This window comes from Hansschlegelia beijingensis (assembly GCF_014196425.1).
Classification (GTDB): Bacteria; Pseudomonadota; Alphaproteobacteria; order Rhizobiales; family Methylopilaceae; genus Methylopila; species Methylopila beijingensis.
Map to the genome: position 1 here is coordinate 167,150 of NZ_JACIDR010000005.1, position 51,972 is coordinate 219,121.

The 51,972-nt window shown below is 68.6% G+C and carries 46 protein-coding genes (1 of these 46 running past the window's edge); 4 read left to right on the top strand and 42 right to left on the bottom strand.

Translation table 11 applies throughout. The features are described from left to right. On the bottom strand, positions 1-793 hold the start of the coding sequence (locus tag GGR24_RS15010; RefSeq protein WP_183396190.1) for a ComEC/Rec2 family competence protein. The gene continues 1,526 nt to the left of window position 1, outside the view; only the first 793 of its 2,319 coding nucleotides appear in the window; it begins with the start codon at positions 791-793; the stop codon falls past the left edge of the window. Between the two features lie 99 nt (positions 794-892). On the opposite strand from GGR24_RS15010, the gene gltX reads away from it, so the two are divergent. Both gltX and gltA read left to right on the top strand, forming a co-directional pair. After that, the gene (gene gltX / locus GGR24_RS15015; protein WP_183396191.1) at positions 893-2,326 is read left to right on the top strand and encodes a glutamate--tRNA ligase; all 1,434 of its coding nucleotides are present in this window, start codon (positions 893-895) and stop codon (positions 2,324-2,326) included. 158 nt (positions 2,327-2,484) lie between these two features. Further along, positions 2,485-3,813 (top strand): citrate synthase, encoded by a 1,329-nt coding sequence (gltA, locus tag GGR24_RS15020; protein ID WP_183396192.1) that lies wholly within the window; start codon positions 2,485-2,487, stop codon positions 3,811-3,813. Positions 3,814-3,862: 49 nt separating this feature from the next. Here the strand turns inward: gltA and fabZ are convergent, their stop codons facing one another. The 38 genes from fabZ to GGR24_RS17885 all read right to left on the bottom strand — a co-directional run bounded on the left by fabZ (position 3,863) and on the right by GGR24_RS17885 (position 46,599). Beyond that, positions 3,863-4,345: a 3-hydroxyacyl-ACP dehydratase FabZ gene (fabZ, locus tag GGR24_RS15025; protein ID WP_183396193.1), complete on the bottom strand. Its 483-nt coding sequence runs from the start codon at positions 4,343-4,345 to the stop codon at positions 3,863-3,865. A gap of 126 nt (positions 4,346-4,471) precedes the next feature. Beyond that, positions 4,472-5,344 (bottom strand): UDP-3-O-(3-hydroxymyristoyl)glucosamine N-acyltransferase, encoded by an 873-nt coding sequence (locus GGR24_RS15030; protein ID WP_183396194.1) that lies wholly within the window; start codon positions 5,342-5,344, stop codon positions 4,472-4,474. Between the two features lie 94 nt (positions 5,345-5,438). Further along, on the bottom strand, positions 5,439-7,862 hold the full coding sequence (bamA, locus tag GGR24_RS15035) for an outer membrane protein assembly factor BamA (protein WP_183396195.1): 2,424 nt from the start codon (positions 7,860-7,862) through the stop codon (positions 5,439-5,441). A 183-nt stretch (positions 7,863-8,045) separates the two neighbouring features. Then, positions 8,046-9,194, bottom strand: a complete 1,149-nt coding sequence (gene rseP / locus GGR24_RS15040) for an RIP metalloprotease RseP (protein WP_183396196.1) — start codon at positions 9,192-9,194, stop codon at positions 8,046-8,048. A gap of 55 nt (positions 9,195-9,249) precedes the next feature. After that, complete coding sequence (gene dxr, locus GGR24_RS15045) at positions 9,250-10,446, bottom strand: 1-deoxy-D-xylulose-5-phosphate reductoisomerase (RefSeq protein WP_183396197.1); 1,197 nt, start codon at positions 10,444-10,446, stop codon at positions 9,250-9,252. Then, a complete protein-coding gene (locus GGR24_RS15050; protein ID WP_343066266.1) occupies positions 10,440-11,294 on the bottom strand; it encodes a phosphatidate cytidylyltransferase in 855 nt (284 codons plus the stop codon). Before GGR24_RS15050 ends, dxr begins: the two co-directional genes overlap by 7 nt. Beyond that, complete coding sequence (locus tag GGR24_RS15055; RefSeq protein ID WP_183396198.1) at positions 11,291-12,064, bottom strand: isoprenyl transferase; 774 nt, start codon at positions 12,062-12,064, stop codon at positions 11,291-11,293. The genes GGR24_RS15050 and GGR24_RS15055 overlap by 4 nt, the downstream gene beginning before the upstream one ends. 101 nt (positions 12,065-12,165) lie before the next feature. Next, the gene (gene frr, locus GGR24_RS15060; RefSeq protein WP_183396199.1) at positions 12,166-12,729 is read right to left on the bottom strand and encodes a ribosome recycling factor; all 564 of its coding nucleotides are present in this window, start codon (positions 12,727-12,729) and stop codon (positions 12,166-12,168) included. A 47-nt stretch (positions 12,730-12,776) separates the two neighbouring features. After that, complete coding sequence (gene pyrH / locus GGR24_RS15065) at positions 12,777-13,508, bottom strand: UMP kinase (RefSeq protein WP_183396200.1); 732 nt, start codon at positions 13,506-13,508, stop codon at positions 12,777-12,779. A gap of 4 nt (positions 13,509-13,512) precedes the next feature. Next, on the bottom strand, positions 13,513-14,442 hold the full coding sequence (gene tsf, locus GGR24_RS15070) for a translation elongation factor Ts (RefSeq protein ID WP_183396201.1): 930 nt from the start codon (positions 14,440-14,442) through the stop codon (positions 13,513-13,515). An 85-nt stretch (positions 14,443-14,527) separates the two neighbouring features. Continuing rightward, positions 14,528-15,556 carry a 30S ribosomal protein S2 gene (locus tag GGR24_RS15075; protein ID WP_183396202.1) on the bottom strand — a complete coding sequence of 343 codons (1,029 nt, stop codon included), beginning with the start codon at positions 15,554-15,556 and terminating at the stop codon, positions 14,528-14,530. A 180-nt stretch (positions 15,557-15,736) separates the two neighbouring features. Beyond that, complete coding sequence (gene dnaE, locus GGR24_RS15080) at positions 15,737-19,186, bottom strand: DNA polymerase III subunit alpha (RefSeq protein WP_183396203.1); 3,450 nt, start codon at positions 19,184-19,186, stop codon at positions 15,737-15,739. Between the two features lie 277 nt (positions 19,187-19,463). Then, complete coding sequence (locus tag GGR24_RS15085; RefSeq protein WP_246398523.1) at positions 19,464-21,308, bottom strand: chloride channel protein; 1,845 nt, start codon at positions 21,306-21,308, stop codon at positions 19,464-19,466. A 13-nt stretch (positions 21,309-21,321) separates the two neighbouring features. Then, a complete protein-coding gene (locus tag GGR24_RS15090; protein WP_183396204.1) occupies positions 21,322-22,053 on the bottom strand; it encodes an ABC transporter ATP-binding protein in 732 nt (243 codons plus the stop codon). Continuing rightward, positions 22,050-23,333, bottom strand: a complete 1,284-nt coding sequence (locus GGR24_RS15095) for a lipoprotein-releasing ABC transporter permease subunit (RefSeq protein ID WP_183396248.1) — start codon at positions 23,331-23,333, stop codon at positions 22,050-22,052. Before GGR24_RS15095 ends, GGR24_RS15090 begins: the two co-directional genes overlap by 4 nt. A gap of 13 nt (positions 23,334-23,346) precedes the next feature. After that, positions 23,347-24,669 carry a proline--tRNA ligase gene (proS, locus tag GGR24_RS15100; RefSeq protein WP_183396205.1) on the bottom strand — a complete coding sequence of 441 codons (1,323 nt, stop codon included), beginning with the start codon at positions 24,667-24,669 and terminating at the stop codon, positions 23,347-23,349. 395 nt (positions 24,670-25,064) lie between these two features. Further along, positions 25,065-25,346 (bottom strand): DUF1467 family protein, encoded by a 282-nt coding sequence (locus tag GGR24_RS15105; protein ID WP_183396206.1) that lies wholly within the window; start codon positions 25,344-25,346, stop codon positions 25,065-25,067. Further along, entirely contained in the window at positions 25,343-25,747 is a 405-nt protein-coding gene (mce, locus tag GGR24_RS15110) for a methylmalonyl-CoA epimerase (protein WP_183396207.1), read from the bottom strand. The genes GGR24_RS15105 and mce overlap by 4 nt, the downstream gene beginning before the upstream one ends. 68 nt (positions 25,748-25,815) lie before the next feature. Next, positions 25,816-27,480, bottom strand: coding sequence for a ribonuclease J (locus tag GGR24_RS15115; protein WP_183396208.1), 1,665 nt, complete (start codon positions 27,478-27,480; stop codon positions 25,816-25,818). Between the two features lie 2 nt (positions 27,481-27,482). Further along, positions 27,483-28,280, bottom strand: coding sequence for a biotin--[acetyl-CoA-carboxylase] ligase (locus GGR24_RS15120; RefSeq protein ID WP_183396209.1), 798 nt, complete (start codon positions 28,278-28,280; stop codon positions 27,483-27,485). A 48-nt stretch (positions 28,281-28,328) separates the two neighbouring features. After that, positions 28,329-29,768 carry an NADH-quinone oxidoreductase subunit NuoN gene (gene nuoN / locus GGR24_RS15125; protein WP_183396210.1) on the bottom strand — a complete coding sequence of 480 codons (1,440 nt, stop codon included), beginning with the start codon at positions 29,766-29,768 and terminating at the stop codon, positions 28,329-28,331. A 41-nt stretch (positions 29,769-29,809) separates the two neighbouring features. After that, positions 29,810-31,318, bottom strand: coding sequence for an NADH-quinone oxidoreductase subunit M (locus GGR24_RS15130; RefSeq protein ID WP_183396211.1), 1,509 nt, complete (start codon positions 31,316-31,318; stop codon positions 29,810-29,812). Positions 31,319-31,323: 5 nt separating this feature from the next. Beyond that, positions 31,324-33,432, bottom strand: a complete 2,109-nt coding sequence (nuoL, locus tag GGR24_RS15135; protein ID WP_183396212.1) for an NADH-quinone oxidoreductase subunit L — start codon at positions 33,430-33,432, stop codon at positions 31,324-31,326. 7 nt (positions 33,433-33,439) lie between these two features. Continuing rightward, positions 33,440-33,748 (bottom strand): NADH-quinone oxidoreductase subunit NuoK, encoded by a 309-nt coding sequence (nuoK, locus tag GGR24_RS15140; RefSeq protein ID WP_183396213.1) that lies wholly within the window; start codon positions 33,746-33,748, stop codon positions 33,440-33,442. Further along, positions 33,745-34,380: an NADH-quinone oxidoreductase subunit J gene (locus GGR24_RS15145; protein WP_183396214.1), complete on the bottom strand. Its 636-nt coding sequence runs from the start codon at positions 34,378-34,380 to the stop codon at positions 33,745-33,747. The genes nuoK and GGR24_RS15145 overlap by 4 nt, the downstream gene beginning before the upstream one ends. A gap of 97 nt (positions 34,381-34,477) precedes the next feature. After that, a complete protein-coding gene (nuoI, locus tag GGR24_RS15150; protein WP_183396215.1) occupies positions 34,478-34,966 on the bottom strand; it encodes an NADH-quinone oxidoreductase subunit NuoI in 489 nt (162 codons plus the stop codon). Positions 34,967-34,988: 22 nt separating this feature from the next. Next, entirely contained in the window at positions 34,989-35,222 is a 234-nt protein-coding gene (locus GGR24_RS15155; protein WP_183396216.1) for a hypothetical protein, read from the bottom strand. 253 nt (positions 35,223-35,475) lie between these two features. Continuing rightward, the gene (gene nuoH, locus GGR24_RS15160) at positions 35,476-36,483 is read right to left on the bottom strand and encodes an NADH-quinone oxidoreductase subunit NuoH (protein ID WP_183396217.1); all 1,008 of its coding nucleotides are present in this window, start codon (positions 36,481-36,483) and stop codon (positions 35,476-35,478) included. Positions 36,484-36,486: 3 nt separating this feature from the next. Next, on the bottom strand, positions 36,487-38,568 hold the full coding sequence (gene nuoG, locus GGR24_RS15165) for an NADH-quinone oxidoreductase subunit NuoG (RefSeq protein WP_183396218.1): 2,082 nt from the start codon (positions 38,566-38,568) through the stop codon (positions 36,487-36,489). Positions 38,569-38,575: 7 nt separating this feature from the next. Continuing rightward, positions 38,576-39,886, bottom strand: coding sequence for an NADH-quinone oxidoreductase subunit NuoF (gene nuoF, locus GGR24_RS15170; RefSeq protein ID WP_183396219.1), 1,311 nt, complete (start codon positions 39,884-39,886; stop codon positions 38,576-38,578). Positions 39,887-39,888: 2 nt separating this feature from the next. Beyond that, a complete protein-coding gene (nuoE, locus tag GGR24_RS15175) occupies positions 39,889-40,821 on the bottom strand; it encodes an NADH-quinone oxidoreductase subunit NuoE (RefSeq protein ID WP_183396220.1) in 933 nt (310 codons plus the stop codon). Then, positions 40,821-41,072 carry a hypothetical protein gene (locus GGR24_RS15180; protein WP_183396221.1) on the bottom strand — a complete coding sequence of 84 codons (252 nt, stop codon included), beginning with the start codon at positions 41,070-41,072 and terminating at the stop codon, positions 40,821-40,823. The genes nuoE and GGR24_RS15180 overlap by 1 nt, the downstream gene beginning before the upstream one ends. After that, positions 41,069-42,253 carry an NADH-quinone oxidoreductase subunit D gene (locus tag GGR24_RS15185; RefSeq protein ID WP_183396222.1) on the bottom strand — a complete coding sequence of 395 codons (1,185 nt, stop codon included), beginning with the start codon at positions 42,251-42,253 and terminating at the stop codon, positions 41,069-41,071. The genes GGR24_RS15180 and GGR24_RS15185 overlap by 4 nt, the downstream gene beginning before the upstream one ends. Then, entirely contained in the window at positions 42,246-42,683 is a 438-nt protein-coding gene (locus GGR24_RS15190; protein WP_183396223.1) for a GFA family protein, read from the bottom strand. Before GGR24_RS15190 ends, GGR24_RS15185 begins: the two co-directional genes overlap by 8 nt. Before the next feature lie 81 nt (positions 42,684-42,764). Beyond that, a complete protein-coding gene (locus GGR24_RS15195) occupies positions 42,765-43,376 on the bottom strand; it encodes an NADH-quinone oxidoreductase subunit C (RefSeq protein WP_183396224.1) in 612 nt (203 codons plus the stop codon). A 10-nt stretch (positions 43,377-43,386) separates the two neighbouring features. Beyond that, positions 43,387-43,968 (bottom strand): NuoB/complex I 20 kDa subunit family protein, encoded by a 582-nt coding sequence (locus GGR24_RS15200; protein ID WP_183396225.1) that lies wholly within the window; start codon positions 43,966-43,968, stop codon positions 43,387-43,389. Further along, positions 43,959-44,324: an NADH-quinone oxidoreductase subunit A gene (locus GGR24_RS15205; RefSeq protein WP_183396226.1), complete on the bottom strand. Its 366-nt coding sequence runs from the start codon at positions 44,322-44,324 to the stop codon at positions 43,959-43,961. The genes GGR24_RS15200 and GGR24_RS15205 overlap by 10 nt, the downstream gene beginning before the upstream one ends. 256 nt (positions 44,325-44,580) lie before the next feature. Next, positions 44,581-46,599, bottom strand: coding sequence for a CDP-glycerol glycerophosphotransferase family protein (locus tag GGR24_RS17885; RefSeq protein WP_183396227.1), 2,019 nt, complete (start codon positions 46,597-46,599; stop codon positions 44,581-44,583). A 181-nt stretch (positions 46,600-46,780) separates the two neighbouring features. On the opposite strand from GGR24_RS17885, the gene GGR24_RS15215 reads away from it, so the two are divergent. After that, the gene (locus GGR24_RS15215) at positions 46,781-48,139 is read left to right on the top strand and encodes a methyltransferase domain-containing protein (RefSeq protein ID WP_183396228.1); all 1,359 of its coding nucleotides are present in this window, start codon (positions 46,781-46,783) and stop codon (positions 48,137-48,139) included. A 173-nt stretch (positions 48,140-48,312) separates the two neighbouring features. Beyond that, the gene (locus GGR24_RS15220; protein WP_183396229.1) at positions 48,313-48,942 is read left to right on the top strand and encodes a sulfotransferase family protein; all 630 of its coding nucleotides are present in this window, start codon (positions 48,313-48,315) and stop codon (positions 48,940-48,942) included. An 87-nt stretch (positions 48,943-49,029) separates the two neighbouring features. Here GGR24_RS15220 and GGR24_RS15225 read toward each other — a convergent pair whose 3' ends face one another. From GGR24_RS15225 to cysN, 3 genes are all read right to left on the bottom strand, one after another. Further along, entirely contained in the window at positions 49,030-49,233 is a 204-nt protein-coding gene (locus GGR24_RS15225; RefSeq protein ID WP_183396230.1) for a hypothetical protein, read from the bottom strand. Positions 49,234-49,309: 76 nt separating this feature from the next. Beyond that, positions 49,310-50,119 carry a S1/P1 nuclease gene (locus GGR24_RS15230; protein ID WP_183396231.1) on the bottom strand — a complete coding sequence of 270 codons (810 nt, stop codon included), beginning with the start codon at positions 50,117-50,119 and terminating at the stop codon, positions 49,310-49,312. Between the two features lie 11 nt (positions 50,120-50,130). Further along, on the bottom strand, positions 50,131-51,972 hold a 1,842-nt coding region (gene cysN / locus GGR24_RS15235; protein WP_183396232.1), incomplete at its 5' end, for a sulfate adenylyltransferase subunit CysN.

Genomic DNA, 51,972 nt, shown 5'->3' on the forward strand with positions numbered 1-51,972 from the left:
GTCCGCCGACGGCGGACGTGATGCGCGCCGTGAGCCGCGCGCGCAATCGCTCCAGCGCAGCCGCGGCCCTCGCCGCGAGGCCCTCGGGAACGGCGGGCAGAAGGCGGATGTCCTTCGCTCCGAAACCCGTCGCTCCGATCTTCTCGAAGAACGCGACCCGCGCGAAATCATAGCCTCCGGGCCGCACCGGTCCTTCCGGCGGCCGCCACAGCGCGGTCAGCGAAACACGGTCTCCGGCCGCGAGCGGCGGATCGGCGCGCGCCGTCACCCGGACGCGCGCCGGCAGATCGTCCGCCGCCAGCGTCGTGAGGCGCTCCGGCTCGATCGTCAGCCGCCGCATGCCGCGCGCCCGCGGCTCCACCAGCAGGACGCGGCCGACGACCTCGCCGCGCAGCGGTCGATCGAGCGCGGGGGCCTCCGCGCGCACGGTCGCGAGCTTTCCGGCGAGGAATCCCGCGCCGCCGAAGGTCACGGCGAGCGCGAGCCACAGCGTCAGGAACTTGCCGCGGGCGAGCCAGAGCAGTGCGAGACCCACCGCCGCCGGCGCCGCGCTCGCCCAAAGCTCCGGCTCGCGGCTCGCCGAGAAATAGATCACCGCGCCGCAGCCGAACGCGACAGGGAGCCACAAGGCCGGCCGGCCGGCCTCCGCCTCCTCGGCCAGCAGGGCGAGCATCCGGTCGGAGAGCCGCAGCCGCCATGCGCGCGCGGCCGCGGAAGGCTCGCCCGCCCGGAGCTCCGGGATGGCCGCCGCGCGCGCTCTGCCCCGCCCTGGCCGCCCCGGCTGCTCAGCCATGGCGCGTCTTTCCCCCGGTCGCGCCGCCATGCTACACCGGCGCGCCGCGGCGTACAGATGACGTCGCCCCCTCCCCCGAGCGCGAGAGAACGACCTGAATTGAGCGACACCGTCGTCACACGCTTCGCGCCGTCGCCGACCGGCTTCCTGCATATCGGCGGCGCCAGGACTGCGCTGTTCAACTGGCTGTTCGCCAGGAGCCTCGGCGGCAAGATGCTGCTGCGGATCGAGGACACGGACCGCGCGCGCTCGACGGAAGCCGCCATCACGGCGATCCTCGACGGGCTGAAGTGGCTGGAGCTCGATTGGGACGGGGAGCCCGTGTTCCAGTTCGCGCGCGCGGGGCGCCATCGCGAGGCGGTCGAGCGGATGCTGGCCGAGGGGCGCGCCTATCGCTGCTACGCGACCGCCCAGGAGCTCGAGGAGATGCGCGCCACGGCGCAGGCCGAGGGCCGCCCGCCGCGCTATGACGGCCGCTGGCGTGACCGTCCCGAGGCCGACTGGCCGACCGACCGGGCGCCGGCGATCCGACTGAAGGCGCCGACCGAGGGCGAAACCGTGATCGACGACCTGGTGCAGGGTCGCGTCGTGATCCCGAACAAGGATCTCGACGACCTCGTGCTGCTGAGGTCGGACGGCACGCCGACCTATATGCTCGCCGTGGTGGTCGACGACCACGACATGGGCGTCACCCACGTCATCCGCGGCGTCGACCATCTCACCAACGCGGCCCGGCAGGCGCAGATCTACGACGCGATGGGCTGGAGCGCGCCCCGGATGGCGCACATCCCGCTGATCCACGGGCCGGACGGCGCGAAGCTCTCCAAGCGCCACGGCGCGCTCGGCGTGGAGGCCTACCGCGAGATGGGCTTCCTGCCGGCGGCGCTGCGCAACTACCTCGCCCGTCTCGGCTGGAGCCACGGCGACGACGAGATCTTCTCGACCGAGCAGGCGATCGAGTGGTTCGACATAGCCGACGTGGGCCGCTCGGCCGCGCGGTTCGATCAGGTGAAGTTGCAGAACCTGAACGGGCATTACATGCGCGCGACGCCCGACGACGAGCTGATGGCGACGTTCCGGGCCGCCCTTCCCTATCTTCCGGGCGGCCTCGCCGCGATCGCGCGCCTCGACGAGACCGGCCGCTGGCCCGCCCTGGAGGGCGCGCTGCCGGGGCTCAAGGAGCGGGCGAAGACCCTCGTCGAACTGCTGGACGGCGCCCGTTTCCTGCTCGATCAGCGGCCGCTGTCGCTGGAGCCGGCTGCGGAGCAGTTGCTGACGCCGGAGGCGCGGCGGCTGCTGGCGCTGCTCGGCGAGCGGCTCGCGGCCATCGAGCCCTGGGCGGCCCCGGAAGCGGAGGCCGCCGTGCGCTCCGTCGCCGAGGAGGCCGGCGTCAAGCTCGGGGCGGCGGCGCAGCCGCTCCGCGCCGCGCTGACCGGGCGCAAGACGTCGCCCGGCATCTTCGACGTGCTCGTCGCGCTCGGGCGTGAGGAAAGCCTCGCGCGGATCGCGGATCAGGCCGCGCAGAGGCCGTGAACCGGGCCAAAACTGGCGCTGCGGTTTGACAGCGCTAGAACGCACTGCAACAAAAGTAGCGTCGCGCTGACCCTGCGCCCTCTCCCTCCAGTGAGCCGGAGAGCCACGTGCCGTCACCGGCGCGACGAGGCCATAATTCCAGCGAAGGGGCATGGCGCATGAATGCGACGACCAGCACGCTCAAGGTTCAAGAAGGCTCGCCAGAAGCCGCGCATCTGAGCGTCGAAGGGGCCGAGCTTGCTCTTCCGATCAAGCACGGCTCCATCGGCCCGTCCGTTCTCGACGTCCAGACGCTCTACAAAGACACCGGACTGTTCACCTACGATCCGGGCTTCACCTCGACCGCGAGCTGCGAGTCGAAGATCACCTATATCGACGGCGACGCCGGCCTGCTGCTCTACCGCGGCTATCCGATCGACGAACTGGCCGAGCACGGCGACTTCCTGGAGACCTGCTACCTGCTGCTGTTCGGCGAACTGCCGACCTCGGCGCAGAAGGCGGAGTTCGACCGGCAGGTCACGCGCCACACCATGGTCCACGAGCAGATGTCGCGCTTCTACAGCGGCTTCCGCCGGGACGCCCACCCGATGGCGGTGATGTGCGGCGTCGTGGGCGCCCTGTCGGCCTTCTACCACGACTCGACCGACATCACCGATCCCGAGCAGCGGTTGATCGCCTCCATCCGCATGATCGCCAAGACGCCGACGCTCGCCGCGATGGCGTACAAATATTCGATCGGCCAGCCCTTCGTATATCCGCAGAACGCGCTCGATTTCTCCGCGAACTTCCTGAACATGTGCTTCGCGGTGCCGTGCGAGGAGTACAAGGTCAATCCGGTGCTCGCGCGCGCGATGGACAGGATCTTCATCCTGCACGCCGATCACGAGCAGAACGCCTCGACCTCGACGGTTCGGCTCGCAGGCTCTTCGGGCGCAAACCCCTTCGCCTGCATCGCGGCGGGCATCGCCTGCCTCTGGGGCCCCGCCCATGGCGGAGCGAACGAGGCCGCCCTCAAGATGCTCGGCGAGATCGGCACGCCCGACAAGGTCGATCTCTACGTCAAGAAGGCCAAGGACAAGAACGACCCGTTCCGCCTGATGGGCTTCGGCCATCGCGTCTACAAGAACTACGACCCCCGCGCCAAGATCATGCAGAAGACCTGCCACGAGGTCCTCGCTGAGCTCGGCATCCAGGACGACCCGCTGCTCGAAGTGGCGATGGAGCTCGAGAAGATCGCCCTCAAGGACGAGTACTTCATCGAGAAGAAGCTCTATCCGAACATCGATTTCTATTCGGGCATCACGCTCAAGGCGATGGGCTTCCCGACCGCTATGTTCACGGTGCTGTTCGCCGTGGCGCGCACCGTCGGCTGGATCGCCCAGTGGAAGGAGATGGTCGAGGATCCGTCGCAGCGCATCGGCCGGCCGCGCCAGCTCTACACCGGCGCGCCGGAGCGGGATTACGTGCCGATCAGCGAGCGCCGCTGAGGCCGCGCCCTGAGCAGGAAAAAAGCCCCGCCTTCCGGCGGGGCTTTTTTCATTTGTCGACCAGCATCGCCGAGATTTCGGCCTCGCAGACCAGCGTCCCGGCGACCTTGGCCTCGCCGCGGAACCACCACATGTTCGCGCGCTTCTTGATCTGCGTCATGTGGTACTCGACCACATCCCCGGGCGTCACCGGCTTGCGGAACTTCGCCTTGTCGATCGTCATGAAGTAGACGATCCGCGGCGAGCTCGGGGCCGTGCGCGACGCCACGCAGATGGCGCCCGCCGTCTGCGCCATGCCTTCGATCAGCAGCACGCCCGGCATCACCGGGGACTGGGGAAAGTGTCCCTGGAAGTGCGGCTCGTTGAACGTCACGTTCTTGATCCCGACGCCCGACCTGTCGCCGTCGATATCGATGATCCGGTCCACGAGCAGGAACGGGTAGCGATGCGGCAGATAGGACATGATCGTCGCGATGTCGGCGGCGGCGAGCGCGGTCGGCTGCGAGGATGGCGTCGCGGTGGCGTCGTTCATTTTGCTTTTCCCTGAGCGCCGACGCGGCTCTACGGCCGTAGCGTCAACGCGTGACATCCAAGAGGTCCGCCGGAGCCCGGCGGCTGTTCGGGGGAGCCTCCGCCCGCTGGGGCGCTCCCCTCTGCTCTACGTGGCGGCCTCGAGATTCCCCACCACCTCGAAGTCGTCGAGCGTCGCGCCAGGCGGGACCTGACTGCGGGCAAGAACGACGCAATGCCGGCCGACAGTGACGTTGTGGCCGATCCGGACAAGGTTGTCGATCTTCGCGCCCTCCCCGATGACCGTGTCACGATCGGCCCCCCGGTCGACGGTGGCGTTCGCGCCGATCTGCACGTCGTCCTGGACGATGGCGCGACCGGTTTGCGGGACCTGCGCGTGGCCGCCGCTCCCGGAGGCGAGCGCGACGCCGTCCTGACCGATGCGGGCGCCCTGGCGGATGATCACCCGGTCGCCGATCAGCGCATGGACGATCGTGGCGCCGGGCCCCACCACGCTGCCGCGGCCCAGCCGGACGTCGGCGCCGATGACGGCGTTGGCGCAGATCACCGCGCCGCACCCGATCTCCGCGCGCGGACCCACCACCGCTCCAGGATCGACCGTGACGTCGTTCTCGAGCTTCGCCTCCGGATGAATGACCGCTCCCGGGGCGACGCCCTCGCCGAACACCGGCTGGGGCCGCAGCGCGCTCGGGAACAGCGCGGCGGCCACCTGCGCCAGCGCCTTCGCCGGCTCCGGCGTGATCAGCGCCACGGCGCCCTCGGGGGCCAGCTCTTCGAATTCGGCCGACGCGAAGACCACGCCCGCCAGACTGCAGCCGACCGCTTCGGCGTCCTCGGAACCTGACAGCGAGGCGGCGTCGGAGGGGCCGGCCCAGCCGATCGGGGCGACGCCTGTGATCGAGGCGTCCTCCGGCCCACGGGCGCGGCGGGCGCCGGTCAGCGCGACCAGCGCCTGCAGGTCGAGCGGCTGCGGCGGGGGGAAGAAGCGGGGTTCGGTCATCGGGCTCCGGCGGCCGCCGGCGCAAACGAAACGGGCGGCGGATGTTTCTCCGCCGCCCGTTTATGAGATTTCCGTGAAGGCTGGAAGCCCGTTCTTAGAACCGGGTGCCGCCGGAGAACCGGAACACCTGGGTCTCGTCATACTTCTCCTTCGACAGCACCTTGGCGAAGTCGAAGCGGATCGGGCCGAGCGGCGAGTTCCAGAGGATCGAGGCGCCGACAGACGAGCGGATCTTCTTGCTGTCCTTGGCGTTCACGAACACCGTGCTGGTCCCGCCGCCGCCGCCCGCGCCGTTCGGAACGCCGCTGATGCTCTTGATGCCGTCATAGCCGAACACGGTGCCGGCGTCGGCGAAGACCGCGCCCTTGAGACCGACCTCACGAGGCAGCCCGAAGATCGGGAACTGCGCTTCGGCGGAGGCGCCGAAGTAGGTCGTGCCGCCGAGCGGATCGTCGTTCGGGCTGCCGACGAGCGGGTTGGCCGTTCCGAGGTCGCGAGGACCAAAGCCCTGCGGCTCGAAGCCACGCACGAGGTCGGGGCCGCCCGGGAAGTGATCGAGCACGCGCAGATCCTGGCCGCCGAACGCTTTCACGTGACCGCCCTGAAGGCGCAGGATGCCGACCACGTCGTCGACGAACAGCGGGTGATAGTACCGGCCGTCGAAGGTCCCGCGGACATACTTGGCGTCGCCGCCGAGGCCCGCCACGTCGCCCTTGAGCTCGGCGTAGATGCCCTGGGTCGGGTTCACCGGGTTGTCGAGCGTGTTGTAGATCAGCGACAGACCGGCGAGCGACGTGAGCGTCTTGCCTTCGGCTTCGAAGATCGCCGCCGACGCGCGGTCGCGGTTCACCGCGCCGTTCTTGTCGAAGATGTCGCGATAGCGGCCCGGGATCTTCAGATCCTGTTGGTAGAGCTGATACCGCGTTCCGACGGTGAACTCGTCCGTGATCGGGAAGCCGAAGCGGAGGCCGCCGCCATAAGTGTCGACCTTGTAGGACGAGTAGTCGGTGTCGTCGCGACGCTTCACGTAAGCGTCGACGCCGGCGGACACGCGATAGCCGAGGAAATACGGCTCAGTGAACGAGAAGTCGAAGCCGGACGTGTTCTGGCCGAACTGAGCCGCGATGCGGGCGTACTGGCCGCGACCGAGGAAGTTGCGCTCGCCGAGCGCGATCTCGCCGATGATGCCGTCCTGCGAGGAGTAGCCGCCGGCGACCGAGAACTCGCCGGTGGGCTGATCCTCGACGTCCACGTTGACGATGACGCGATCCGGCGCCGAACCCGGCTCCGTCGTGATGCGCACGTTCTTGAAGAAGCCGAGCGCCTTGATGCGCCGCTCCGCGCGGTCGATGAAGATCTGGTTGTAGGCGTCGCCTTCGCCGATATCGAACTCGCGGCGGACGACGTAGTCACGCGTGCGGGTGTTGCCGCGCACGTTGATGCGCTCGACGTAGACCCGCGCGCCTTCCTCGACGACGTAGGTGATCGAGATCGTGCGGTTGTTGATGTCGCGATCGCCGCGAGGACGGACCTGCGCGAAGGCGTAGCCGCGCGAGGCCAGCTCGAGCGACATGTTCTCGACCGACTTGTCGACGTCCTTGGCGCTGTAGACCGAGCCCGTCGAGGACTGGATCCGGCTCTTCAGGGTCGCGGCGTCCACCTCGGCGACATGCGACTCCACGTCGACAGGACCGAAGCGGTACTGCTGTCCTTCGTCGACCACGATCTTGAGCGTGAACGCGTTGGTCTCGCGGTTCAGATCGGCGGTCGCCGAAACGACCCGGAAATCAGCGTAGCCGTGGTTGAGGTAGTACTTGCGAAGCTGCTCGAGGTCGGCGTTGACGCGGTCAGGATCGTAGACGTCGGACGTCTTGATCCAGCTCAGCCAGTTCGACTCCGTGGTCGACATCTGGTCGCGCAGCGTGCCGTCGGAGTAGGCCTCGTTGCCTTCGAATTCGATGGCCTGGATCTTGGTCTTGTCGCCCTCGTTGATCTCGAAGACGAGATCCACGCGACCGTTCGGCTGGCTGATCGTCTTCGGCTCGACGGTCACCTGATAGCGGCCGGAGCGCCGATAGATCTCGGTGATGCGCTGGGCGTCGGCCTGCACGACGGCGGGGTTGAACGGCCCGCGCGCCTTCGACTGGACCTCCGAGGTCAGGACCGTGTCCTTAACCTTGGAATTGCCCTCGAACGCCACCCGGTTGATGACCTGGTTCTCGCTGACGTTCACGACGATGCCGCCGCCGGCGCGCGTCACCCGCACGTCGGAGAACAGACCGCTCGCGTAGAGACCGCGGATGCCCTCATCCACGACCGCCTGGGTCAGCGGGCCACGGCCCGTGAAATAGGAACGGATCGTCTCCGCATCGACGCGCTGGTTGCCACGGACGGTGATGCCGTTCGCGCTCTGCGCACTGGCCGCCGTAGCGCCGAGAAGGCCGGCCCCCACGCCCGCTATCATCGGCGCGACCGCGACCGACGAGGCAAGGGCAAGGCGCCCGACTACTCGAACCATACGCTTCATGGGCTGACGGACCCCCGTGCCGTGTGCCGCGCTTCCGCAACCGCTTGCAACGGCTGAAATCCCCGGAGCGACACCGTCCGCTTCTATAGAACTTTGACGCACGTGCAAACTCGCTACTCAACGCCTGTCGACGTTTGCCCCCTGCCGTTGCGGCGAGGCCACGCCACCCCGATTTCAGCCTAGCGACGAAAGATGAACGATGTCGTTCCACGTCGCGAACAGCATCAAGGCTAGCACCAGGGCGAAGCCCAGGCGCATCCCCATTTCCTGCATGCGCGGCCCCAATGGGCGGCCGCGCAGCGCTTCAATCGCATAGAAGAGAAGATGCCCGCCGTCGAGCATCGGGATCGGAACGAGGTTCAACAACCCGATCGAAACCGATAGAATCGCAGCAAGATTGAGCAGTGCTAGGAACCCTAGGCTGGCGAAGTCGCCCGAGGTCTTGGCGATCCGGATCGGGCCGCCGATCTGCTCGGTCGATTCTCTGCCGATCACCATCCGGCCGAGATAGGAGGCGGTGCGAGAAACCTGGAACCAGGTCTCCTGCGCGCCCGCCGCGACGGCCTCCAGGGGGCCATAGCGTTCGAGCCGCAGATTCTGCTGGTTGGTCGAGCGCTTGATTCCGAGCAGGCCGATCTTGAGCTTGTTGCCGAAGGGATCAGAGATCTCCTTCAGCCTCGGCGTCGCCTCGAGAGCGACCTGCTTGCCGGCGCGCTCCACGATCACCCGCAGCGGCTGATCGGCGCTGACCTCGACGATTCTCTGCATGTCGCTGAACGAGCGGATCGGAGAATCGTTGATCCGCAGCACGAGGTCGCCGGGGACGAAGCCAGCCTCGGCCGCCGCGCTTCCCGGCTCGATCTCGTCCACCATCGCTTCCGTGACCGGCCGGCCGGCGACCATGAACACGCCGGCGAAGATCGCGATCGCGAGCAGGAAGTTCGCGATGGGACCAGCGGCCACGATGGCCGCGCGGCTCGGCAGCGGCGCGAAGAAGAAGCTGCCGCGCCGCTCCTCCGGAGTCATCTTCTCCAGAAGCTCGACGTCGGGCCCGCTCGCGGCGTTCTCGTCTCCGGCGAAGCGCACATAGCCGCCCAGCGGAATCGCCGCGATGCGCCAGCGCGTGCCCCTCCGGTCGTTGAAGCCGAACAGCTCCGGCCCGAAGCCGATCGAGAAGGTCAGCACCCGCACGCCCGTCCAGCGCGCGACCAGGAAATGCCCGAGCTCGTGGAAGAAGATCACGAGCGTGAGCACGAACAGGAACGGGAGCAGATAGCCGAGAGTGGCTGAACCTGCGCCCAGCATCTCGTGGAGAAACGTCATCGAATCCTCGAGTCAGGCGGCGCCAGACCGCGCCGCCACAGTGCGATCGCCCAGTCTACTGCGACCGGGGCCGGCTCTCCAGCAGACAAGCGGACGCGATTGCGCGAGCCTCGCCGTCGAGCGCGATGGCCTCGTCGATGGTGGCCGGCGCGGAGCTGAGCCCCCGTCGGCTCGCCTGATCGAGCGCGTCGGCCACGATTCTGGGGATGTCCATGAAGCCGATGCGGCCATCGAGGAACAGCGCGACGGCCACCTCGTTCGCCGCGTTCAGGATGGTCGCCGCGGCGCCGCCCGCCTCCATCGCCTCGCGCGCGAGGCGAAGCGCCGGGAATCGATCGGGATCGGGCGCCTCGAAGGTCAACGAGCCGAGCTGAACGAGGTCGAGCCGGGGAGTCGGGGCGTCGATGCGATGCGGGTGGCCGAGCGCATAGGCGATCGGAACCCGCATGTCAGGCGCCGCGAGCCCGGCCGTCACGGCGCCGTCCCTGAACGTGACGAGCCCGTGCACGACCGACTGGGGATGCACCACCACGTCGAGCCGGCCGGCCTCCACGCCGAACAGATGAAGCGCCTCGATCAGCTCCAGCCCCTTGTTCATCAAGGTGGCGGAATCGATCGTGATCTTCGCGCCCATCGACCAGGTGGGATGCTTGAGCGCGTCCTCCGGACGAGCGGCGGCGATCCGGTCCGCGGGCCACTGCCGGAACGGCCCGCCGGAAGCGGTGATCGTCATCTTCTCGACGTCCGCGACCGGCTGGCCGCCGAGCGCCTGCAGCAATGCGTTGTGCTCGGAATCGACCGGCAACAGCGTCGCGCCGGCGCGCCCGACCTCCGCCATGAAAGCCGCCCCGGCGCAGACGAGGCACTCCTTGGTGGCGAAAGCGACCGCGCCGCCGGTCCTCACCGCGGCGATCGTGGGGGCGAGGCCGGCCGCGCCGCTGATCGCCGCCATCGTCCAGTCGACGGGCAGCGAGGCCGCGTCCAGCATGGCCGAAAGACCTGCGCTCGCCGCAACGCCGGAACCCTCGAGGATGGAGGAAAGCCGCGGCCCCTGCGCCGGATCGGCGATCACGGCGCGCCGCGCCCCGGTTCTGGCCGCCAGCTCGGCGAGGCTTGCGGCGTCGTTCCCGGCGACGAGCGCTTCGACTTCAAACAGGTCCGGGTGCCGCTCGATCAGGTCGAGCGTCGCGCGGCCCACCGAGCCGGTCGCGCCCAGAACCGTGACGCGCCGCCTGCCGCCTGGGCTCACCATCGCAGAAGGCCCTGCCCCGCGCCGTCGAGCCCGCCGCGCGCGAGCCCGACCGCCGCCACGAAGGTGGCGGCGACGAGGAAGCCGTCGAGCCGGTCCATGAGGCCGCCATGGCCGGGGATCAGCTGGCTCGAGTCCTTTGCGCCGAAGGCGCGCTTCACGCCTGACTCGAACAGGTCCCCGAGCTCCGCCAGAACCGCCGTGACCAGCGCGACCAGGGCGACCGGCCAAAGATTGCCGACCCCGCCGAGCGCGGCGACGCCGACGCCCGCGCAGGCCGCCGCGGCCGCGCCGCCCACGGCGCCGGACCATGTCTTCTTCGGCGAGATGCGGGGCGCGAGCTTCGGACCGCCGATCGCCCGGCCGGTGAAATAGGCTGCGATGTCCGTGGCCCACACCACGGCGAACAGCCAGAGCGTCGCGAGCAGCCCGTCATGCGGGTCGCGCCGCAGGAGGATCACCCCGATGAAGACGGCGGCCCCGTAGGGCACGGCGGCGGCTGTGACATAGACCGGACGCGCCAGCAGCGCGGCGGCGGCGGCCCCGATGGCGAGCGCCGCAGCGATCACCCAGAACGGGATGGCGAAGTAGCTCGCGAGCCCGACCAGCGCGCCGGCGACGCCGAGCGTGAGCCCGACCGTCTGCGCCGCGCGCCGCCGCGCCCTCGGATCAGGCGAGGAGAGCCAGGCCCACTCGACTCCGACCGCGACGCCGGCGAGCGTCCAGAAGACGGCGAACAGGAGGCCCCCGATCCAGGCCGATAGCAGCGCCGCGGCGATCATGACGACGCCTGAGACGACGCGTTTCGCCAGCTCCGAGGAGCTGCGGGCCGCCTGCGGAGCTTCCGTCACGCGCCGGTCCGCGCCGCGCGACCGCCATAGCGACGCTGCCGCGACCGGAAGCTCGCGATGGCCTCCTCGAAGTCGGAGCGGCCGAAATCCGGCCAGAACTGCGGCAGGAACACGAACTCCGCATAGGCGCTCTGCCACAGCAGGAAGTTCGACAGCCGCAGCTCCCCGCTCGTGCGGATCACCAGATCCGGATCGGGGATGTTCGCGGTGTCGAGATGCGCCGAAATGCACGCGACGTCGATGTCCGCAGGGTCGAGGCGGCCATCGCGCACCTCCGCGGCGATCCGCCGGACCGCGCGCACGATCTCCTGCCGGCCGCCATAGTTGAAGGCGACGACGAGGTTCAGGCCGGTGTTCGCCCGCGTCAGACTCTCGGCCTCCTCGAGCAGGTTCGCGATGTCCTGCGGGAGCCCCTCCCGCTCGCCGATCACCCGCACGCGCACGTTCTCGCGGTGCAGCTCGGAGAGATCCCGCCGGATGAAGAGCCGCAACAGATTGAGCAGGTCGGAGACCTCCTCGGCGGGCCGCGACCAGTTCTCCGAGGAGAAGCTGTAGAGCGTGAGGTACCGGACGCCGAGCTCATAGGCCGCCTGGACGGCGCGCCTCAGCGCCTCCACGCCGCGGCGGTGGCCTTCGAGCCGCGGCAGCCCGCGCGCCGCAGCCCAACGCCCATTGCCGTCCATGATGATCGCGACGTGCCGCGGCGGCGCGCCTTCGGCCGCCTGCTCGGCCGGAGTTCCACTCAATCTGCTCAGACTGCTCGGCGACATGGCAGGGCCCGGACCAGCATGCTCGAAGCCCCGGTCCGGCATGGCCAGGACCTTCGTCACATTCGGCCTGGCGGCCGAGGCGGCTATCCGTCCGGAGGGTATCACACCTGCAGGATATCTTTTTCCTTCGCCGCGACCGCCTGGTCGATCTCTGCGACCGAGGCGTCCGTGGCCTTCTGGACCTGATCCGCCAGGCGGTCGTGGTCGTCCTGGCTGATGTCGCCGTCCTTCTCGTTCTTCTTCAGGGTGTCGAGGCCGTCGCGGCGGACGTGCCGCACGGCGATCCGCGCCTGCTCGGCGTATTTGTGGGCGACCTTGACGAGCTCCTTGCGCCGCTCGGCGTTGAGCTCCGGCAGAGGGATCCGCATGAGCTGACCCTCGGTGATCGGGTTGAGGCCCAGATTGGCCTCCCGGATCGCCTTCTCCACGGCGCCGACCATGGAGCGGTCCCAGACCTGAACGCTCAGCATGCGCGATTCGGGCACGCTGACCGTCGCGACCTGGTTGAGCGGCATCTCGGCGCCGTAGGCGTTCACCGTCACCGGGTCGAGCAGGTTCGCCGAAGCGCGGCCTGTGCGAAGCCCCTGAAGGTCGGTCTTCAGCGAGGCGATCGCCCCCTGCATGCGGCGCTTGATGTCATCGATGTCGAACGAACCGGCGGACATGATGGAGATGCTTCCTGCTTGCGGGCCTGAAGGGCGCTTGAGGCGCGTCAGCTCGTGACGATCGTCGCGCGTCCTCCGCCGCAGATGACCGCCGGGATCGAGCCGGGCTCATGGATGGAAAACACGATTAGCGGAAGTGCGTTCTCGCGGGCAAGCGCGAAGGCCGCCGCGTCCATGACCTTGAGGTCGCGCTGAAGCACCTCGTCATGGGTGACGCGGTCGAAGCGCGTGGCTGTCGGATCGGTCTTGGGATCGCCGGTGTAGACGCCGTCGACCTGCGTCGCCTTCAGAAGCGCGTCGCAGCCGGTCTCGATCGCTCGCAGGGCCGCCGCGGTGTCGGTGGTGAAGAACGGATTGCCCGTTCCGGCCGCGAAGATCACGACCCTCCCGCGGTCGAGATGCGCCAGCGCGCGGGGCCGGGTGTAGGTCTCGCAGACGGCCGGCATGTCGAGCGCAGACAGCACCCGCGTCTGCACGCCCTGCCGCATCAACGCGGCCGCGAGCGCGAGCGCGTTCATGACGGTGGCGAGCATGCCCATGTAGTCGCCGGTCGCCCGGTCGACGCCCTGGGCCGAGACCTGCACGCCGCGGAAGATGTTGCCGCCGCCGACGACCACCGCGAGTTCGACCCCGAGCGCATGCGCCGCCGCGAGATCGGCGGCGATGCGGTCCACGGTCGGCTGATGGAGCCCGAAGGCGGAGGGCCCCATCAGGGCCTCGCCCGACACCTTGACGAGGACGCGTCGATAGAGCGGCGTCGTCGCGGAGGCGGGCGTCACGGCGTCAGCTTTTCGTGCCGGCGGCCGCGGCGACCTCGGCCGCGAAGTCGCTTTCCTCGCGCTCGACGCCCTCGCCCAGCGCGAGCCGGACGAAGCCGGTGATCTCGATCGGGGCGCCGACTTCGGCCTCGGCCGCCTTCACGGCCTGGGCGACGGTCTTGGAGCCGTCATGCACGAAGGGCTGATCGACGAGGCAGACCTCCTTGTAGAAGGTCTTGACGCCGCTCTCGACGATCTTCTCGACGACGTTCTCGGGCTTGCCCGAGGCGCGCGCCTTGTCGGCCAGAACGTTGCGCTCGCGCTCGACGATCGCAGGGTCGAGCGAGGCCGCGTCGAGAGCCTGCGGGTTGATCGCCGCGATGTGCATCGCGACCTGACGACCGAGCGCGGCGAGCGGCTCGGCCTTGCCCTCGGACTTGAGCCCGACGAGGACCGCGATCTTGCCGAGGTTCGGCGCGACCGGCGAATGCACGTAGGAGCCCACGACGCCGGCCGGCACGACGATCTGCGCCGCGCGGCGCAGCGTCATGTTCTCGCCGATCTTGGCGACGGTCGCCTGGATCTTCTCCTGGACGCTGCCGCCGCCCGGATAACCGGCCGCCTCGATGGTCGAGACGTCGGCGCCGGCCTCGAGCGCGACGGTCGCGATCGTGGCGACCATCTCCTGGAATTCCGGGTTGCGCGCGACGAAGTCCGTCTCGGCGTTCACCTCGATCGCGACGCCCTTCGGGCCCGCCACCGCAAGCGCCACCAGACCTTCCGCCGCGACGCGGCCGGCCTTCTTGGCGGCCTTGGCGAGGCCCTTCTTGCGCAGCCAGTCGACCGCGGCCTCCATGTCGCCGCCGGCCTCGCCGAGCGCATTCTTGCAGTCCATCATGCCGGCGCCGGTCTTCTCGCGAAGCTCCTTCACCATGGCTGCGGTGATGTTGGCCATTGTATCCTCTAACTCGCGCCGCCACGCGGGACGACGAATGTCGGTTGGGGCCCGCGCCTGACGACGCGGGCGTCCCGATCGATCGTCAGGCCGCGACGCCGGCGAGGTGCTCGCGCGCCTGCGCGACCCAGCCTTCGCGGTCGATGCGGCCGTTGAGCTTCATGTCGGCGTCCGCCTTCGCGACGTCCTCCGGCTTCATCGCCGAGAGCTGCCAGTAGTGGTAGATGCCGTACTCGTTCAGCTTCTGCTCGAGCTGCGGGCCGACGCCCGTGAGCTTCGACAGATCGTCCGGCGCGCCGCGCGGAGCGGCGAGCAGCTCGAACGCCTCCTCGGCCGCCTCGGGCTCGGCGGTCTCGGCGACGGCGATCGCCGGCTCCTCGAGCGCGGGCTCCTCCTGCGCGCCGAGATCGACGCCGAGGTCGCCCTGGCCGCGGCCGATGCCGTCGATCGCGGCGCGGGCGATCAGGTCGCCGTAGAGCGCAAGCGCGCGGCCGGCGTCGTCATTGCCCGGGATCGGATAGGTGATGCCTTCCGGATCCGAATTGGTGTCGAGGATCGCCGCGACCGGGATGCCGAGCCGCTGCGCTTCCTTGACGGCGATCTGCTCCTTGTTCGTGTCGATCACGAAGATCAGGTTCGGCAGGCCGCCCATGTCCTTGATGCCGCCGAGCGTCTTCTCGAGCTTGTCGCGCTCGCGCGACAGCGTCAGACGCTCCTTCTTGGTGAAGCCCTGGGCCTCGCCGGAGAGCATCTCCTCGAGCTTGCGCAGGCGCTGGATCGAGCCGGAGATCGTCTTCCAGTTGGTCAGCATGCCGCCGAGCCAGCGGGAGTTGACGAAGTACTGGGCCGACCGGCGCGCCGAATCCGCGACGATGTCGGCGGCCTGGCGCTTGGTGCCGACGATGAGCACGCGGCCGCCGCCGGCGACGACGTCGCTCACGGCCTGAAGCGCGCGGTGCAGCAGCGGCACCGTCTGGGCGAGGTCGATGATGTGGATGTTGTTGCGGGCGCCGAAGATGTAGGGGCCCATCTTCGGGTTCCAGCGGTGGGCCTGATGGCCGAAATGCACGCCAGCTTCGAGCAGCTGGCGCATCGTGAAGTCGGGAAGCGCCATTTTCGTATTCTCCGGTTGCCTTCGCGGGCGCCGCTGGCTCTCTGGCCAGCGCCGGAACGGCTTGGTTATCGCCGCCTGCCCGCGTGTGGGATGGCGCGGCTTATAGGCGAAAGGCGGACATGAAGGCAAGCCGAGAGCCTGCCCGCCTTTCAGGTTGAAGCGCGCTGGATCCGCGGCATCTCAGGCGGCCTCGACCGCGACGACGCCCGGCACGGTCTTCAGCGCCCCGGCGATCTGCGGCGAGACCCGATAGCGGCCGGGCAGCCTGATCTCGACCTCGGTCTCCTCCTCGTCCAGCAGAAGGACGACCGAGACCTCCCCGTCGCCGGCCTCCAGCCGCCGCGAGACGTGCTCCATCGGTTCGGCCGCCCGCATGAAGATGCGCACGGAGCGCTGCAGCCGCTCCGCCGCCTGGTCGAGCGGTTCGACATGCTCGAGCCGCAGTCGCAGCTCGTCGCCCTCCACGGCGGCCGACACCCCGACGATCACCGGCGTGTTGGGTTCGAGCAGGTCGCGGTATTTGGCGAGTCCTTCCGAGAAGATCACCGCCTCATAGTGCCCCGTCGGGTCCGACAGGGTGACCACGCCCATGCGGTTGCCGGTCTTGGTCTTGCGCTCCTGCCGGGTCAGCACCGTGGCGGCGAGCCGGCCCGCCGTCGCGCCCGCCTTGGCGGCGGCCGCGAAGTCCGCGAAGCGCCTCACCCTCAGCTTCTCCAGCAGCGCCTGGTAGTCGTCGAGCGGATGGCCCGAGAGGAAGAAGCCGACCGCCTCATACTCGCGCTTCAGACGCTCGCCCGCCGACCAGGCCTCGTGCGGCTGCGGGCGGATCGGCTCCTCGGCCGCCTCGAAGAAGCCGAACTGGCCGATCGCCTCGTCGTCCCTGGTGCGGGAGGCGATCGCCATCACGGCGTCGACGCTCGCGAGCGCCCGGGCGCGGTCCGGCTCGAGCGCGTCGAGCGCGCCCGCCTGGACCAGGCTTTCCAGCGCGCGCCGCGGCAGGGCCTTGGCGTCGAGGCGCCTGGCGAAATCCCGCAGATCGCGGAACTTGCCCTCGCGCCGCTGCGCCACGATGCCCTCGACCGCCTGCGGCCCGACGCCCTTCAGCGCCGCGAGCGCGTAGAGGATCGCACCGTCCTCGACGTCGAAGGCGACGTTGGAGCGGTTCACGCAAGGCGGCCGCACGGCGATTCCGAGCCGCATGGCCTCCTGACGGAACTCGGCCAGCTTGTCGGTCGAGCCCATGTCCAGCGTCATCGAGGCCGCCAGGAACTCCACCGGATAGGTCGCCTTGAGATAGGCGGTCTGGTAGGCGACCAGGGCGTAGGCGGCGGCGTGGCTCTTGTTGAAGCCGTAGTCCGCGAACTTCGCGAGCAGCTCGAAGATCGTGGCCGCGTCGGCCTTGCCGATGCCGCGCTCGACCGCGCCGGAGACGAAGCGTTCGCGCTGCGCGTCCATCTCGGAGCGGATCTTCTTGCCCATCGCGCGGCGCAGCAGGTCGGCTTCGCCGAGCGAGTAGCCGGCGAGCGACTGCGCCACCTGCATCACCTGTTCCTGGTAGATGATGACGCCGAACGTCTCGGACAGGATCGGTTCGAGCTTGGGGTGCAGGTACTCCGGCTTCTCGAGCCCGTGCTTGCGCGCGCAGTAGGTCGGGATGTTCGCCATCGGGCCCGGCCGGTAGAGCGCGACCAGCGCGATGATGTCCTCGAAGCGGTCCGGCTTCATGTCGGCGAGCGCACGCCGCATTCCCGCGCTTTCGAGCTGGAACACCCCGACGGTCTCGCCCCGCGACAGCATCGCGTAGGTCGCCGGATCGTCGATCGGGATCGTCTCGAGGTCGAGCTCCACGCCGCGCTGCCGCAGCAGCTTCGCGGTGGTCGACAGCGTGGTCAGCGTCTTGAGGCCAAGGAAGTCGAACTTCACGAGGCCCGCGGGCTCCACCCACTTCATGTTGAACTGGGTGACCGGCATTTCGGAGCGCGGATCGCGGTAGAGCGGCACCAGCTGCTCGAGCGGCCGGTCGCCGATGACGATGCCGGCCGCATGCGTCGAGGCGTGGCGGTAGAGGCCCTCGAGCTTCAGCGCGATGTCGAGCATGCGCCCGACGGTCGGGTCCGTGTTACGGGCCTCGGCGAGCTTCGGCTCGTCGCCGACCGCCTGCTTGAGCGTCACCGGATTGGCCGGGTTCTGCGGAACGAGCTTGCAGAGCTTGTCGACCTGCCCGTAGGGCATTTCGAGCACGCGCCCGACGTCGCGCATCACGCCGCGCGCCTGCAGCGTGCCGAAGGTGATGATCTGCGCCACGCGGTCCTGGCCGTAGCGGTCCTGGACGTAGCGGATCACCTCCTCGCGCCGGTCCTGGCAGAAGTCGATGTCGAAGTCCGGCATCGACACGCGCTCGGGATTGAGGAAGCGCTCGAACAGCAGCCCGAACCTCAGCGGGTCGAGGTCCGTGATGGTGAGCGCGTAAGCGACGAGCGAGCCTGCGCCGGAGCCGCGGCCCGGGCCGACCGGAATGCCCTGCGCCTTCGCCCATTTGATGAAGTCCGAGACGATCAGGAAGTAGCCCGGATATTTCATGCGCTCGATGACGCCGAGCTCGAACTCGAGACGCGCCTCGTAGTCCTGCACCGAGAGCCCGGGCGCGGGTTCGTGGGCGGCGAGCCGGGCCGCAAGGCCCGCCTGCGCCTGACGCCGGAGCTCCGCGGCCTCGGCGTCGGCGCCGTCCGCGGTCGCGTCGCCCACCGTGAAGCGCGGCAGGATCGGCTTGGCGGTGCGGGGCCGGTAGGCGCTCCGCCGTGCGATCTCGACGGTGTTCTCGAGCGCCTCCGGCAGATCGGAGAACAGCGCCGCCATCTCGGCGCGGGTCTTGAGGTAGTGGTCGGGCGACATCTGCCGGCGGTCGGTCTCGGCCAGCACCCGGCCGTCGGCCAGGCAGATGAGCGCGTCGTGCGCCTCGTGGTCGGCGCGCTCCACGAACCGCGCGCCGTTCGTGGCGACGAGCGGCAGCCCCCGCTCATAGGCGAGCCCGACCAAAGCGGGCTCGACGGCGGCCTCGCCCGGCAGGCCGTGTCGCTGCAGCTCGATATAGAGCCGGTCGCCGAAGAAGCCCGAAAGCCTGCTCAGCCTCGCGCCCGCGACGTCGTCCGCGCCTTCCGAGAAGGCGCAGTCGAGCGGTCCCTCGGGGCCGCCCGTGAGAGCGATCAGCCCCCCGCAGAGACCTTCCAGCATCTCGAGCGTGGCGTGCGGGGGCGCGTCCGGGTCGCTCTGGAGAAAGGCGCGACTGCTCAGCGCCATCAGGTTCCGGTAACCCTCGGCCGACTGCGCGAGCAGCACGATCGAAGGGCGCCGAAGGTCGCGCGCCGGCCGGCCGCCGCGCTGTTCGCGATCGTTGAAGTCGACCGGCAGGGTGAGCCCGACGATCGGCTGCACGCCGGCGCCGGCGAGTTTCTCGGAGAATTCAAGCGCGCCGAACAGATTGTCGTCCGTCAGCGCGATCGCCGGCATCCGGTCGGACTTCGCCGCCGCGGCGAGTTTCGCGATGGTGAGCGCGCCTTCGAGCAGCGAGAAGGACGAGCGCACATTGAGATGCACGAAGCCCGGGTCGCTCGTCAGTCCTCCCGCCGCCATGTCCGCTCCTTCGTGATCAGCCCCGACCCTACCCGGCTCCGCGCGGCGGCGCCTGATCTAACGGCGGGTCTCCACAGGAGAGGACCTTCAGGCCGCGCCGAGCGCCACCGCCCAGACCATCACGGCTCCGACGAACAAGGTCACGGAGGCGAGCTCGAGGCAGAAGACAGTCGCTGCGCGGATGCCGTGGAAGGCCATGGTTCTCTCCCCGTTCTTGTCTGTACCTTATTTGTTCTCCTGCGCACGCCGGAGTCAAGCGCCCCGGTCCGGGGTTCCGTCAGCGCTCGCCGAACAGTTCGCGTTGCGCCTTCTCCAGCTCCTCGGCGTAGCGCCGGCGCACGAAGGTTTCCGAGAGCACGCCGAGCACCTCGCTGTCGGGGCCGATGACGGCGAGCTCGTCGACCTGCGCCGAGTCGAACAGGCGCATCACCGCCCCGATGTCCATCTCCGGCCTGAGCGCGACGTCTTTCGCGCTCGCGAGCTGCGCCACCGGCTGGGCGGGATCGACGCCCTCCCCGTAGGCCGCGGCCGTGACCAGAACGCCGGCGTATCTGCCCGTCTCGTCCGCCAGCACCACACGGCTCGTCGATCCGAGCGGGAACCGCCGACGGAACTCGGCGACCGTGGTCGAAGAGGGGGTGGTGTTGGCCTCGCGGCGCATCATGCGGCCAGCGGTGAGCGTCTTCACCCAGCCGACGTCGCGTGCGCTCTTCACCGTCTCGCCCCGCAGATGGAGGCGCCAGGTGGAGAACGAGTAGCCGAACGCCTCGCGCACGATGGTGCTCGCGACGAGCGCGGCGGCCAGCACCGCGCCGGTGAGCGTCAGGTCGCGCGTCGCCTCGAGCACCAGCATCGCCATGGTGATGGGCCCGCCCACCACCGCGACGGCGAGCGCCGCCATCCCGACCAGCGCGGCGTCGGTGACGTTGACGATGCCCGGGCCGAGAATCACGGCCGCGCCCTCGGCGAACAGATGTCCCGCGAGCGTCCCGAGGAACAGCGAGGCGAAGAACAGGCCGCCGCGGAAGCCGAAGCCGAGCGAGACGATCGAGGCCAGGCACTTGGCGACGAACACGACGGCGATGAAGCCGAGCGCCGCGCCGCCGGCGAGGTCGAGATGCAGCGCGCCGTGCCCGGCCGAGAGCACCTGCGGCGAGATCATCGCGAGCGGGATCAGCAGCAGGCCGCCTATCGCGGGCCGCGCATAGGCCGGCAGCTTCGCCTTGCGGGCGCCGATCTCCACCAGCGCGACCGAGCGCATCAGGAGGATGCCGATGATGGCGCAGAGCGCGCCGAGCGGCGCCAGCATCAGGAGATCGGTGGCGCCCAGCGCCCCGCCGGTCGGCGCGCTGACCAGGTACGGCGTCGAGCCGAGCGCCCGCGCGGTCATGACGCCCGCGAGCGCGGCCGCGGCGATCGGGGCGATGGCCGAAGGCGTGTAGGCGCCGATGACGATTTCGAACGCGTAGAACGCGCCCGTCAGCGGCGCGCCGAAGGCGGCGGCGATGCCGGCGCCCGCCCCCGCCCCGACCAGCGTCCGCACGTCCGCCCGCCTGATCCGGAAGGCCCGCCCGGCGAGCGAGCCGCCCGCGCCGCCCATCTGCGCATAGGCGGCCTCGAGGCCGACCGAGGCGCCGAAGCCGTTCGAGATCAGCGTCTGCCCGGAGATGATGAGGCTGTCGATCACGGACATCCGCCCGCCGTGAAGCGCGTTGGCTTCGACCGCGTCCACCAGGGCGCGGCGGCGCGCCCGGACCATCAGGGTGAACGCCGCGAGCGCGACGCCGCCGAGCGGCAGGATGAGGAGCTGGGGCAGGCTGAGCGACGGCAAGGCGCTGAGCCGCGCCTCGGCCGGCAGCCGGAACAGCAGGTGCTGCACCGTCTCGGCGATGGCGCCCTGCGCCACCGTCAACGCCCCGGCCGCGGAGCCGACCACGATCGCAAGGCCGACGAGCCAGGCTTCGCTCGCCCTGAAGCGGCCGCTGATCCAGTCGAGCAGCGCCGCCGCCCGGGGCGCGCGCCGCAGAACCGCTCCCTGCTCGGCCGCCTTCAGCTCCCGGGCCCGCTCCGGCTCCGCCGTCGGAACGGGCGAGCCGGTCGGGGTCGGGCCTTCGGGCGCCAAGCGGTTTCGCCCGTCAGGTTTCGACCAGCACGCCGTCCCGCAGCGTGAGGCGTCTATCCAGCGTTTCGGCCAGCTCGAGATTGTGCGTGGCGACGATGGCGGCGAGCCCCGAGGCGCGCGCCAGCGCCGTCAGCGTCGCGAAGACATGAGCGGAGGTCACCGGGTCGAGATTGCCCGTCGGTTCGTCGGCGAGCAGAAGGCGCGGCGCGTTGGCCACCGCGCGCGCGATCGCCACGCGCTGCTGCTCGCCTCCGGACAGTTCGGCCGGGCGATGATCGAGCCTCTGTCCGAGCCCGAGATAGGAGAGCAGCTCCGCCGCCCGGGTCCGCGCCTCGCCCGCTCCGAGCCCCCGGATCAGCTGGGGCATGACGACGTTCTCGAGCGCGCTGAACTCCGGCAGCAGGTGGTGGAACTGGTAGACGAAGCCGACCTCGTTGCGCCTGAGCGCCGTGCGGGCGTCGTCGGACAGGCCGGCCGTCGGCTGGCCGTCGAAGAACACTTCGCCGCCGTCCGGCCGTTCGAGCAGCCCCGCGATATGCAGCAGGGTCGACTTGCCCGCCCCGGAGGGCGCGACCAGCGCCACGACCTCGCCGGCCGCAAGCTGGGCCGACGCGTCGATCAGCACGTCGACCGCGGCGTCGCCCTGGCGGTAGCGCCGCGCGACATGATCGATCACCAGCAGCGGCCCGGCGGCGGCGGCCGAAGCGCCGTCGAACTCCTCTGAAGCGTCCTGGACCTCGCTCATTCGTAACGCAGAGCCTCGACTGGATCGAGTTTGGCGGCCCGCCAGGACGGATAGAGCGTGGCGGCGACGGAGAGGGTGAGCGCCATCAGCACCACCGTCACAGTCTCCTTCATGTCCGGATCGGCAGGGAGCCGGCTCAGGAAGTAGACCTCGGGCGAGAACAGCTCCGTTCCGGTGAGCGACGCGAGGAATGCGCGGATCGTCTCGATGTTCCAGCAGACCACCATGCCGAGCGCGAAGCCCGCCAGAGTGCCGACGACCCCGATGCTCGCGCCGGTGATCAGGAAGATGCGCATGATCGACCCGCGGGTCGCGCCCATGGTGCGCAGGATCGCGATGTCGCGGCCCTTATCCTTCACGAGCATGATCAGGCCGGAGATGATGTTGAGCGCGGCCACCAGCACGATCAGCGTGAGGATCAGGAACATCACGTTGCGTTCGACCTCCAGCGCCGAGAAGAACGTTTTGTTCCGGTCGCGCCAGTCCAGCATGTAGAGCGGCCGATCCGCCGCCTCCTGCAGGTCAGGCTTCACCTTCCCGACGAGGTCCGGGTGATCGAGATAGACCTCGATGCCGGTGACGTCGTCCTCGCGGTTGAAATAGGCCTGCGCCTCCTGCAGCGGCATGAAGACGAAGGCGCCGTCATATTCCGACATGCCGATCTCGAACACGCCGGCGACCGTGTAGCCTTTGATCCGTGGCGTGACCCCCATCGGGGTCACGGCCCCGCGTGGGCTCACCAGGGTCAGGGTGTCGCCGGCCCGCAGCCCGAGCTGGTCCGCGAGGCGCTTTCCGATCAGCACCCCGCCGCCGTCGTCGAAGTTCTCGAGGCTGCCGTCGCGGATCGTGCGCGAGACGAGCTGCAGCTTCCCGAGGTCCTGGGCGCGCAGGCCGCGCACCAGCACGCCGCCGGAGGCCGAGGGCGAGGAGGCAAGCGCCTGCCCCTCGACGAGCGGGATCACGAACTTGACGCCCGAGACCTTGCTCAGCCGGTCGGCGACCGCTGCGTAGTCGGTCAGCGGCCCGTCGAGCGGCTGGGCCACCACGTGGCCGTTGATGCCGAGGATCTTGTTCAGAAGCTCGGTTCGGAAGCCGTTCATGACGGCCATCACGATGATCAGCGTCGCGACCCCGAGCGTGATGCCGAGGAACGAGAAGCCGGCGATGACCGAGATGAAGCCCTCCTTCCGGCGGGCGCGCAGATAGCGGCCCGCGATCAGCCACTCGAACGGCGCGAAGGGCCGCGTGGAGCCCGCCGGCGAAGCCGAGGATGATCGCAAGCTCGCCACGCCCTCAGCCGATGATCGCGGCGAGCGCGGATTCGGGGCTGAGCTGCTCGGCCGCTCCGCCAGCGCGGCGCTTCAGCTCGACCGTGCCGGCCGCGAGCCCCTTGGGCCCGACCACCAGGCGCCAGGGCAGGCCGATCAGCTCCATGGTGGCGAATTTGGAGCCGGCGCGCTCGTCGGTGTCGTCGTAGAGCACGTCGATCCCCTGCCCCGTCAGCTTCGCGTAGAGATCCTCGCAAGCGGCGTCGACGGCGGCGTCGCCCGGCTTGAGGTTCACCAGCCCCACCCTGAACGGGGCCACCGCATCCGGCCAGATGATTCCGGCGTCGTCATGGCCGGCTTCGATGATCGCCGCCGCGAGCCGGCTCGGCCCGATGCCGTACGAGCCCATGTGCACCGGCGTGTCCCTGCCGTCCGGGCCGGTCACGAAGGCTTTCATGGGGACCGAATACTTGGTGCCGAAATAGAAGATGTGCCCGACCTCGATGCCGCGCGCCGACAGCCGATCGTCAGCGGCCAGGGCCTCGAACGCGCCCGCGTCGTGCATGTCCTCGGTGGCGGCGTAGAGGCTCGTCCAGCGGTCGACGATCGCCTGCAGGGCGGCCGGGTCGTCGAAGTCGACGCTGGCGGGCGGCGTGTCGAAGTCGAGGAAGTTCTTGTGGCAGAACACCTCGCTCTCGCCGGTCTTGGCCAGGATGATGAACTCGTGGCTGAGATCGCCGCCGATCGGGCCCGTGTCAGCCCGCATCGGGATCGCCTTGAGGCCGAGCCGCGCGAAGGTCCTGAGATAGGCGACGAACATCCGGTTGTAGGACGTCCTGGCCCCCTCGGCGTCGAGATCGAACGAGTAGGCGTCCTTCATCAGGAACTCGCGCGACCGCATCACGCCGAACCGCGGGCGGCGCTCGTCCCGGAACTTCCACTGGATGTGGTAGAGGTTCTTCGGCAGGTCCTTGTAGGAACGCACGCCCGCCCGGAAGATCTCGGTGATCATTTCCTCGTTGGTCGGGCCATAGAGCATCTCGCGCTCATGCCGATCCTTGATGCGCAGCATCTCCTCGCCATAGGCGTCGTACCGCCCGCTCTCGCGCCACAGATCGGCGAGCTGCAGCGTCGGCATCAGGAGCTCGACGGCCCCCGCCCGGTTCTGCTCCTCACGGACGATGTCGGCGATCTTGTTCAGCACGCGCAGGCCGAGCGGCAGCCAGGCATAGATGCCGGCGGCCTCCTGCCTGATCATCCCGGCCCGCAACATCAGCCGGTGCGAGACGATCTCGGCCTCTTTGGGCGCCTCGCGGAGGATGGGGAGGAAGTAGCGGCTCAGGCGCATGGAGATCTCAGGCTGAATGCGAATCCGGCCCGCCGCGCGCCGGCGGCCGTGGCCGCGCACGAAAGCGGAAGGGCCCGGGAAACACAAGCGCCGCCTCCCCTGAAGGCCCCTGGTCGTTCACGCTTCTTTTTTCGGCGCCCTCTGCACAAGGAGGTGACAAACCTTCCGGGCTCGGCTAGCTTTACTTCCATAACAAGGGCCACCGGCGAAGTTGCCTCGTCGGATCAAAAGGCCCGCGCTTGGGAGGATGTCCGCAGGCCCGCCGCTAAGGCGTACGCCCATCAGACGCCGAAGTCCCGCACCGCTCGCGGCGTCAGAGCGCGGACCAATGCGAACTGCCACAAAACGCAAGGCCTCGGCCTTGCTTTTTTTTGCCCGTTTTCCGGCGGCCGCGGTCAGCGGGCCTGCTCGAACCGCGGCAGGAACGGGATGTCGTCCAGCCCGAAAAGCTCCTGCGTCAGCAGCAGATAGATCCCCGCGAAGATGATCGTCGCGACGATCGTGGTGATCACGATGATGCGACCGAGGCGGGCGCTGAACGGCGCGCCCGGCTCCGTCCCGGGCGTGATGTCGCCTGCGTCCGACTGGCTGCGGGCGCCGAACGGCAGCACGGCGAACAGCGTCGTCCACCAGACGATGAAATAGACCGCGGCCCAGCTGACAGCCGAGAAGATCAAGCCTGTTCGAGCTCCACGAGAGCGCCCAGCATGTCCTTCGGGTGGAGGAACAGCACGGGCTTGCCGTGCGCGCCGATCTTCGGCTCGCCGTCGCCGAGCACACGCGCGCCCTGCGCCTTCAGCTGGTCGCGCGCCGCCACGATGTCGTCGACCTCGTAGCAGATGTGGTGGATGCCCCCGGCCGGGGAGCGCTCGAGAAAGGCGGCGATCGGCGACTTTTCGCCAAGCGGCTCAAGCAGCTCGATCTTGGTGTTCGGAAGCTCGATGAAGACGACGCTGACCCCGTGCTCGGGCTGCTCGGTCGGGGGCGTCACCTTGGCGCCGAGCGTGTCGCGATAGACCGCGGCGGCGGCCGCGAGGTCCGGCACCGCGATGGCCACGTGGTTGAGGCGCCCGATCATGATGATCTCCGGTCATCCCAGGGGGGTACGAAGCTGTGCGCGGGCCGGCCGAAGCCGGCCCGAACCGCTCATACGCCGAGCACGGAGACGTGGCAAACCGGCTTCTTGCCCCACACGAGGTTGAGCTCGGCGCGCACGGCGCGCTCGATCGCAGAGGCCACGAGCGCCGCGTCGCGCCGGCGCGGACGGGCGAGCCCGTCCAGGCAATCCAGCACCGTGTCGCGGATGACCTCGAGCATCGGGGTGCCCTCGTCGTCGCGCGGCGGCAGCCCGCTGAACCTGACGTCCGGGTCTCCGGCGACGTCGCCCGACTGGTCGATCGCCAGGGCGACCGAAACCACGCCCGCGAAGGCCAGCTTCCGCCGCTCCGAGATCGTCGGCTCGGTGGCGTAGATCATCACGCGGCCGTCCTTGAGCATGCGGCCGGAGACCACCTCGTCGACGACCTCGGCCGGGCCCCCGGCGATGCGGATCATCTGGCCGTCCCGGACGCGCGCGACGCTGCCGGCGCCGGCCGATCTGGCGGCCTCGAGATGCTCCGCCATGTGCAGTTCCTCGCCATGGACCGGGACGACGAGCTGCGGCTTGAGCCAGCCATAGAGCGTGGCGAGCTCCTCGCGATGCGGATGTCCCGAGACGTGGACGAAGTGGGTGCGGTCGGTGATCACCTGGGCGCCGCCGGCGATCAGGCCGTTGATCACGCGGCCGACGGCCTTCTCGTTGCCCGGGATCGCCCGGGACGAGAAGATTACCCGGTCGCCCTTGGCGAGAGCCACCAGCGGATGATCGCCGTTCGCGATGCGGGCGAGCGCGGCGCGCGGCTCGCCCTGGCTGCCGGTCATCAGCGCCACGACCTTGTCGCGCGGCAGGTAGCCATAGGCGTCAGCGTCGAGAAACTCCGGGATGCCTTCGAGATAGCCGAGCATCCGGCCGACCTCGAGCGCCCGATGCATGGCGCGGCCGATCACCACGACCTGCCGGTCGCATGCGAGCGCCGCCTCCGCGACGGCGCGCAGCCGCCCGACATTCGACGCGAAGGTCGTGACCGCGACGCGGCCCGGGGCGCTGCCGATCAGCTCCTTGAGGCTCTCCGCGACCTCCTTCTCCGACCGCGAGAATCCCTCGCGCAGCGCATTGGTGGAGTCGCCGATCACCGCGGCGACGCCCTCCTGGCCGATCGCCCGCAGGCGGGCCTCGTCGGTCGGGGGACCGAGCACGGGCGTCAGATCGATCTTCCAGTCGCCGGTGTGCACGACCGTGCCGGCCGGCGTGCGGATCGCGAGCGCGTTCGACTCCGGGATCGAATGCGCCACGGCGACGAACTCGACCTCGAACGGTCCGGCGGTGAAACGCCCGCCCTGCGGGATGGCCCGCACGTCGATCTTGGGCGCGCCCCGCTCGGAGGCCCGCTTCGCCTCCAGCATCGCCGCCGCGAACGGGGTGGCGTAGACCGGGCAGCCGAGCTCCGGCCACAGGTCGAGCACGGCGCCGTAATGATCCTCGTGCGCGTGCGTCAGCACCAGCGCTTCGATGTCGGCGCGCTGCGCCTTCGCGAAGCGGATGTCCGGCATGATCAGGTCGATGCCGGGGGTCATGGCCGGATCGCCGAACAACACGCCGCAATCGACCATGAGCCAGCGCCGTTTGGGGCCCTCGCCGTAACCGTAGAGACCGGCGTTCATGCCGATTTCGCCGACCCCTCCGAGCGGCGCGAAAACCAGATCCTGAGCCATTCTCACCCTTGCGCGGCGTGCGTCGCCGCCGCGCCGAAATAGACGTCGCCGGCGGCGATCGCGGTCGCGACCCCGGTCGGGGCGCGGATAACCAAACGGCCGCTCTCGTCGATCGACTCGAAGCGGCCTCGAATTCTGCGGTCGCCCATATCGACCTCGACCTGCGCGCCGAGCCCCGCCGCCCGCGCCATCCAGGCCTTTCGCACGGCCGGCAGCCCCCGGCCCTCGTTCCAGACCTCGAGCCAGCCGACAAGCGCGTCAGCGAGCGACGCGAACAGCTCCTCGGCCGTGACCCGGTCCCCGCGCGCGGCTAGGCTCGTCGCCGGGTATGGCAGCCCCTCGGGCGCGGAAGCCACATTGACCCCGAGGCCGACCACGACGGCGAGCCGGCCCTCGGAAACGGCGTCGGCCTCCAGAAGGATCCCGGCGAGCTTGGCGCCGTCGACCACGATGTCGTTCGGCCATTTGAGCTCGGGACGCGACGTGCGGGCCTGGAGCGACGGCGCCGTCAGCCGGAGCGCGGATTCGAGCGCCAGCCCCGCCGCGAACCCCAGGGTCGCCGCCACGGCCGGCGTGGCCTCGATCGCAAGGCCGAAGCTCGCCGCGAGATTGCCGCGCTCGGTCGACCACTCGCGCCCCCGCCGTCCGCGGCCTTCCGTCTGCGCGCGCGCGGCCACCCAGACCGGCCCCCGGCCCTCGCGCACGAGCGCAAGGGCCTCGGTGTTGGTGGAGCCGACCGTGTCGTAAGCGACGAGAGAATGGCCGGCGGCGATCGCCATCGGGCCGAGAGCGAAACTCATGCGGCGTGTCGCGTCAGCGAAATGTCCTTGGGGTTCTGCATTCCGCCCTCAGAACAGGGATTGCGCGGCCGCGGAAGCGGCCACGCCCAGCGGAGCCGGATAGAGGACATAGAGAATCGTGAAGCCGCCCGCGATGGTCAGCACCGTCTTAGCCGCGAACGTCATCGGCGCGAACTCGACCTTCGGCTCGTCGAAGAAAATGATCTTCACGATACGCAGATAATAGAACGCGCCGATGACGCTCAGCACGAGGCCGATGACGGCGAGGGGCGCGAGCCCGGCGTTCACCGCCGCGTAGAACACGTAGAACTTGGCGAAGAAGCCCGCGAGCGGCGGGATGCCGGCCAGCGAGAACATGATCATCGCGAGCACGAAGGCCATCGCCGGATTGGTGCGCGACAGTCCGGCCAGGTCGTCGATCTGCTCGACGTACCGGTCGCCGACGCGCATCGAGAGGATGCAGGCGAAGGCGCCGAGCGTCATCGCGACATAGATCGCCACATAGATCGCGACGCCGGTGACGCCCTCGGGGGTGCCGGCCGCAAGACCGACCAGCACGTAGCCCATGTGGCCGATCGAGGAGTAGGCCATCAGGCGCTTGATGTTGCGCTGCCCGATCGCCGCGAAGGAGCCGAGCGCCATCGAGGCGATCGCGACGAACACCACGATCTGCCGCCACTCGACGGTGACCGTGGGGAAGGCTTCGGCGACGACGCGCACGAACATCGCGACGCCCGCGACCTTGGTGGCCGAAGCGAAGAACGCCGTGATCGGGGTCGGCGCGCCCTCGTAGACGTCCGGCGTCCACATGTGGAACGGCACCGCCGAGACCTTGAAGGCGAAGCCCGAGAGCAGGAACACGATGCCGAAGATAAGCGCGATCGAGGCCTGGCCGCCTCCGATCGCCGCAGCGATGTCGGCGAAGCCGACCGCGCCCGTCACGCCATAGACCAGCGAGGCGCCGTAGAGCAGCATGCCGGAGGAGAGCGCCCCGAGCACGAAGTACTTCAGGCCGGCTTCGGTGGAGCGCCGGTCGTCGCGGTGGATCGCGGCGATCACGTAGAGCGCCAGAGACTGCAGCTCGAGCCCGAGATAGAGCGCGATCAGGTCCGAGGCCGAGATCATGAGCGCCATGCCAAGCGTCGAGAGCACGACCAGGATGGCGTATTCGAAGCGCGCGAAGTTCTCCCGGCGCATGTAGTCGAAGCTCAGCGCCAGCGCCGCGAAGGCGCCGATGAAGGCCAGCACCTTCATGAAGCGCGCGAAGGCGTCGAGCTTGAACGAGCCGCCGAACGTCGCCGGCGCGTCGGCGGGCGCGGCGAGCACCAGCACGGTCGCGAGCGCGATGAGGCCGAGCGCCAGGCCGTTGACCAGGCCCGTGGCCCGATCGCCCATGATCGCGCCGATCAGGACGAGCCCGAGCGCCCCGATGGCGAGCGCGATCTCGGGCAGCGCGGGGGCGAGCAGCGGAAGGGCGGAGGCGTCCATGCGTCAGCGCTCGATTCTGGAGAAGAGTGCGGCGTGCGTCATCACTGCCCCGCCATCGCGGCCTTGCCGGCCGCGGCGATGGCGGCCTGAGCGGACTGCAGCATGCCGTCGACGGTGGCGGCCGACATGTCCAGCACGGGGGCCGGCCAAACGCCGTAGACCACGGTGAGGACCGCCAGCGGGAGCAGCATCGCGATCTCCCGGCGCGACAGGTCCGGGATCGCCTCGAGGCCCGGCTTGATCGTTCCGAACACCACGCGCCGATAGAGCCACAGCGCGTAGCCGGCCGAGAGGATGACGCCGGTCGTGGCGAACAGCGCGACCCACGTGTTGGCCTGGAACGCACCCAGCAGCGTCAGGAACTCGCCGACGAAGCCGGAGGTCCCGGGCAGGCCGACATTCGCCATGGTGAACACCATGAAGGCGGCCGCATACCAGGGCATCTTGTTCACGAGCCCGCCGAAAGCCGCGATCTCGCGGGTGTGCAGCCGGTCGTAGATCACGCCAACGCAGAGGAACAGCGCGCCCGACACGAGCCCGTGGCTCACCATCTGGAACACCGCGCCCTGCACGCCCTGCGGGTTCATCGCGAAGATGCCCATCGTGACGAAGCCCATATGGGCGACCGACGAGTAGGCGATCAGCTTCTTGATGTCCTCCTGCATCAGCGCGACCAGCGAGGTGTAGATGATCGCGACGACGGACAGCGCGAACACGAGCGGCGCGAAGTCGGCGCTCGCGATCGGGAACATCGGCAGCGAGAAGCGCAGGAAGCCGTAGCCGCCCATCTTCAGCAGGATGCCCGCGAGGATCACGGAGCCGGCCGTCGGCGCCTCGACATGCGCGTCCGGCAACCAGGTGTGCACCGGCCACATCGGCATCTTCACCGCGAACGAGGCGAAGAAGCCGAGCCACAGCCACCACTGCATGTCCGCCGGGAACTTGTAGGCGAGCAGCGTCGGGATGTCGGTCGTGCCGGCGACGCCGTACATGGCGAGGACCGCGACCAGCATCAGCAGCGAGCCGAGCAGCGTGTAGAGGAAGAACTTGAAGCTCGCATACACCCGGCGAGGACCGCCCCAGATCCCGATGATCAGGAACATCGGGATCAGGCCGCCTTCGAAGAACAGGTAGAACAGCACGAGATCGAGCGCCGAGAACACGCCGATCATCAGCGTCTCGAGCACCAGGAAGGCGATCATGTACTCTCTCACCCGGTGGGTGATCGAGGTCCACGAGGCCAGGATGCAGAACGGCATCAGGAAGGCGGTCAGGATGATGAACGGCGTCGAGATGCCGTCCACGCCCATCCGGTAGTTGATCGCGCCGCCGAGCCATTCCGCGTTCTCGACGAACTGGAAGCCCGGATTGGCGTGATCGAACTTCGCCCACAGCACGAGCGCGATGACGAAGTCGAGCACTGTGGTCCAGAGCGCCACGTGGCGGATGTTCCTGAGAGCCGCCTCGTCGTTCCCGCGGATGACCAGCAGGAACGCGACGCCGACGAGCGGCAGGAACGTCAGCAGCGAGAGAATGGGCCAGTCGGTCATCGCCGTCACAGCCCCCGGACCATGAACCACGTGAAGAGGGCCGCGACGCCGATCAGCATCGCGAAGGCGTAATGGTAGACGTAGCCGGTCTGCAGCCGCACCACCCGGTCGGTGACGTCGATCACGCGCGCGGAGACGCCGTCCGGCCCGAGGCCGTCGATGATCTTGCCGTCGCCTGTCTTCCAGAGGAAGCGGCCGATCCACTTCGCGGGCCGAACGAAGACGAGGTCGTAGAGCTCGTCGAAGTACCACTTGTTGAGCAGGAACCGGTAGATCAGCACCTGCTGCTTCGCGAGCCGGCCCGGCAGGTCGGGGCGCTTGATGTAGAACAGCCAGGCGAGCGCGAAGCCGATCACCATCACGATGGCGGGCGCGTAGACGACGAGCGCCGGCACGTCATGCATGTGATGCAGGATCTCGTTGTGCTCGCCCGTGAACAGCGCCCCGCGCCAGAACGCGTCGTAACCCGCGCCCACGAAGGCGCTGTGGAACACGATTCCGGCGAACAACGCGCCCACGCTGAGCAGCAGCAGCGGGACGAGCATCACGCGGGGGCTCTCGTGGACGTGGCTCATGGTCTCGAGCGACGCCCGCGGCGCGCCGTGGAAGGTCAGGAAGATCAGGCGCCACGAATAGAACGAGGTCAGCAGGGCCGCCGTGACCGTCATGATGAAGGCGTAGGTCCCGACGCTGGTGTGCGCCGCGTATGTCGCCTCGATGATGGCGTCCTTCGAGTAGTAGCCGGCGGTCAGCGGGAAGCCGGTGAGCGCGAGCGTGCCGATCACCATCATCCAGTAGGTGACCGGGATCAGCCGGCGCAGGCCGCCCATGTTCCGCATGTCCTGCTCGTGGTGCATCGCGTGGATGACCGAGCCGGAGCCTAGGAATAGCAGCGCCTTGAAGAAGGCGTGCGTGAACAGGTGGAACACGCCGACGCCATACGCCCCGACGCCGAGCGCTGCGAACATGTAGCCGAGCTGCGAGCAGGTCGAATAGGCGATGACGCGCTTGATGTCGGTCTGCACGAGACCGATCGTGGCGGCGAAGATCGCGGTCGTCGCTCCGATGAAGGTGACGAAGGCGAGCGCGTCCGGCGCGTGCTCGAAGACCGGCGACATGCGCGCGACCAGGAACACGCCGGCCGTCACCATCGTGGCGGCGTGGATCAGCGCCGAGACCGGCGTCGGTCCCTCCATCGCGTCCGGCAGCCAGGTGTGCAGGCCGAGCTGCGCCGACTTGCCCATCGCGCCGATGAACAGCAGGAAGGAGATGACGGTCAGCGCGTGCCAGTCGTGGCCGAGGAAGTTGATGGTCTTGTCGGCGGCGCCCGGCGCGGCGGCGAAGATCGTCTCGAAGGAGACGCTGCCGAACACCGCGAATGTCGCGAACATGCCGAGCGAGAAGCCGAAATCGCCGACGCGGTTGACCACGAAGGCCTTGATCGCCGCCGCGTTCGCCGATGGCTTCTGGTACCAGAAGCCGATCAGCAGATAGCTCGCGAGGCCGACGCCTTCCCAGCCGAAGAACATCTGGACGAGGTTGTCCGACGTCACCAGCATCAGCATGGCGAAGGTGAACAGCGACAGGTAGGCGAAGAACCGCGGACGGTGCGGATCCTCGTGCATGTAGCCAATCGAGTAGAGGTGGACGAGCGCCGACACCGAGTTGACGACGACCAGCATCACGGCGGTCAGCGTGTCGACCCGGAACGCCCAGTCGAGCTGGAGGCCGCCGGCCGAGATCCAGCGCATCACCTTCACATGCGCGTCGGCGTCGTTGAGCGTGACGTCCACGAAGGCGAACCACGACAGGATCGCCGACACCATCAGCAGCCCGGTGGTGACGATCTCAGCCGCGCGGGAGCCGGCCGCGGCCGGCTCGGCCGGGCCGTGGGCGTGGTCGTCATGGCCGTGGTCGCCGTGCCCGTGGTCGTCATGGGCCGCGAAATCGGCCGCCGTCGGATGAGCTTCGTGGTGGTGGCCGTGACCGTGCCCGTGATGGAAGGCGTCGACCGGGCCGACGGCCCCGGGGTGGCGCTGGCGCGCGCCGGCGAGCGCGATGACGCCGGCGATGATCGCGCCCAGCAGGGGCAGGAAGACGATGAGGTAATACATCGCGTCCTCAGCCCTTCATCATGTTGATGTCGGACACCGCGATGGTGCCGCGGTTGCGGAAGTAGACCACCAGGATCGCGAGGCCGATCGCGGCCTCCGCGGCCGCCACCGTCAGCACGAACAGCGCGAACACCTGTCCCTTCAGGTCGCCGAGATGGGTCGAGAAGGCGACCAGATTGATGTTGACCGCGAGCAGGATGAGCTCGACCGACATCAGGATGATGATGACGTTCTTGCGGTTCATGAAGATGCCGAACACCCCGATCGTGAACAGGATCGCGGCGACGACGAGATAGTGCTCGAGCCCGACGGTCACCGTACGCCTCCCCCTTCGGCGACGCCCTGCCCGACCGGCGCCTTCACCACCTCGATCGCGTCCGCCGGCCGACGGCCGACCTGCTCGCCGATGTCCTGCCGCTTCACCGCCAGGCGGCGCTCGCGCAGGGTCAGCACGATCGCGCCGACCATCGCGGTCAGCAGCACGAGGCCCGACGCCTGGAACAGCAGCACGTAGTCCGTGTAGAGCACGCGGCCGAGCGCCTCGGCGTTGGTCATGTCCGTGGGGATCGGCGTCTGGGCCGGCGTCTTCGGCAAGGCCCCCGAGACGCTCCAGGCGCCGACCACCAGCACCAGCTCCGTCAGCACGACCAGCCCGACCAGCAGGCCGACGGGCAGATACTGCAGGAAGCCCGCCCGCAGCTCGCGGTAGTCGGCGTCGAGCATCATGGTCACGAACAGGAACAGCACCGCGACCGCGCCGACATAGACGACGATCAGGATCATCGCGAGGAACTCGGCGCCCATCAGCACGAACAGGCCGGCCGCGTTCACGAAGGCGAGGATCAGGAACAGCACCGAGTGCACGGGATTGCGCGCGGAGATCACCATCACGGCGGCGGCGACCGTCACGCTGGCGAACACATAGAAGAAGATGTCGGGCAGGGTCATGGGCGGCTTCCCGAGCCTGGTCCGGCTGAACGGCGGCTGAGTACGGCGCGAGGGGCGGAAGGTAAAGACGCGAACGGCGCCCTGACGGAAGTCCGGCTCATCGGTACGGCGCGTCGAGCGCGATGCGGCGGGCGATCTCGCGCTCCCAGCGGTCGCCATTCGCGAGCAGGCGCTCCTTGTCGTAGTAGAGCTCCTCGCGCGTCTCGGTCGCGAACTCGAAGTTCGGGCCCTCGACGATGGCGTCGACCGGGCAGGCCTCCTGGCAGAAGCCGCAATAGATGCACTTCACCATGTCGATGTCGTAGCGCGTCGTGCGCCGCGTGCCGTCGTTGCGGCGCGGCCCGGCCTCGATGGTGATCGCCTGCGCCGGGCAGATCGCCTCGCACAGCTTGCAGGCGATGCAGCGCTCCTCGCCGTTCGGGTAGCGGCGAAGCGCGTGCTCGCCGCGGAAGCGCGGCGAGAGCGCGCCCTTCTCGAACGGGTAGTTGATCGTCGCCTTCGGCCGGAAGAAGTAGCGCATCGACAGGAAGAACGCCGACACGAACTCCTTCAGGAACAGCGAACGGGCCGCTTGGTCGAGCCGCATTCCAGAACCCTCTCCGCGAGCCTCAGCTCGCCAGCATCTCAGCCGCGACATAGCCGACGATCGCGATCTCCACGATCGTCGTCGCGATGACGATCGGACCGGCGAGCCGGCGGATCGTCGTGAACTTCCGGGCGTCCTCGGGAGACGCCCCTGCGATCTGCCGGTCGAGCCCGGCGTTCAAGGCCTTGGCGCCAAGCGCCCCGATCAGCGCTCCGGCGACCGCCCCAAGGAGGGCGCCGAGTGCGCCTGCGTTCATTGCCCGGTGCGCCCGAACCAAGTTGTGTAGGCCGCCACGGCGCCCACTCCGCCAAACACGAGCGGGAACATGTATCGGTATACAAGCCGCGTAAGCCGTTCGAGACGGTCAGGATCCTTGAACGGCGCGGGCAAGCGCCCCGCGGACGCCGCCGCTCTTTGGCTTCTCAACGCAATCGGGAGGCCGATCCGAGCGGCGACAAATCCTACGATGACGCCGATCGCCGCGCCGACGAGACAAACCAGCGCCGCCGTCATGGCGCCCAGCCGGTGAACTGCAGCACGCCCGCGACGAGCACGACCATGAACAGCGAGATCGGCAGGAACACCTTCCAGCCGAGCCGCATCAGCTGGTCGTAGCGGTAGCGGGGCACGAACGCCTTCACCATCGCGAACATGAAGAAGACGAACGAGCCCTTCAGGACGAACCAGACGACGCCGGGCACCCAGGTGAAGGGCGCGAACGGGATCGGCGACAGCCATCCGCCGAGGAACAGGATGGTGGTCAGCGCGCACATGGTCAGGATCGCCACGTACTCGCCGAGCATGAACAGCAAATACGGCGTCGAGCCGTACTCGGTCATGAAGCCGGCGACGATCTCCGACTCCGCCTCCACCAGATCGAACGGCGGCCGGTTCGTCTCGGCCAGCGCCGAGATGAAGAAGATCACGAACATCGGGAACAGCGGCAGCCAGTACCAGCCGAACAGGCCGGCGGCCGTGTCCTGCGCGCGGACGATGTCGGACAGGTTCAGCGAGCCCACGCAGAGCAGCACGGTGATGATCACGAAGCCGATCGAGACCTCGTAGGACACCATCTGGGCCGCCGAGCGCAGCGCGCCGAGGAACGGGTACTTCGAGTTCGAGGCCCAGCCGCCCATGATGACGCCGTAGACGCCGAGCGAGGAGATCGCGAACACGTAGAGCACGCCGACATTGATGTCGGCGATCGCCCAGCCGTCGGCGAGCGGGATCACGGCCCAGGCCGCGAGCGCGAGGAAGCAGGTGACGAGCGGGGCGAGCAGGAAGATGCCCTTGTTCGACCCCGCCGGGATCACCGGCTCCTTCAGCACGAACTTCAGCAGGTCGGCGAAGGACTGCAGCAGCCCGAACGGCCCGACGACGTTCGGGCCGCGTCTGAGCTGCACCGCCGCCCAGACCTTGCGGTCGGCGAGCAGGATGTAGGCGATGAACACCAGCAGCGCGACCAGCAGCACGACGCTCTGGAGCACGATCAGCAGGACGTTGAGAATCGTGTCCATGGCTTACTCCGCGGCCTCCGCGAAGCGGGCCGCGCGCAACGCGCTCATCTCGGCCATGACGGCCGAAGCGCGGGCGATCGGGTTGCTGAGGTAGAAGTCCGGCACCGCGCTGCGGAACGGCTCGCCGCCGAGCGGGCCGCCGGCCGAGGCGAGGCGCTCGACGTCGGAAGCGTCGCCGGCCGAGATCTGGTTCAGCGCGGCCATGTGCGGATGCGTGGCGAACAGGGCCGCCCGCAGCTGCGCCAGCGTGTCGTAGGGCAGCCGCGCGCCGACCTGCTCGGACAGGGCGCGCAGGATCGCCCAGTCCTCGCGGCCTTCGCCGGGCGCGAAGGCGGCCCGGTTCGCGAGCTGCACGCGGCCTTCCGTGTTTACGTAGAGGCCGGACTTCTCGGTATAGGCCGCGCCCGGCAGGATCACGTCGGCGCGGTGCGCGCCGCGGTCGCCATGGGTCCCGACATAGACCACGAAGGCGCCCGGCTCGACGTCGATCTCGTCCGCCCCGAGCAGGAACAGCAGGTCGAGCGCGCCGGCCCCGGCCATCTGGCGGGCGGTCAGACCGCTCTCGCCCGGAACCAGCCCGAGATCGAGCGCCCCGACGCGGCTCGCCGCCGCGTGCAGCACCGCGAAGCCGTTCCAGCCCGCCGCCAGCGCGCCCGCATTCTTCGCGAGCTTCGCCGCGGCCGAGAGGACCGCCGCGCCGCCCTCGCCCGCCGCCGCGCCGGCGCCGACGATGATCAGCGGCCGCTCCGCGTCGGCGAGCGCCTTGGCGAAGGAGTGCTTGCCCTCGACGAGCTCGGTCAGCGTGTCCGGGCCGGCGCCGAGATGCTCCGCCCCGTAGGTGAGGTCGACCCGCTCGCCGAGCAGGCCGACGCGCACGCCGCCGCGCCGCCAGCGCTTGCGGATGCGGGCGTTCAGCACCGGCGCCTCGTGGCGCGGATTGGTCCCGATCAGGAGGATCGCGTCCGCCTGCTCGACGCCCGCGATGGTCGGGTTGAAGATGTAGCTCGCCCTGCCCTGCGCCGGATCGAAGGCCGCCCCGTCCTGGCGGGCGTCCAGGTTCCGGACGCCGAGCCGGTCGAACAGGTCCTTGAGCGCGAACATCTCCTCGACGGCTGCGAGATCGCCGACGATGGCGCCGACGCGCCCCTTGTCCGCGGCCCTGAGGCGAGCGGCCACGACGCCGAGCGCCTCGCCCCAGCTCGCCGGCCGCAGCCGGCCGTTGTCGCGCACATAGGGCCGGTCGAGCCGCTGCGCGCCAAGACCGTCCCAGACGAAGCGGGTCTTGTCGGAGATCCACTCCTCGTTCACGTCGTCGTTCACGCGCGGCAGGATGCGCATGACCTCGCGGCCGCGGGCGTCGACCCGGATCGCCGAGCCGAGCGCGTCCATGACGTCGACCGACTCGGTCTTCGAGAGCTCCCAGGGCCGCGCCTTGAAGGCGTAGGGCTTCGACGTCAGCGCGCCGACCGGGCACAGGTCGATGACGTTGCCCTGGAGCTCGGACGTCATGGCCGTCTCGAGGTAGGTCGTGATCTCCATGTCCTCGCCGCGGCCGATGGCGCCGATCTCCGGCGAACCAGCGACTTCCGCCACGAACCGGACGCAGCGCGTGCAATGGATGCAGCGGTTCATCTGCGTCTTGACCAGCGGGCCGATATATTTGTCCTCGACCGCGCGCTTGTTCTCGAAGAAGCGCGAGCCCGAGACGCCGTAGGCCATCGACTGGTCCTGCAGGTCGCACTCGCCGCCCTGGTCGCAGATCGGGCAATCGAGCGGGTGGTTGATGAGCAGGAACTCCATCACCCCCTCGCGCGCCTTGCGCACCATCGGCGAGCGCGTGGAGACGACCGGCGGCTCGCCGTTCGGCCCGGGCCGGAGGTCGCGCACGCCCATGGCGCAGGAGGCGACCGGCTTGGGCGGGCCGCCCTTCACCTCGACCAGGCACATGCGGCAGTTGCCGGCGATCGAGAGCCGCTCATGGAAGCAGAAGCGCGGGATCTCCGCGCCCGCCGCCTCGCAGGCCTGCAGGATCGTGTACTCGGCCGGGACGTCGACCTCGGCGCCGTCGACGATGATCTTGGTCATGGTCGCCCTACTCCGCCGCCACTGCCGGCATCGCGTAGTCCGCCGGCGTCGAGCGGGCGGTGTACTCATCGATCCGGCGCTCGATCTCGTGCCGGTAGTGCCGGATCAGCCCCTGCACGGGCCACGCCGCGGCGTCGCCGAGCGCGCAGATCGTGTGGCCTTCGATCTGGGTCGTGACCTCGAGCAGCATGTCGATCTCGCGCTTCTCGGCGCGGCCCTCGGCCATGCGGCTCACCACCCGCCACATCCAGCCGGTGCCCTCGCGGCACGGAGTGCACTGGCCGCAGCTCTCATGCTTGTAGAAGTACGAGATGCGGGCGATGGCGCGAATGATGTCGGTCGACTTGTCCATCACGATCACGGCCGCGGTGCCGAGGCCGGACTTCAGATTGCGCAGCGTGTCGAAGTCCATCGACAGGTCCTGGCACTGGTGCTCGGGCAGGACCGGGACGGAGGAGCCGCCCGGGATCACGCCCAGCAGGTTGTCCCAGCCGCCGCGCACGCCGCCGCAGTGCTTTTCGACCAGCTCGCGCAGCGTGATGCCCATCTCCTCCTCGACGTTGCACGGCCGTTCGACGTGGCCGGAGATCGAGAAGAGCTTGGTGCCGGTGTTGTTGGGCTTGCCGAGGCCGGCGAACCAGTCGCCGCCGCGCCTCAGGATCTCGCCCGCGACCGCGATGGACTCGACGTTGTTGACGGTCGTGGGGCAGCCGTAGAGGCCCATATTGGCCGGGAACGGCGGCTTCAGCCGCGGCATGCCCTTCTTGCCCTCGAGGCTCTCGAGAAGCGCCGTCTCCTCGCCGCAGATATACGCGCCTGCGCCGTGATGGACGTAGATGTCGAACGGCCAGCCATGCTTGTTGTTCGGCCCGACGAGGTTCTCCGCATAGGCCTCGTCGACCGCGCGCTGCAGCGCCTCGCGCTCGCGGACATATTCGCCGCGGATGTAGACGTAGCAGGCGTTGGCGTGCATCGCGAAAGACGCGATCAGGCAGCCTTCGATCAGGAGATGCGGGTCGTTCCGCATGATCTCCCGGTCCTTGCAGGTGCCGGGCTCGGACTCGTCGGCGTTGACGACGAGATAATGCGGCCGGCCTTCCTGCGGCTTCGGCATGAACGACCATTTCAGGCCGGTCGGGAAGCCGGCGCCGCCGCGGCCGCGCAGACCCGAGGACTTCATCTCGGTGATGATCCAGTCCCTGCCCTTCTCGAGCAGGAACTTGGTGCCGTCCCACGCGCCGCGGCGCAGCGCGGACTTCACGTCCGCGCCATGCCGGCCGTTGAGATTGGTGAAGATGCGATCGCGGTCGGTCAGCATGCTCAGGCCTTCCCGTCCTTGCCCGTCGCCGAAGCGCCGTCGACAGGCGCGACCCCGGGATCGGCCGGCTTGTCCGGCGAAGTCCCGACCGTGGGCGAGCCGGAAGCGATGTCGGTCTTCGGCGCCGCATCGGCGTCGGCCGGACCGCCCTGCCCCTCGCGCCGGCTGCGGTCGCTCGGACGAGCAGCGTCCGCGTCGCGCTTGTCGGCGCTCGACTTGGCCTCCGGCCGGGTCGTCTCGGCCGGCCGGCCCGCCTTGTAGGCGGTCGGCGCGGTCTCGGCCTCTCCCTGGCTCTCGAAGCGCTTGCGCCAGGCGCCGACGCGCGAGCCGTCATAGAGCGTCTCGTCGGTCAGCGACGTGTCGCCGCCGAACGGGGCCGAACAGGAACGGCCGGTTTGCGAGCCCGGCTGGACCTCGCGGCCGGCGCGCAGATCCTCGAGCAGCGCCTCGAAGCTCGCCGGATCGAGGTCCTCGAAGTAGTCGTAGTTGACCTGCACCATGGGGGCGTTCGCGCAGGCGCCGAGGCACTCGACCTCGAGCCAGCTGAGCTTGCCGTCGGCCGTGACCTGCCGCTCCTCGCCGATCACCCTGCGGCAGACCTCCTTCAGGGCGTTCGCGCCGCGCAGGGCGCACGGCGTCGTGCCGCACAGCTGCACGAAATGCTCGCCGACCGGGGCCAGGTTGAACATCGTGTAGAAGGTCGCGACCTCCATCACCCGGATCGTCGGCATGCCGAGCATCTCGGCGATCCCGCGGATCGCCGGCTCCGGCAGCCAGCCGCCGTTCTGCTCCTGCGCCTTCCACAGCAGCGGGATGACGGCCGACATCTGGCGGCCTTCCGGGTACTTGGCGATCTGCCCCTCCGCCCACTGCAGGTTCTCCTGCGTGAAGGCGAAGCTCTCGGGCTGGATTTCGGCGAGGCGGCGGACGGACATCAGCGGGCCCCTTCCGGCCGTTTGAAGCAGTTCACGAGCGCGCCCGACTTCGAATTGATCATCATGAGGTTCACATCGCCGAACCTGGCTCGGTTCGCGAGCTGGTAGCCCTGCTTCAAGAGCTCGTCGCCGCGCACGGTCTGGTCCTTTTCCGGCAGCGAGCAGTCATAGCTCGCGAGATCGAGCGCCTGCTCGGCCAACGCCGGGAACGACGTCCCGACCAGCAGCACAGTCGCCAGGGCGGTCTTCATCGGTCGACCTCGCCGAACACGATGTCGAGTGAGCCGAGGATCGCGGAGACGTCCGCGAGCATCGTTCCGCGGCACAGATGGTCCATCGCGGAGAGATGCGCGAAGCCCGGCGCGCGGATCTTGCAGCGATACGGCTTGTTGGTGCCGTCCGAGACCAGATAGACGCCGAACTCGCCCTTGGGCGCCTCGACCGCCGCGTAGACCTCGCCTTCCGGCACGCGGTAGCCCTCGGTGTAGAGCTTGAAGTGGTGGATGAGGCCTTCCATCGAGCGCTTCATCTCGGAGCGCTTCGGCGGCGCGACCTTGCCGTCGAGGGTCGCGATCGGGCCCCGCTCCTTGCGCAGCAGCGCGCAGCATTGCTGCATGATGCGCGTCGACTGGCGCATCTCCTCCATGCGGATCAGGTAGCGATCGTAATTGTCGCCGTTCTTGCCGACCGGAACGTCGAAATCCATCTCGGCGTAGCACTCATAGGGCTGCGACTTGCGCAGGTCCCAGGCGGCGCCGGAGCCGCGGACCATCACGCCCGAAAAGCCCCACTCCCAGGCCTCGTGCAGCGGCACCACGCCGATGTCGACGTTGCGCTGCTTGAAGATCCGGTTCTCGGTCAGCAGCGCGTCGATGTCCGCGAGCGCCTGGAAGAAGCCGTCGCACCACACGTCGATGTCGTCGACGAGCTCGGTCGGCATGTCCTGGTGCACGCCGCCGGGACGGAAATAGGCCGCATGCATGCGCGAGCCGGAGACCCGCTCATAGAACACCATGAGCTTCTCGCGCTCCTCGAAGCCCCACAGCGGAGGCGTCAGCGCGCCGACGTCCATCGCCTGCGTGGTGACGTTGAGGAGATGGGAGAGGATGCGGCCGATCTCGCAGTAGAGCACGCGGATGATCTGGGCGCGGCGGGGAATCTCGATCCCAAGAAGCCGCTCGGTCGCGAGACAGAAGGCGTGCTCCTGGTTCATCGGCGCGACGTAGTCGAGCCGGTCGAAATAGGGCATCGCCTGCAGGTAGGTCTTGGCCTCGATCAGCTTCTCGGTGCCACGATGCAGCAGCCCGATATGCGGATCCACGCGCTCGACGACTTCGCCGTCGAGCTCGAGAATGAGGCGCAGAACACCATGGGCGGCAGGATGTTGCGGGCCGAAGTTGATGGTGAAGTTGCGGATGTCGGCTTCAGCCATGCCCGGCCTCCTGACGCTTCTCCATCTCCGCCATGAACTCGGCCGCGGTGAGCCGCCGCGTGTCGTTGGCGAAGTCGTAGAACGCCGGCTTATCGTCGATGAAGATTTCCTTGGCGAAGACGAAGCCCGCCGGATCGTCGAAGGCCGACACGGCGACATGCGCCGAGGACCCGTCCTGCATGCGCCAGATCAGGCTCGAGCCGCAGGTCCGGCAGAACAGCCGCTCGCCATATTCGGACGATCTGTAGACGCCGAACGCGGCCTCGTCGGCGAGCGCGACGTCGTCGCAGGCGGCGGCCATAAACACGCCGCCCGCCCATCGGCGGCACATGCCGCAGTGGCAGACGTCCACCTCGCCCGTCGCCGGGCGCGCAGCGAAGCGCGCGGCGCCGCAGAGGCAGCGGCCGGCCCGGAGCGCAGCCTCAGCCATTGCCGGCCTCCGCCTTGCGCGCCGACCACTCATCGCGCAGGCATTCGCCCTGAACCCGTTCTCCGGCAGCCATGGCGCTGGTCACTGCGGCTGCTTGGCCTTCTCGTCGCCGGGCAGCACGTAGTCCACGCCCTCCCATGGCGACAGGAAGTCGAAGTTGCGGAATTCCTGGTTGAGCCGGACGGGCTCGTAGACGACGCGTTTCGCCTCGTCGTCCCACCGGACCTCGACGAAGCCCGACATCGGGAAGTCCTTGCGCAGCGGGTGCCCGTCGAAGCCGTAGTCGGTCAGCAGGCGACGCAGGTCCGGATGACCGGAGAACAGCACCCCGAAGAGGTCGTAGGCCTCGCGCTCGAACCACAGCGCGCCGGGGAAGACGCCGGTGACGGACGGAACCGGCGTCTCGTCGTCAGCCTCAATCTTCACGCGGATCCGCGTGTTCTTGTAGGGCGAGAGCAGGTGGTAGACGACGTCGAAGCGCTTCTCGCGCGCCGGCCGGTCGACCCCGCAGATATCCACGAAGCAGACGAAGCGGCACTCCGGGTCGTCCCGCAGGAAGGTCAGCACGGAGACGATGTCGGCGGCCTCGGCCTCCAGCGTGAGCTCGCCGAAGGCGACGCGAGCGGAGCGGATGGACGCCCCGAGGCTTTGCGCGACATGGGCGCCGATCGCGGTCAGAAGGTCTTCGGCCATCGCCCTGCCCTCACCGCTCGATCGTGCCGGTGCGGCGGATCTTCTTCTGCAGCAGCAGCACGCCGTAGAGCAGCGCCTCCGCAGTCGGAGGGCAGCCCGGGACATAGATGTCCACCGGCACCACCCGATCGCAGCCACGCACGACCGCATAGGAATAGTGATAGTAGCCGCCGCCATTGGCGCACGAGCCCATCGAGATGACGTAGCGCGGCTCCGGCATCTGGTCGTAGACCTTGCGCAGCGCGGGGGCCATCTTGTTGGTCAGTGTCCCGGCCACGATCATCACGTCGGACTGGCGGGGGCTCGCCCGCGGGGCGAAGCCGAAGCGCTCGACGTCGTAGCGCGGCATCGACGCCTGCATCATCTCGACCGCGCAACAGGCGAGGCCGAAGGTCATCCACATCAGCGAGCCGGTGCGCGCCCAGGTGATCAGGTCCTCGGCGCTGGTGACCAGAAAGCCCTTGTCGGAGAGCTCGGCGTTGACGTCGCCGAAGAAGCGGTCGTCATGGCCGATCGGACGGCCGGTCGCATCCACAAGCCCCTTGGTAGCGGGCGCGACCAGCGTCTCTGAGCGGGGAGAGTTCAGTCCCATTCCAGAGCTCCCTTCCGCCACTCGTAAACGAAGCCGACCGTCAGCACGCCGAGGAAGATCATCATCGACCAGAAGCCGAACGCCCCGACCTCCTTGAACGCGACCGCCCAGGGGAACAGGAACGCGACCTCGAGGTCGAACACGATGAACAGGATCGCGACGAGGTAGAACCGGACGTCGAACTTCATCCGCGCATCGTCGAAGGCGTTGAAGCCGCACTCGTAGGCCGAGAGCTTCTCGGGATCCGGATTGCGGTAGGCGACGAGGAACGGCGACACCAGCAGCGCCACGCCGATAAGCAGCGCGACGCCAAGGAAGACCACCAGCGGGAGATAGTCGGAAAGCAGATCCGTCATCGCCTCTTCGCCTCCGCCGCTCCGCCTAAGCCATTGCGCCAGCGAGCCTTCGCCGCGCGGCAGTGCGACGCAGCAAAGGGGTCCCCGGCGCGGAGGCTTAGACCCCTGCGCCAAAAGGCGCAAGGCATGCCAGACGCGAAACAGAAGAATTCCAGAGAGCGCTCGCTTCGCGTCCGCGCGCAGGCGCGGCCCGTCGCCTCGAAGTCCCTCCGGGGCCTCGAATTTCCTCCCGACGGCGGCCCGCGCGGAGGGCGCGCTACTCCGCCCCGTCTCGCGCGCGCGGAGCTTCCTCTGCGGCGCCGGGCCTGAGATCCATGTCGAGGCAGTCCGCGACGGCCTGCATCAGCCGCTCGCAGTTCCGGTCGTCGGTGTGCCGGAAGTACTGGCGCCGCGACCGCTCCAGCGCGCTGTCGGCCGCGCCGCGCCGACTCCATATCTGCCGCACTTCGCGCTCGACCTCGTCGGGCGTCGCGGCCCGCGGCCCCGGCAGATCGTGGTCGACGTCGATGAAGGCGTTCTCGGCGAAGCGGTAGGCCTCCGCGTCGAAGGTGAAGAACACCGTCGGCCGGCCGATATAGAGCGCGTCGAACGCGATCGAGGAGTAGTCGGTGACCACGCAGGCGGCCCCGGCCAGGATCTCCTGGATCTCGCTGACGTCCGAGACGTCGTGCGCGCGGGCGCCGAACTGCTCGACATGGCGCGCGATGATCGGGTGCCCGACGAGCCGCAGGGTCGCGCCGATCTCGTCCGCCGCCTCGCGCAGCCTGTCGATCGCGCCCGACCACTGGCGGCAGAACTCGGAGCGCCCGAACTCGTCGAGGGTCATTCGCTCGAGGCCCGCCCGCCAGGTCGGGAACACCACGATGTCGCGCGCCTCGCCGTCGCGCGCCTGGGCGAGCCGCACGAGATTGTCGAACCTGGGGAAGCCTGCGGCGCGGATGCGGCTCGGCTCGTACTTGCAGGCCTTCATCACGAAGCCCGCCTCCTGCGTCGAGCACACCGCGAACACGTCGAAGGCCCGCCGCGAACTCGCATAGGCGTCCATGCTCTTCTTCAGCGCGGTCACGCCGTGCTGCAGGAAGATCGTTCGCGGATATCGCGCGAGCAGCGTCTCGGCGAAATAGGGGTAGACGTAGGAGGGGTGGTGCGTGAACGCGACCACGCCGCACTCCACGCAGGCCTTGAGGTGCTCGTAGCTGCCGAAGGACAGCACGTGCTCGCCGCCGATCTCCGAGCGGAACTCCTCCTCGATGACATAATAGGACCGGACCTGCCCGCGCTCGAGAGCGTAGCGGAACAGGTGGGCGGCGTTGTCGCGCGCCGCGTTGGTGTACTCGCCGAACAGGCAGACCTCGCGCGGCGGCGCGCTGGCGGCGTAGCGGGCGAGTTCGCCCCACTGCTCCTCCGAGATCGCCAGGCGCTCGAGGCGCAAGGTCCCCGAGGCGCGATCGATGAACGGATTGACGACGACGCCGCCGACCGCGAGCGGCGTCTGGCGGGCCGAGAAGTGGGCGTTGAAGGCGTGCATGCCGGTGGCGCGGTCGTCGAGGTGCAGCGTGACGCTGTAGATCGACGCCGGCAGCAGGGACCAGTCGAGCGACAGCTTGACCTCGAAGCGATAGGCCTGCTCGCCGCGATAGATCTCATAGGCGCTCGCGGGCTGCCGAAAAACCCGTCCCGCGCGCTTGAGCTTGACCGGCTCGGTCCAGCACCGGCCCTCGTCGCGGAACTTGCGGATGCCGAGCGTCGCGGCGCCGATCTTCCGGTTCGCGATCAGCACGCCTTTCAGCACGACGGCGTTTTCTTCCGTCTCGACATACTGGATGAACGCCCGCTGCATCGGCAGATCGGATTTGGGCGCGCCATATTCGAGATAAAGGTGATGCGCCGAAAATCCCCAGCCGGGCGGCAGTTCGATGCCGGTGTGGAACGGCCGGATGATGCGGTGCCAGGCGTCGTCCTGCCGCACGAAGAAGCGCGCCTGCTCCACGACGTGCCGCGGCTTCAGAGTCAGCGTGTAGAGCACGATCGTCTCGTCCTGGAAGACGAGCTCCGGCTTCAGCGTGGAGCGCGGCAGGCCGCGCGGCCGCAGATAGATGGCGCTCGGACAACCGGCGCCGGCCCGCGTGAGCAGGAACATCCGGACGCCCGCGGCCGTCTCCTCGATCGAGACCAGGTAATGCATGTCGCGATCGAGCTTCTGCACACGGTCGGCCTCGCGCTCCCACAGCGACATGACCTGGCGCAGCACGTCGAACGTCGAAATCTCCGGCACCCCAGCCTCCGGTCCAACAACGGCGCCCGCCGCCCGCCGCGCTTACAAAATAATCAGATGATGAAATTGCGAAATGATCGCACGATCATCATCAAATGATCATTTCGCACGGCTTGCGATGCTGCGCCGCGCAAAGTAGATAACATATTCATGACGGGGTCGACTACCGGGGGAAAGCGCCGTGCATAAATCAGCTCATGGCCACATGGGAGACGCCGTCAGGGATTTCATGGACCCGTCGATGCACTATCGGGTCGTCGACGTGGGGGCGAAGACCAGCCACGATGCGCATCTTACGCATCGCAGCCTCTTCGAAGGCTACAGCCATGACTATGTCGGCATTGACGTTCAGCCGGGAAACAACGTCGATCTTGTGATGCCGGGGCTCTATACGATCCCGGTAGAGTCAGAGTCCGCCGATATCGTCGTCTCGGGGCAGGTGTTCGAACACGTGCCGTTCTTCTGGACGACCTTCCTGGAGATGGCGCGGATTCTGAAGGTCGGCGGCCACATCTTTCTGTCCGCGCCCTCGCGCGGCCACACCCACGCCCACCCGTATGACTGCTGGCGCTTCTATCCCGACGGCTTCCGCTCGCTCGCGGCCTTCGCGAAGCTGCGATTGGTGCGGGTGCATACCGATTTCCCGCCGCGCGGCGAGAACAAGCGCTTCGATTACGCGGCTGTCACTCCTTATCGTTATTGGGGCGACACGGTCGGCGTCTTCCGCAAGACGGAAGAGTACGACCAGAAGGCGCTCGATCGGTTCCGCCAGCCGCTGATAGACTGGTGCAACTCGGTGGGGGACGTCGACGCCACCCTGGCGGAGCTCGGCCCTCCTCCGCTCGGACGCGGCCAGTCGCCCCGCATCACCCACTCGGCCTTCGGCATCGACTTCCCCTTCAATCCCGCCCTGATCAACGAAAAGGTGGCGGAGAAGATCAAGAAGGGGCGCTACGAGATCCGGGAGGCTGTCGCCATCCAGTCCTATTTGAAGGGCGGCGAGCGCGTGCTTGAGCTCGGCGGCGGGCTTGGCTTCATCTCCACGCTTGTCTCGCGCTTCAAGCGGCCCGCGTCCTACACGGTGGTGGAGGCGGATCCGCGCCTGATCCCGGTGATCAAGGAGACGCACAAGCTAAACGGGGTCGCAGGCGTTCAGGTCGAGCACTGCGTCGCGACCTCTGATCCGGCCGCCCTCGCGGCGGGCTTCTGCACGATGAGGATCGCAAAGACCTTCTGGGGCTCCAGCATCAAGTCGCAGGCCAACGGCGGCGATAGCGTTCTTGTCGAGGCCGTGCCTCTGAAGAAGTTCCTCGACAATGATGAGCCCGAAGTGCTGATCGCCGACATCGAGGGCGGCGAGGTCGACCTGTTCACCGGGATCGAGATGCCGTCCGTTAATCTCGCGATCATCGAACTGCATCCGACGGTGACCGGCGAGGACGGCATCGCGCGGATGGAGGCGGAACTCGCCCGTATCGGGCTCCACTCCACCAACCACGATCCGAGCACGCGCGTCGGCGTTTACCAGCGCCGCGCCTGACGCCTCGCAAATAAGGCAGGCGCTTTCGGTTCCGAAAGCCCTGCCGACTGATCACTTCAGCGCCTGGCCAGGACACGCGAAGCCACAGAGGGCACCGGCTCCGGATCCTGACGCCCACATGCATCTCAGAGACACGCAGCGGCGGTTCGCCCTCGCTTCATGAGGAAACAGTGATGGCCTTGATACTGAAAGACGGCTCCGTCTTCCTGCACATCCCGAAGACGGGTGGCTCTTTCGTTTCGACCGCCCTCACCCAGCTCGGCTTGGTGAAGCGCGAGTTCACAAAAAAGCATGCCGACGTCGATCGGTTCATAAACAAGAGCGTCGCGAAGAAGCTTCCGCCGCGCCCATTCATGTTCTGTTTCGTGCGGAACCCGCTCAAGTGGTACGAGAGCTGGTGGAAGTACAACAACACCTTCGGCGACTGGCCGACCTGGGGCTCCGCGTCGTCCGGCGACGCCGGCTGGCATCCGCAGAACATCCTGAACGGCTGCGGCGACACCGACTTCAGCCAGTTCGTTCGCAACGTGCTGAAGCGGCGGCCCGGCTATGTCTCGGAAATGTACGGCTGGTATGTGCGGCCTGACGTCGGCTTCGTCGGCAAGAACGAGAACCTGATCGAAGATCTCGTCACTGTGCTCCGCATGCGGGAGCTGGACTTCGACGAAGACAAGCTTCGCTCGATGGCGAAAGTCGGCGTAGCCCCCGGAGAGGAGCGGATCAACTGGAGCGACGATCTTCGTCGCGAAGTGATCCGCCTCGAGTATCCGGCATTCGTGCGCTACGGCTACCCGACCGAATAGACACTTCGCGGCATCCCGGCGCCGGAATGCCGAGAACGGTCCGCCGCGCGCGCCCCAGGATGGCGGTTCGCCCGGCGGACGACTTTCTCAGGACGCCATAAAACCGTTTCGGAACAGTATGGCGCACTTGCGGGGCGATCTGATGTTGCCCGCCGCCACGCCCAGCACGATGGAGCGCAGCAGGCGCTTGCGCATCCTTTTCGCCTTCTGGGGATCGTCGCTCGCCTTGATCCGCTCAATGCGGCGGACGACCTTGCGAGGCGTGAGCTTCGAAAGGGGCTTTACCTGCATTGTCCTCTCCATCAGTGGGAAGTCACATGCTATGACGAGCTTATGAGGGCGTAAAGCGCCAGCGAACAAATATAGCCTAACGAAGAGTCTTGTTCAGCGTGGTCGCGAGCCGCAGACCTGCAAGGCGAAGCCGCTCCTCCACGATCGGCATCGCCTTTTCGTAATAGTCGTCCGGCAGAGGCTGGGCTTCGCCGCGGCGACGACCCTCTCGCCTGTCGATGCCATAGGGTCCGGAGAAGATGAAGTCGCGAGCGACGTCGCGGCTTTCCTCCGCCCAGGCGGCCGGGTCGATCGCGTTGGAGCGGGCCCTTGCGGCCTCGACTGCGGGCGCGTTCGCCATGAGCCGCTCCGCCAGCCGCTTCGGATTGCGCTCCTGGGTCACCAGGAGAGACGTGTCCCACACCTTGTGCATGATGACCGGTTTGCCTCGGTAGATCACCCACTGCCTGCCCTTGTCGGCGGACGCGTGCAGCGGCTGGTGGATCTCGGCGACGAAGTGGACGACGTACTTGAGGGCGGTCAGACGGTCCTGATCCGGCTTGGAACGATCGCCCAGAACCGCCAGGTCCGCCTGGATCGCTTTGACCAGGCATTCGTGCCGGGTGCAGTTGATCGAGTTCGGATCATAAGGCGAATGGTCCAGCGGCAGCCGGACAGTATGCATCGGCCCTTCGGCGCCGCCCTGCCCCTTCACCTCGTCCGCCCAGGTCGAGACCTCTGCGAGGTTCCTGGCGCCTTCCAGCGAAAGCAGCCTCTCGACCTCGGCCTGCGCGGCGGGCGTCAGCAGCCCCTGCGCCTCGAAGGCGACCGCTCGGTGGCCTTTCACCCCCCAGCACCAGCCGGGCGACGAGACCAGAACGCTCAGGACGACGATGAGGGTTCTCATACGCGATGCCATCAGCCGAACGCGGCCTGTATGAGGCCTTTTTGGGTGATGAGGTCGATGACCTGCTGGGCGAGTTGTTCGGGGGCGTGCTGGGTGGTGTCGAGCAGGAGGTCGGGGGTCTGGGGGCGTTCGTAGGGGGAGGAGACGCCGGTGAAGTTCGGGATCTGGCCGGCGCGGGCGCGGGCGTAGAGGCCCTTCGGGTCGCGCGCTTCGCAGACCGCCAGCGGGGTGTCGACGAAGATCTCCAGGAACTCGCCCTCGCCGACCAGGCTGCGGACCAGCTCCCGCTCCGCCTCGAACGGCGAGATGAAGCAGCAGATCGTGAGCGTGCCGGCCTCCACGAACAGCTTCGCCACCTCGCCCACCCGGCGGATGTTCTCCACCCGGTCGGCGTCCGTGAAGCCGAGGTCCTTGTTCAGCCCGTGCCGGACATTGTCGCCGTCGAGCAGCATGGTGTGCTGGCCCGCGAGCGCGAGCCGCTTCTCGACCAGGTTCGCGATCGTCGACTTGCCCGAGCCCGAAAGCCCCGTGAACCACAGGATCGCCGGACGCTGGCGCTTCAGCGCCGCGCGCGTCTCGCGGTCGACCGCGCTCGCATGGCGGTGGATGTTGGTCGCCCGCCGCAGCCCGTGCAGGATCATGCCGGCCGCAGCGGTCGCGTTCGACTCGCGGTCGATCAGGATGAAGCCGCCGGTGTCGCGGTTGTCCGCATAAGCGTCGAACGCCAGCGCCGCCCCGGTCTCGACATTGACCTCGGCGATCTCGTTCAGCCCCAGCGTCTTCGCCGCGAGCTGGTCGAAGCTGTTGACGTCGATCTTGTATTTGAGCGCCGTCACGGTCGCCGGAACCGTGCGGGCGGCGAGCTTCAGCAGATAGGAGCGGCCCGGATAGAGCGGCTCCTCATCCATCCAGATCAGTTTCGCGGCGAACTGGTTCGACACCTCGGGCCGCGTCTCCGGATGGGCCAGCACGTCGCCGCGCGCGACGTCGACCTCGTCCTCGAGCGTCAGCGTCACGCTGTCGCCCGCGACCGCCGCCTCGCGGTCGCCCTCCATGGTGACGATCCGGGCGACCCGGCTGGTCCGTCCCGAGCCCGCCACCACGATCGCGTCGCCCGGCCGCACCGAGCCCGAGGCGAGCGTGCCCGCAAAGCCGCGGAAGTCGAGGTTCGGCCGGTTCACCCACTGCACCGGAAAGCGCATCGGCGCGTCCCTGAGCCCGCTCGCCGCCTCGACCTCCTCGAGATGTTCGAGCAGCGTCGGGCCGCGATACCAGGGCGTCTCGGGCGAGGCCGCGGTGACGTTGGCGCCGGTCAGCGCCGACAGCGGGATCGCGGCGATCTCGGTGAAGCCGAGCTTCTCGGCGAACGCCCGATAGCCGGCCTCGATCTCCGCGAACGCCACATGGCTGTAGTCCACGAGGTCGATCTTGTTGACCGCCACCGCCACCCGCCGGATGCCGAGCGCCGAACAGATGAAGCTGTGCCGCCGGGTCTGGGTCAAGATTCCCTTGCGGGCGTCGACCAGGATCACCGCGAGGTCGGCCGTCGAGGCCCCGGTCGCCATGTTGCGGGTGTACTGCTCGTGGCCCGGCGTGTCGGCCACGATGAAGCTGCGCTTCTCGGTCGCAAAATACCGGTAGGCGACGTCGATCGTGATGCCCTGCTCGCGCTCCGCCTCGAGCCCGTCGACCAGCAGCGCGAGGTCGATCGCAGGCCCGGTGGTGCCGTATTTGCGGCTGTCCCGCTCGAGCGCCGAGAGCTGGTCGTCGAAGATCAGCCGGGTGTCGTAGAGCAGCCGCCCGATCAGCGTCGACTTGCCGTCGTCGACCGAGCCGCAGGTGATGAAGCGCAG

Excerpts from the sequence above, each read along its gene's own strand:
- gltA (WP_183396192.1), top strand. The coding sequence starts at position 2,485 with ATGAATGCGACGACCAGCACGCTCAAGGTTCAAGAAGGCTCGCCAGAA.
- fabZ (WP_183396193.1), bottom strand. The coding sequence starts at position 4,345 with ATGAACGACGCCACCGCGACGCCATCCTCGCAGCCGACCGCGCTCGCC.
- GGR24_RS15030 (WP_183396194.1), bottom strand. The coding sequence starts at position 5,344 with ATGACCGAACCCCGCTTCTTCCCCCCGCCGCAGCCGCTCGACCTGCAG.
- bamA (WP_183396195.1), bottom strand. The coding sequence starts at position 7,862 with ATGGTTCGAGTAGTCGGGCGCCTTGCCCTTGCCTCGTCGGTCGCGGTC.
- rseP (WP_183396196.1), bottom strand. The coding sequence starts at position 9,194 with ATGACGTTTCTCCACGAGATGCTGGGCGCAGGTTCAGCCACTCTCGGC.
- dxr (WP_183396197.1), bottom strand. The coding sequence starts at position 10,446 with ATGGTGAGCCCAGGCGGCAGGCGGCGCGTCACGGTTCTGGGCGCGACC.
- GGR24_RS15055 (WP_183396198.1), bottom strand. The coding sequence starts at position 12,064 with ATGTCGCCGAGCAGTCTGAGCAGATTGAGTGGAACTCCGGCCGAGCAG.
- frr (WP_183396199.1), bottom strand. The coding sequence starts at position 12,729 with ATGTCCGCCGGTTCGTTCGACATCGATGACATCAAGCGCCGCATGCAG.
- tsf (WP_183396201.1), bottom strand. The coding sequence starts at position 14,442 with ATGGCCAACATCACCGCAGCCATGGTGAAGGAGCTTCGCGAGAAGACC.
- GGR24_RS15075 (WP_183396202.1), bottom strand. The coding sequence starts at position 15,556 with ATGGCGCTTCCCGACTTCACGATGCGCCAGCTGCTCGAAGCTGGCGTG.
- dnaE (WP_183396203.1), bottom strand. The coding sequence starts at position 19,186 with ATGGCGGCGGGAGGACTGACGAGCGACCCGGGCTTCGTGCATCTCAAT.
- GGR24_RS15090 (WP_183396204.1), bottom strand. The coding sequence starts at position 22,053 with ATGAGCGAGGTCCAGGACGCTTCAGAGGAGTTCGACGGCGCTTCGGCC.
- proS (WP_183396205.1), bottom strand. The coding sequence starts at position 24,669 with ATGCGCCTGAGCCGCTACTTCCTCCCCATCCTCCGCGAGGCGCCCAAA.
- mce (WP_183396207.1), bottom strand. The coding sequence starts at position 25,747 with ATGATCGGGCGCCTCAACCACGTGGCCATCGCGGTGCCGGACCTCGCG.
- GGR24_RS15115 (WP_183396208.1), bottom strand. The coding sequence starts at position 27,480 with ATGGCTCAGGATCTGGTTTTCGCGCCGCTCGGAGGGGTCGGCGAAATC.
- GGR24_RS15120 (WP_183396209.1), bottom strand. The coding sequence starts at position 28,280 with ATGAGTTTCGCTCTCGGCCCGATGGCGATCGCCGCCGGCCATTCTCTC.
- nuoN (WP_183396210.1), bottom strand. The coding sequence starts at position 29,768 with ATGGACGCCTCCGCCCTTCCGCTGCTCGCCCCCGCGCTGCCCGAGATC.
- GGR24_RS15130 (WP_183396211.1), bottom strand. The coding sequence starts at position 31,318 with ATGACCGACTGGCCCATTCTCTCGCTGCTGACGTTCCTGCCGCTCGTC.
- nuoL (WP_183396212.1), bottom strand. The coding sequence starts at position 33,432 with ATGTATTACCTCATCGTCTTCCTGCCCCTGCTGGGCGCGATCATCGCC.
- GGR24_RS15145 (WP_183396214.1), bottom strand. The coding sequence starts at position 34,380 with ATGACCCTGCCCGACATCTTCTTCTATGTGTTCGCCAGCGTGACGGTC.
- nuoI (WP_183396215.1), bottom strand. The coding sequence starts at position 34,966 with ATGCGGCTCGACCAAGCGGCCCGTTCGCTGTTCCTGAAGGAGTTCGTG.
- GGR24_RS15155 (WP_183396216.1), bottom strand. The coding sequence starts at position 35,222 with ATGAACGCAGGCGCACTCGGCGCCCTCCTTGGGGCGGTCGCCGGAGCG.
- nuoH (WP_183396217.1), bottom strand. The coding sequence starts at position 36,483 with ATGGACACGATTCTCAACGTCCTGCTGATCGTGCTCCAGAGCGTCGTG.
- nuoG (WP_183396218.1), bottom strand. The coding sequence starts at position 38,568 with ATGACCAAGATCATCGTCGACGGCGCCGAGGTCGACGTCCCGGCCGAG.
- nuoF (WP_183396219.1), bottom strand. The coding sequence starts at position 39,886 with ATGCTGACCGACCGCGATCGCATCTTCACCAATCTCAACGGCCGGCAT.
- nuoE (WP_183396220.1), bottom strand. The coding sequence starts at position 40,821 with ATGTCCGTCCGCCGCCTCGCCGAAATCCAGCCCGAGAGCTTCGCCTTC.
- GGR24_RS15180 (WP_183396221.1), bottom strand. The coding sequence starts at position 41,072 with ATGAAGACCGCCCTGGCGACTGTGCTGCTGGTCGGGACGTCGTTCCCG.
- GGR24_RS15185 (WP_183396222.1), bottom strand. The coding sequence starts at position 42,253 with ATGGCTGAAGCCGACATCCGCAACTTCACCATCAACTTCGGCCCGCAA.
- GGR24_RS15190 (WP_183396223.1), bottom strand. The coding sequence starts at position 42,683 with ATGGCTGAGGCTGCGCTCCGGGCCGGCCGCTGCCTCTGCGGCGCCGCG.
- GGR24_RS15195 (WP_183396224.1), bottom strand. The coding sequence starts at position 43,376 with ATGGCCGAAGACCTTCTGACCGCGATCGGCGCCCATGTCGCGCAAAGC.
- GGR24_RS15200 (WP_183396225.1), bottom strand. The coding sequence starts at position 43,968 with ATGGGACTGAACTCTCCCCGCTCAGAGACGCTGGTCGCGCCCGCTACC.
- GGR24_RS15205 (WP_183396226.1), bottom strand. The coding sequence starts at position 44,324 with ATGACGGATCTGCTTTCCGACTATCTCCCGCTGGTGGTCTTCCTTGGC.
- GGR24_RS15220 (WP_183396229.1), top strand. The coding sequence starts at position 48,313 with ATGGCCTTGATACTGAAAGACGGCTCCGTCTTCCTGCACATCCCGAAG.
- GGR24_RS15225 (WP_183396230.1), bottom strand. The coding sequence starts at position 49,233 with ATGCAGGTAAAGCCCCTTTCGAAGCTCACGCCTCGCAAGGTCGTCCGC.
- GGR24_RS15230 (WP_183396231.1), bottom strand. The coding sequence starts at position 50,119 with ATGAGAACCCTCATCGTCGTCCTGAGCGTTCTGGTCTCGTCGCCCGGC.